The organism is Rhodanobacter koreensis, assembly GCF_054782855.1.
Genome location: NZ_BAAGRR010000002.1, coordinates 110918 through 167282 on the forward strand (window position 1 = coordinate 110918; position 56365 = coordinate 167282).

Here is a 56365-nt window from a genome sequence, read left to right on the forward strand (position 1 = left end):
GGTTTCCGCAGGCACGCGCGAGATGGATGAAATGCTGCCTCACGATGGGCCGGCTCACGGGCAGAACCGTTCGAGCAGGCCTTGCTGCGCACTGTATGGCGGGTTGTCGCCGGGCTGCGCGCGTGCGTAGCGGCCGTTGCTGTCAAGCAACCATGCCTGGGTGTTGTCGGCCAGTCCGTTGGCGAGGGTTTCCTCGAATACGCGTGCCGCCAGTTCGGGATCGAGGATGGGAAACGCCACTTCAATCCGCCGCATCAGGTTGCGCTCCATCCAGTCGGCGCTGGCGCAGTAGATCTCGGCATCGCCGTCGTTGGCGAACCAGTACACGCGGCTGTGTTCGAGGAAGCGCCCGATGATCGAGCGCACGCGGATGCGCTCGGAGATGCCGGGCAGGCCGGGCCGCAGGGTACAGGCGCCACGCACGATCAGGTCGATCTCCACACCGGCCTGCGAGGCGCGATACAGCGCTTCGATCACATGCGCCTCGTTCAGTGCGTTGAGCTTGGCGACGATGCGCGCGGGCCGGCCCGAACGTGCATGGGCAGTCTCGCGCTCGATCTTGGCGAGCACGCTGGTGTACAGCGTGAATGGTGAATGGAGCAGTCGCTTGAGCTTGATCATCGGCCCCAGTCCCGACAGTTGCTGGAATATCTTGTGCAGATCTTCACCAATCTCCTCATTGGCGGTCATCAGTCCGATGTCGGTATAGCTGCGGCTGTTGATCTGGTGGTAGTTGCCGGTGGACAGATGCACGTAACGTCGCAGCGTCTCGCCTTCGCGCCGCACGATCAGCATCATCTTGGCGTGGGTCTTGTAGCCGACCACGCCGTAGACCACCTGCACGCCGGCTTCCTGCAGCCGGGTCGCCAGGCGGATGTTGGCTTCCTCGTCAAAACGCGCGCGCAGTTCGATCACCACGGTGACATCCTTGCCATGGCGCGCGGCCTCCACCAGCAGGTCGACCAGCGGGGTGTCCTCGCCGGCGCGGTACAGGGTCTGCTTGATCGCCAGCACCTGCGGGTCGGCGGTAGCCTGGCGCAGCAGGTCGATCACCGCGGCGAAGCTCTGGTACGGGTGGTGCAGCAGCACGTCGCGCTGGCTGATCAGGTCGAACTTGTTCCTGCCGCTTTCCAGTGCCGTTGGCAGCTGCGGATTGAAGCGCGGGAACTTCAGTTCCGGTCGGTCGAGCCAGTCGTAGATCAGTCCGGCGCGGATGATGTTGACCGGCCCATCGCAGCGGTACACGTCGCCTTCTTCCAGCTGGAAGTTCTGGATCAGCATCGTCGTGATCGCCTGCGGGCAATCGTTGGCGATCTCCAGCCGCACCGGCCGTGCATAGCCGCGGCCGACCAGCTCCTCGCTGAGCGCGAGCGCCAGGTTCTCGACCTCGGCTTCCTCGACGATCAGCTCGCTGTTGCGGGTGACCCGGAACTGATACGAGCCGACCACCTTGAAGCCCGGAAACATCAGGTCGACGAAGGCCTGCAGCAGTTCGGCCAGGAACACGAAATGCTCGCCCGGCCCGCTGACCTCGGCCGGTACGCGGATGATCCGCGGCAGCGAACGGGGCGCCCGCACCAGTGCCATGTGCCCCTCGTGGCCGAATGCGTCGCGCCCCTTCAGCACCACGGCGATGTTCAGCGTCTTGTTGAGGATGCGCGGAAACGGGTGGGCCGGGTCCAGTCCCAGCGGCGACAGCACCGGCAGCACCTCATGCTCGAAATAGCCCAGCAGCCAGCGCCGCTGACGCGGATTCCAGCGCTTGCGGTTGAGCACATGGATGCGCTCGGCGTCGAGCTGCGGGCCGAGCTCGTGCCAGCAGGCATATTGCTCGGTGACCAGGTCCAGCGCACGGGTACGGATCCGCGTCAGCAGTTCGCCGGAAGGCAAGCCGTCCGGCCCTGGTGCGGCCGAGCCATAGGCATGGTGGTGCTTGAGCATCGCCACCCGCACCTCGAAGAATTCATCGAGGTTGTTCGCCACGATGCTCAGGTAACGCAGCCGCTCCAGCAGCGGTATGGCAGGATCGCGCGCCATCGCCAGCACGCGGAAATTGAATTCCAGCGCGGCCAGTTCGCGGCTGAAGTAAAGGCCGGGGGAGGTCAGGTCAGGTTCGCTGGGCGAGGCAGGGGATGGATGATGCATGCTTCATTCTGGCTTAAGAGCCTGTTCAATGTCTCCACGTGGCCCGCGCCGGGAGCTGTTTGCGCGCAGGCCAAGGAAGAAGGAAGGAGTGGACGTCCGTCCACGACCGAGTGATGACGCTGGCATGTGGGCAAACAGACCCGGCCCTTCGGGTTGTCCTCGCCTGGGCGCCATGCGCCCGCGCGCGGCTTGAGCTACCGGGCCAGGTAGCTGCTGCGCCACGCACGACCACCTAGCGCCCAGGCGAGGACAACGCGGGCCACGTGGAGACATTGAACAGGCTCTGAAGCGCAGGCCAAGGAAACGCCGCAGCGCTCAACCCTCGTCGCCACCACCGGGTGGCAGCAATCGTGCATGACCGAAATGACAGGTAAACGTCGAGCCAGCGCCGGGCGTGCTCTCGATCCGTAGCTGCGCCTGATGCAGATTCAGCACATGCTTGACGATCGACAAGCCGAGCCCGGTGCCGCCGCTGTCACGCGAACGGCTGGAGGAGATCCGGTAGAAGCGTTCGGTGAGCCGGGCCAGATGCGACGCCGGAATGCCGAAACCGGTATCGATGACCGAGTACGACGCGCCGTCGGGCGTGCGCTGCCAGCGGATGGTGATGCTGCCGCCAGTCGGGGTATAGCGCACCGCGTTGCTGACCAGGTTCGACAGCGCGCTGTGCAGATCCTTCGGTGAGCCGAGCAGATCCGCCTCGGCGGTAGACTCGAGGGTGATCTGGTGGCGGCCCTGGCTGAGTGCCTCGGCTTCCTTGCGTACGGTGGCCAGCAGCGGCGCCATCGGTACCCGCTCGTCGACGATCTGGTGCTGGGTTTCCAGCCGGGACAGGGCAAGCAGATCCTCGACGATCTGGCCCATCCGTTTCGACTGCGCGCGCATCTCGCCCAGCACCGGCGCCAGTTCGGGCACATCTTCCGGATCGATCAGTTCGAGGTAGCCGTGGATCACCGTCAGCGGCGTACGCAGCTCATGCGAAACATTGGCGACGAAGTCGCGCCTAACCTGCTCCAGCCGGTTCAGATGGCTGATGTCGCGCGCCAGCAGCAACTGCTGGCGGCGCCCGAAGGGAAGCATGCTGACATTGAGCTGGCTGTTTGCATGGCCTGGGGCAGCCACGTCGTTGAGCGGTTCCTGGGCTCCATCACGCAGCCAGTCGGACAGATCCGAGGTGGCCAGCCGCTGCTGCAGGGCGACGCCACGATCCTTCGGTCGGCGCAGCCCGAGCAGATCCTCGGCGGCGTGATTGAACCAGCGCACGTGCTGATCCTGGTCGAGCAGCACCACGGCATCCGGCAACTGGCTGGCGGCGTTGCGCAGGTCGCGCAGACTGGAGGCAATACGACGGGAGCGCGTCATGAAACGGTCATGCTGGAGAGGGCTGGCGGAAGCCGGTGCTGCCATCATGGGCTGCGTTTGATGACGGATTCGGGTCAGCAGCAAGACGACTTCCGCCATGGCGACCAGGGCCACCCCGCTGGCGACGTGCCCATGAACGAGCCAGCCCAGCAACCCGCCCGCAAGCAGGGCTGCCGCGAGCGCAGCAGGCCATTTCCAGGGGAATGTTGCAGCTTGGGCCATGCGGACGGAGTGCCGGTGGGCTCAGGGTGGCGGGGACCCAGCATCGGCAAAAGCCGGACGTACCGCAAGCCCGTAGCGCAGCTCAGGCGCTCAGCGAGAAGCGGTAACCGGTGCCGCGCACGGTCTGCACCATGTCCTCGAGTTTCCACGGCTCCAGTGTCTTGCGCAGGCGGCGGATATGCACATCGACGGTGCGTTCCTCCACATAGACGCTGCCGCCCCATACGTGGTCGAGCAGTTGCGTGCGCGAATAGACGCGTTCGGGATGGGTCATGAAGAAATACAGCAGGCGATATTCGGTCGGGCCGATCGGCACCGCCTCGTCGCCGGCAAAGACCCGATGCGCCGGGCCGTCGATACGCAGCCTGCCCAGCTCGACCATGCCGGAACCGTCGTCGCCCTGGCTGCGCCGCAGCACGGCCTTGATCCGCGCGATCAGCTCGCGGGTGGAGAACGGTTTCACCACGTAATCGTCGACACCGGCTTCCAGGCCGTTGACGCGGTCCATCTCCTCACCGCGCGCGGTGAGCATGATGATCGGGATCTCGCGGCTGAGCTCTTCCTTGCGCAGGCGGCGGGCCAGTTCCAGCCCGCTGGTGCCGGGCAGCATCCAGTCCAGCAGGATCAGGTCGGGCACCTGCTCGGCAATCGCCAGCTGGGCGGCGCGTGCGTCGGCGGCCTGCATTGCGTCCATACCGGCCTTGCGCAGGGCAAAAGCGATCATTTCGCGGATCGATGCTTCGTCTTCAACGATCAGGATGCGTTTGTGCACGCCGTGGTCCGCCGGTGGCTTGTGACGAAGATATTGCAGCGCACTAATGTTACGCGTCGATGACACCCATGCAAGCGCGGTGTCACGGATGCGCCAGGTCGGCGGCACCCGGTCCGGCGTCGAGGCCGAAGCAGACTCTTCCGCTGCAGGCGCCCGGCTGCTGCCACTGCTGGCCATCCGGACGGTCGTCGGTCCTGATCCGGCGCTTGTGCAGTTCCAGCACCAGCGGGGTCAGTTCGGCGATGCGCGCTTGGATGCGCACCCGGGCGTAATAGTCCAGGTCGTCGCGTTTGAGCAGGCGTTTGAGTTGCTCCATCGCGTCGAACGGGCGGCCGGAGTAATAGCTGGCGTCGGCAAAGGCCTCGCCGGCGCGAATCTTGTCGCCGGCCTTGTCGCTGGCGCGGGCGTAGGCGCTGTAGATCTCGGGCTCGCTGGCGTTGTCCAGCAGAGGCCGCAGCAGGTCTGCCGCCTGGCTGGCCTGGGCCGTGTCACCACCGTTGGTGAGTGCTTCGGCATAAGCCAGGGCTACGGCGCGATTGCGCGGCGACTGCGCATTGAGGCCGCTGTAGATGGCCATGGCCGCGGCACGCTGGCCGGCCTGCAGACGCGCATCGGCCAGTGCCAGCCGCAGGATCAGGTTGTCCGGGCGTGACTTCAGAAGGGGCTGCAATTGTTCCACCGCCTGCACACCGCGGCCGCTGCGGGTGAGCGCCAGGGCATAACCGTAACGGTTCGCGACGGTGTCGAAACCCGGCTGGGTCTGCAGGCTGGACGCGTAGTAGATGGCCAGTTTGGGGGCGTCGCCCGCCAGCACGCGAACGCGTTCGCGCATGAATGCCCAGGTGTCCTTGCGATCAGCCGAGGCCAGCGACCGACCCAGTGCGGAAGGGTCCTTGAGGAAGGGGATCGGTGCCGTGATCTTTCCCCATTGGCTGCTATCCATGGTGTTGCCGGCCGGACGCAGCTTCTGTGCGGCGATCAGGGCGCCGGCGCGTGACTTCGCATCGCTGATGCGTGCGGTGGTCACCGGATGGGTCTGCAGCAGTGCCGGTACGTCTTCGCCACCGGCACCGGCGCTCATGGCGTCTTCCATCCGTTCGAAGAAACCGGCCATCGCGTTGGGATCAAAACCCGCATTGGCCAGTGTCTGGATGCCGACGCGATCGGCCTCGATCTCGTCGTGCCGGGTGAAGTTGATCGATTTCTGCGCGATCAGGCCCTGGCCGCCAGCCAGCACCGCCATCGGCGCGTCGCCGCGACTGCCGGCACCGGCAACGATCGCGCCAAGCAGCACCAGCGCCATCAGCGGCGCATCCTTCTTCGAATCCTCGAACGCGCGCTGCAGATGGTTTTGCGTGATGTGGCCGATCTCGTGGGCGATCACGCCGGCCAGCTCGCTTTCGTTCTGGGTGATCGTGATGAGCCCCGAGTTCACCGCGATATAGCCACCCGGCGCGGCGAACGCGTTGATCTCCGGGTCCTTCACGATGAAGAACGCGAAATGGTCCTTCGGCTTGTCGCAGTTGGCGACCAGCCGGTAGCCGAGGTCGTTGATGTAGTCGTCCAGCAAGGGATCGTCCACCACCATGTCCAGCGCACGCATCTGCCGCAGCATGGCGTCGCCGTAATCCTGTGCCTCCTGCGGCGAAATCAGCGCGTTCGCGGAACTGCCCAGGTCCGGCAGGCGCACGTCCTGCTGCGCGCTGGCGGCACAGGTCAGCGTGGCGGTGATCAAGGCCGCCAACAGGCGCGGGACGGGTCGTCGTGGTGTCATGGTCATGGGTAGGTGACAATAGCACTGTGACCACCGCCGGCGGCCCGGGTTCAGTGCTTGAGTTGCCGGCCGGCGCGCCCCATCTTGGGCAGGTCTCTACCTGCTGTTGCGGAGTTGTCGTGATGTCGAAGATCGAGGTCTATTCCACCGCCGTATGCCCGTACTGCGTGGCCGCCAAGAACCTGCTCAAGTCCAGGGGGCTGGAGTGGAGCGAGGTGCGCGTCGATACGGACCCGGCCCAGCGCGACGCCATGCTGGCGCGCAGCGGTGGGCACCGCACGGTGCCGCAGATCTTCATCAACGACCAGTTCGTGGGTGGCTATGACGAGCTGGTGGCGGCCGATCGCAGCGGCAAGCTGGCGCAACTGCTGGAGCAGACCGCATGAGCGACCGTCTCGCCGAATTCACCGCGTTCCGCCAGCGCATGAACGAGCGCATCCTGGCCGAGGACAACCAGGTCGTGCGGCGCTTCTTTGCACTGGACACGCAGACCTACAAGGCCGGCGCGCTGGACGTGAAGACCAAGGAGATGCTGGGCCTGGTCGCCTCGCTGGTACTGCGCTGCGACGACTGCATCAGCTACCACGTGGCCCAGTGCAAGGAAGCCGGCGTCGAGCGCGACGCGTTCTTCGAGGTGTTCAGCGTGGGCCTGGTGGTGGGCGGTTCGATCGTGATCCCGCATCTGCGCCGTGCGGTGGATCTGCTCGACCAGCTGGAATCCGGCACCGCCGCGGATGCCGCGGGCTGCACCGACCACGCCTGACGAAAGTTTGTGCGGCAGCCAGCCGTGTGCTGCACGGCACGCAACCACCGTGCGCTTTTTTGCCATGCTGCGTGCGAGTATTTTCAACGCCTTGCGGGATGCCTGCACTGTTCGCGTGACAGCGCATCGGCGATAATTGACCGGTTTTCAGCGTGTGCCTGCTTCCCCGCCGCATGCGCTGCTCGTTAGTTTCCGTTCAAGGAGTTCCCCCATGAGCAAGACGATTGCCGTGATCCCGGGCGATGGCATCGGCCCGGAGATCATGACTGCCACGCTGCGCGTGCTCGACGCGCTGGACTGTGGCCTGACCTATGACTTCGTCGACGCCGGCATGGTCGCGCTGGAGAAGCACGGCGAGCTGTTGCCGCAGTCCACGCTGGATGTGATCGGCAAGCACAAGGTGGCGTTGAAAGGTCCGCTGACCACGCCGATCGGCGACGGCTTCACTTCGATCAACGTGACCCTGCGCCGGCATTTCGACCTGTACGCGAACGTGCGTCCGGCGATCAGTTTCCCGGGTACCAAGTCGCGCTACGAGAACATCGACATCATCACGGTGCGCGAGAATACCGAGGGCGCGTACCGCTCCGAGGGACAGACGCTGTCCGCCGACGGCGAGATCGCCGAATCGGTCGCCCGCAACACCCGCAAGGGCAGCAGCCGCATCGTGCGCTACGCGTTCGAGCTGGCGGTGAAGAAGGGCCGCAAGAAGGTCACCGCGGTGCACAAGGCGAACATCCTGAAGACCAGTTCGGGCCTGTTCCTCAACGTGGCACGCGAGATCGCCAAGGAATATCCGCAGATCGAGTTCAACGAGATGATCGTGGACAACACCTGCATGCAGCTGGTGATGAAGCCCGAGCAGTTCGACGTGATCGTCACCACCAACCTGTTCGGCGACATCCTGTCCGATCTCTGCGCCGGCCTGGTCGGCGGGCTGGGTCTGGCGCCGGGCGACAACATCGGCACGACCGCGGCGATCTTCGAGGCGGTGCACGGTTCGGCGCCGGACATCGCCGGCAAGGGCATAGCCAATCCGTGCGCGCTGCTGCTGGCCGCTGCGGACATGCTCGACTACCTGGACATGGTGGCCAAGGGCGACCGTTTGCGCCAGGCGATCCGTGCCACCATGACCGACGATCGCGCCAGCGTGACGCCGGATATCGGCGGCAAGGGAAGCACGGACAGCTTCGCCGACGCCATCGTGCGCCGTCTGACAGCCTGAACCCGTTGGCTGTCGTCACCAAAAGCCGCGGTTTTGCCGCGGCTTTTTCATTGGATCAACAAGGGCCGAGCCGTTAGGATTTTCAATCACGTTGCCGCTTGATGAGTTTGCTCGCATCGATACGCGGCATTGCCATGGGACACCGGGATTTCCTTGATGCCAGAAGTCGCCAGCAATCACGCCTACGTCGTCTGGGTCTTTGTCTACATCGCCGCTGCGCTGCAGGCCGCGCTGCTGGCACTGGCATTGTGGCGACGGCCGGTCAATTCCGAGGCGAACCGGGTGCTGGCGGTGTGGGTCGCGCTGACCGGTGTGGATCTGGCGGTGAAGGCGATCTACTGGGATACCTTGCTGCCGGAGTGGTTCAGGGCGTACCGGTTCGTCGCGCTGTTTCCGTTTCTGTACGGCAGTCTGTTCTTCGTCTACGTGCGCGCGCTGATCGACGCCCGTGGTTTCCGTTTGCGCGACGGCGTGCATCTGCTTGGCTTTGGCGTGATGCTGGTGCTGAATGCGCATGTTCTGCTGATGAGCGATGCACAGATGCAGGCGCTGTCTTCCCGCTGGGTGGGCGGCGAGAAGACCATCGGTTCGTGGTTCGACATTTCCTTGTTCGTGTACAGCCTGTCGTACGTGGCGGCCGCGCTGGTACGCGTGCACCGCTACCGCCGTCATCTGCGCGAGCGCCGATCGGATGCCGATCGCATGTCGTTGCGCTGGATCGATGTCATGGCCGGCTGCCAGGTCGTCATCTGGATCATCGCGACAATGCAGTGGCTGGCGACGGTGCCGGGTATCGACTACCGCCTGCTGTTCGGTGCCATCGCTGCATGGGTGTGCGTGGTGGGCTGGTTCAGCCTGAATCAGGCGCCGGTGGTGAACGAGCCGGCGGTGTCCGACACGACCGGAGCGAGCCGGCAGTCGGCCGATGTCGACGATGCGCGCTTCCCCGCGGTGGAGGCGCGTCTGTCGCAATTGATGCAAGGTGACGACGCGCTCTACCGCGAGCCCGCGCTCACCATTGGTCAGGTGGCGAAGCGCAGCGGTTATCCCGAGTACCTGGTGTCGACCGTGATCAACCGGCGCTTCGGTGGCAGTTTCTGGGACTACATCAACCGCCTGCGCGTCGAGGCGGTGCGCCATTGTCTGGCCGATCGCGACGACGCGCGCACCATCCTCGACATTGCCTACGACTGCGGCTTCACCTCCAAGTCCACTTTCAATGCCGCCTTCAAGCGGCAGGTCGGCGAAACCCCGAGCAGCTACCGCAAGTCGGCAACGATCACCTCGTAGCTGTCGCGGCGGCAGCGCGATCCTGCGGCTGGTGGTGCAGGGCGGCGATGATCGCGGCGATCATGTCCTCGATGCCTGTGCCGTAGTTGATCGAGATGCCCATGCGCACCACCACCAGGCGTTCGGAAGGCACGATCACCACGTATTGCCCGAACGCGCCACGTGCGTAGTACATGTCCTTCGGCAACTGCGGCATGCCCCACGGCGCATCCCAGACCGGCACGCTGCCCTTGTCCACCAGGTTGGTCCAGAAGCCGGCGCCATAGCCGGTCTTGAGTGTCTGCGAATGGCTGTAGGCGACCCAGCCTTCCGGCAGGATGCGGTGGCCGTCGACCACACCGTCGTCGAGATAGAGCTGGCCGAAACGGGCGAAGTCACGTGCCGAGGCATAGACGTTGCTCGCACCGACCGGCGTGCCGGTGGCGTCGGTCTCGATGACGGCGCTGCGCATGCCCAGCGGTCCGAACAGCTCGCGCCGCACGAAGCGCTCGGCATCGACGGCATGGCCGCCGGCTGCATCGCGGATCATCCGCCCGAGCAGGAGATAGCTGAGGTTGCTGTAACCCCAGACCGTGCCGGGCGGATGGGCGAGCGGCATCTTCGCGGCATAGCCGGCCATGTCGGGTTCCAGGAACAGCATGCGCGTCATCGGGCTGAGCGCATCCTCGGTCTCGTCGAACGGCAGGCCGCTGTCCATGCGCAGCAACTGGTCGACGGTGACGGCACGATGCGGATCCGCCGGTGCGCGCCAGGCGGCGATCGGTGCGGGCTGGTCCAGCCGTAGCCTGCCCTGGCGCACCAGGATGCCGATCAAGGCGTTGACCACCGATTTCGTCAGCGAGTGGGCGTAGATCGGTGTATCCGGCCCATAGCCGGGAGCGTAACGCTCGGCGATCAGCTGGCCGTCGTGCAATACCACCACCGCCTTGGTCAGCCGCGGGTGGGCCGGGTCGGGTTCGGCAAAGGCGTGGTCGAGTGCGTGGCGGATCGCCGGGTCACCTGGTTCGACCACGGTCGCCGGGTAGGCACCGGCGATCGGGGCAGGCTTGAAGCCGGCCGCCTCGGGTACGGCACCGTCGCCATGCATGAGCAGGCAGCCGAGTCCGTCACGGTAGACCGCCCGCGCGGTGAAGTCGCCCAGCATCGTGCTGCGCACTTCGCGCCGGGCGCGATCCACCTCGTAGTGGATCGCCCAGCCAATGCCGCGCATCAGCGGCAGCTGTTCCTCCCGGAATGTCTGTTGCGGATCGACTTGCGACACGAACGCCGCCGCGCACAGCGAGCGGCTGACCGAGCCGGTGGCGGTACGGAAAAGGTTCTTGCCGATGGTGCCGACCCAGAGGGCTGCGGCAAGCAGGAGGACGAGCAGGGTGACGAGGATGGTTTTGAGCAAGCGCATGGCCATGGTGATCCGCCGGGTCGTGTTGTCGGGGCGCTCAGCATGGGCAGTACGCGGGTGGGTGATCGTCCGGTTCGGCGGAATCGTACGGCGCCGGCGCATGGCAGGGGTGCCATCCGGCCGGCTCGGACTTCAGTCCACCGCACAACCGTTGTCGTCGCAGCCGCGCAACTCGCGTTCGATGCGCCGGCGCAGCAGGGGAATCCGCAGCAACGGCAGCAGAGGCCAGTAGGCCGGGATCTGCCGGCACAGCAGGGCGAACCCGGCGGCCCCGCGCAAGGTCGTGCCGCTGCGCAGATCCTGCACCACGACTTCGCCCAGGCGCAGCGGACCCACGGGCGAGACGCCCGTGGCATCCTCGAAGCGGCCAAGCCAATCGAGCCGGTGGTGCAGCCGTGCATAGCGTGCGCACTTCGCGCAGTCCGGGTGGCGGTACAACCTGATCGAGGCCATGGCCGGATCGTCAGTGCTTCGCCGGCTGGTAGCTGCCCACGTCCGCCACCGACGGTATGGCGATGCGGTTCCAGCTGTTGATCAGGACGACCGCCATGTTGAGGTCGATCAACTGTTCTTCGCTGAATTCGGCGCGGGTCTGTTCGTAGACCTCGTCCGGCACGCCGTGGATCGGGTCGAGCCGGGTCACCGCCTCGCACCAGGCCAGCGCGGCACGCTCGCGCGCGCTGTAGAACGGCGCTTCGCGCCAGGCCTGCAGCAAATACAGGCGCTGCTCGGTCTCGCCGGCGGCGCGGGCGTCCTTGCTGTGCATGTCTAGGCAATAGGCGCAGCCGTTGAGCTGCGAGACGCGCATCAGCACCAGTTCGATCAGGTTTTGTTCGAGACCGCAGTTCTTGACGTATTCGCTTAGGGCGAACAGCGGCTTCACGGCGTTAAGGCGTTTGTTGATGTTGAAACGGGGCATGGGATTTTCCTTGCAGTGTGCGGCCGGGGTTGGCCGTTCAATGCAAGGACGTGGACATCGCCGATTTCGTGACAGCCGCCAGCCGGGCGAGTTTTCCGGGGTGACGCAATGCATGCATCGCGGTGATGCGCTCGCCGTCGTCGTCGATCCAGCTGGCTGCGATCAGCGTGTCGCCGTACCAGCTGAACAGGGCCGGCGTGCCGTTGAGCTGGTGGATCTCGTGGCGCACGCCGAGATGGTTCTGCTGCAACGCGATCTGCATGTAAAGCCGTGCCAGCCGCTCGGCACCGTGCAGCGGATGCAGGGTGGCCCGTGCCAGGCCGCCGCCGTCGGACACTTGCAGCGCATCTTCGGCAAACAGGGCGCGCAGGGTTTCCGTGTCCGGCTGCTGCAAGGCCTGCACGAAGCGTTCCAGCAGGCGGCGCTGGGTGCCGACATCCACCTTCATCGGTTGGCGCGGACGATCCTCGCGTAACCGCTGCTTTGCTCGGTGCACGCGCTGGCGGCAGGCATCTTCGCTGATGTCGAGCATCGCGGCCGTTTCGGCATGGCTGTAGTCGAACACCTCGCGCAGCAGGAAGGCGGCGCGTTCCTCGGCACTCAGCCGCTCCAGCAGCAACAGGAAGGTGAGAGTCAGACTTTCGGCGCGTTCGAGCTGGGCCTCGGGCTGTTCGGAATCGACGATCAGCGGTTCCGGCAGCCATGGGCCAGGATAGTGCGCACGCTCGGTCTTGGCGCGGCGCAGGCGGTCGAGTGCAATGCGTGTGGTCACGGTGACCAGCCATGCTTCGGCGTCATCCAGCGCGTCAATATCCTGTGCATGCCAGCGCAACCAGGTGTCATGCAGCACATCCTCGGCATCGGTGGGCGTACCGAGCATGCGGTAGGCCAGCCCGAACAGGCGTGGTCGGTGTTGCTGGAACAGGGCGGTAGGCGAATCCATGGCGTTCTCCGGCGAGGTACGCATCAAGGACGCACGGGGATCATCCGATGTGACAGCTCAGCGGAAGAATGGCCACGGCGCCAGGAAGATCAGCCAGATCATCAACAGGATGCCGAGGTATTTGCAGGCCTTGTAAAGCTTCTTGTAGCGGGTCTTGAACACCGCCTTGAACGCATGGCCAGCACCCCGCTTTCGCTGGCTGAGCGCAAACAGGCGGTTCACGAAGCCGGTTTTCTCCGCTTCGCCCTCGGTATTCGGCGAAGCGGTGATCTTGCCCATGAACGCGCCGACCCGATGGTTGATCGTATTCATCCAGCGCGTGCGCAAGGGTCGCTCGACATCGGCGAAAAGGATCACCCGGGTCTGTTCGGTCTTGTTCTCGGCCCAGTGCACATACGTCTCGTCGAACACCACGTCCTTGCCATCACCCCAGGCGTGTTCTTCGCCATCGACGAAGATGCGGCAGTCCTGCGAATTAGGTGTGATCAGACCCAGGTGATAGCGCAGCGAGCCGGCGAACGGATCGCGGTGCGGGTTGAGCTTGCTGCCCGGCGGCAGCAGCGCGAACATCGCCGCCTTCACGCTGGGAATCGACTTCAGCAGGGCTACGGTCTGCGGGCACAGCGCTTCGGCCGAGGCCAGAGGTTCGCCGTACCATTTCAGGTAGAAACGCTTCCAGCCCTGCTTGAAGAAACTGTTGAAGCTGGCGTCGTTGCTCTTTGCGGCGGCGCGGATATAACCCTCGTCGAACAGGTGGGTGGCCTCGTCGCGGATGGCCTGCCAGTTCGCCTGCAGCAGATCGAGCTGCGGGAAGCCGCGGCGATCGAGGATAGGCCTGGCCGGCACCGCCGAGAACGCATACATCAGCAGGTTGTACGGCGCGAACACCGCAGAGTGATCGACCAGCTGGCGATCGAAACGCAGTCGCACTCTTCCGCGCAGGTGCACCAGCAGCACGCATAGCGCGAAGAAGGCGAACAGCGCCAGCAGGACGAGGCGGGGAGCAAGGATCATGTCGACGGGTACGGCCATGGCGGAGCGGTCAGAGGCGCCATTCTACTCGCTTGCCCCCTGCCTTCCTCATCAAGAGCCGTGCTGGCGTTCAGTGTCGCAACACGTGGGCGCCACCACCACCGGGGCGATAGCCACGTTGCAGCGCGCGGTGCACATAGGCAACCGCACGGCGTACGGCGGATCGCGGCGAACGGCCGCAGGCAAGTTCGGCGGTGACCGCCGAGGCCAGGGTGCAGCCGGTGCCATGGCCTTCCAGCGGCAGGCGTCGATGACGCAGTTCCAGCACGCCGCGGGCATCGTAGTAGCGATCCACCGCCTCGCTGCCTCTGCCGTGGCCACCCTTGAGCAGGACGGCGCCGGCACCAAGCGCCAGCAGTGCTTCACCGGCAGCATCGCATTGTGCGGCGGTCCTGATCGGGCGCCCGAGCAGTGCCTCGGCTTCCGGAAGATTGGGGGTGAGGATATCGGCCAGCGGGATCAACTCTTCGGTCAACACCTCGACCGCCTCTTCATCCAGCAGGCGCGCACCGCTGGTGGCGATCATCACCGGATCGACCACCAGCCAGGCCGGTTTGCGCGCCGACATTTCGCGCGCCACCAGCCGGGTGATCGCCGCACTGCCGAGCATGCCGGTTTTCACCGCGGCAATCGGAAAGTCGTCGAACAATGCGGCCAGCTGGCTGCGGATATGCGTCAACGGCACCGCATGCACGGCGCCGATGTCGCGGGTGTTCTGCGAAGTGATGGCCGTGATCGCGGAAAGTCCGTGTACGCCATGTGCGTGAAAGGTCTTCAGATCGGCCTGGATGCCCGCGCCACCGCCGGAATCGGAGCCGGCGATGGTGAGGGCGATGGGTGGTTGCGCACGTTGCATGCTGTCGAGCTTAAAGCGACTCCGCCGCGAAATCCGCCAGCCGCGAGCGTTCGCCACGGCGCAGGGTGATATGCGCCGAATGCTCCCACTGCTTGAAGCGGTCCACCGCGTAGGTGAGGCCGGAGGTGGTTTCGGTGAGGTAGGGCGTGTCGATCTGTTCGACGTTGCCGAGGCAGACGATCTTGGTGCCGGGACCGGCGCGGGTGATCAGGGTCTTCATCTGCTTCGGGGTGAGGTTCTGCGCCTCGTCGATGATCAGGTAGCGGCTCAGGAAGGTGCGCCCGCGCATGAAGTTGAGCGAGCGGATCTTGATGCGCGAGGCGAGCAGGTCGTTGGTGGCCTGGCGGCCCCAGCTGCCGCCATCCTCGGGGTTGGCGAGAACCTCGAGGTTGTCGGTCAACGCACCCATCCACGGCGTCATCTTCTCTTCCTCGGTGCCGGGCAGGAAACCGATGTCCTCGCCCACCGAGACGGTGGCACGGGTCATGATGATCTCGCGGTAGCGCTGCTGGTCCATCACTTGCGCGAGGCCGGCGGCCAGTGCCAGCAGGGTCTTGCCGGTGCCGGCGTTGCCGAGCAGGGTGACGAAGTCGACGTCCGGGTCCATCAGCGCGTTGAGCGCGAAGTTCTGCTCGCGGTTGCGTGCGCCGATGCCCCAGACGTGGTGGTTGGCATGCGAATGATCATCCAGCAGCACCAGCGTGGCGCTGGTATCGTCGAGATGCAGCACGCGCAGCTCGACGCTGTTCTCGCCGGGCAGGAACAGGCATTCGTTGGGATGCCAGTTTTCTTCCTCGTGACGATCCACCTTGTAGAACGTGCGCCCGCGCTCGGTCCACGACTGCACTTCCGGATGCCGGTCCCAGAAGTCCTCGCTCAGCTCGGTGGAACCGGTATAGAGCAAAGAAAAATCATCAAGCGCGCGATCGTTTTCGTAGTCCTCGGCGACGATGCCGTTGATGCTCGCCTTGATCCGCAGGTTGATGTCCTTGGTGACCAGGATCACCGCGCGATCGGGGTTCTGGTCGCGCAGCTCGATCACTGCGGACAGGATCTGGTTGTCGGCCTTGGTGTGACCGTTGCTGGTGGTGCGGTGCTGGAAGTACAGCCGGCCGACCGAACCGCCGCGCTTGAGCTTGATGCCCTGCGGATTGCTCAGTTCCAGCCCTTCGCCCAGGTCATGCTGCTTGCCCAGTTCGATCAGTTCGTTGAGGAAGCGGCTGACCTGGCGGCCATTGCGTGAAACTTCCGAGGCGCCCTTCTTTTTTTCGTCCAGTTCCTCCAGCACAGTCATCGGGATGAAGACGTCGTGCTCCTCGAAGCGGAACAGCGAAGTCGGGTCGTGCAGCAGGACGTTGGTGTCGAGAGCGTAGATGCGCTTGCTTCCGGTCATGCGGAAGTGTCCTCGCTGGTGGGAAGGTGAAGGAGCCGTGGCGCATGGCTGGCCACGGAGGTGCAGTCACGATGTGTCCTGCCGGTCGGCTGCCGGCGCACCGTGCGGATGAAGGCCTTGAACAGCGGGTTGGTCACTGGGCAGGGATGGCGTCGAGCACGGTCCGGGCATGGCCAGGTACTTTCACCCCGCGCCATTCGTGGGCCAGCTTGCCCGCGGGATCGATCAGGAAGGTGCTGCGCACGACACCGAGGTAACGTTTTCCGTAAAGCACTTTCTCGTGAATCACATCGAATGCCTGGCACCAGGTTTCGTCGGCATCCGAAACCAGCGGAAACGGCAGCTCCTGCTTCGCTGCGAAGTTTGCGTGCGATTTTACCGAGTCGCGTGACACGCCGATGACCTCTGCATGGCGCTTGCGGAACTGCGCGTACAGGTCGCGAAAATCCTTCGCCTCGCTGGTGCAGCCGGGCGTGCTGTCCTTGGGGTAGAAGTACACCACGATCCACTGACCCTTCAGGCTGGCGAGTTTCAATGTGCTGCCGTCGCCGGTGATGCCGCTGAGCGAAGGGGCCTTCTTGCCGATTTCGGGCATGACTACTCCTGCATAGCGATGAAGAGCCGCTGTGCATGGTTGTGGAATGGAGGATTCGGGGGGCGGCTGACAGAGAACGCTGCGGGCGGTGCGCAGAAGGCGATCGGATTGGATCGACACGGTGACTGCAATGCAACGTTCCTCGGTAGTCCCGGAACAAAGACTAGCGCGTGCGCGGCAGCGGATGACAGTCCTTGTCAGGAAGGCGCGATCGCGCGATGCTCAGAATTTGACCGGATCCATGATCGCATCGAGATTCAGGCCATCGCACAGCTCGAGAAAATCATCGCGCAGCGCGGCAATGTGGATCTCCGCCGGGATACCGATGGTGAACTGGGCCTGGAACATCTCCGCACCGGTCTGCATCGCCTGATAGCGGGTCGAATTGAGCTGTTCCACGCTGATTCCATGCTGGGTGAAGAACTCCACGATGCGCGACACGATGCCGGGCCGGTCGGCCGCCACCACTTCCACCAGGTAGGGCAGCAGGTGCGAGCTGTTTTCGCGCGGTCCGGTGCGGTAGTGCACCAGCCGCAGGCTTTCGTCGCGAGCCAGCTTGGTAAGGGCGGTCTCGAGCTTTGCCAGGGCATCCCATGCGCCACTGGCCAGCAGCATCAGCGAGATTTCCGTGCCGATCGTCGACACGCGCGACTCGGACAGGTTGCAGCCGGCATCGGCAATCCGCTTGGCCAGAGCCAGCAGCGGCGACTTGTTCGCCGGCGTGAGCGCCTGGATCAGCAGCTGGTTGTCGTTGCCTGCCCGGGCAGCCGGGGCAGTAGGGACGGAAGTCGGTTTCAAGGGTTCTACCTGTGGCAGCAGGCCACGCGATGCGGAAGCACTGAGATTACTCCGATCGAGCTTACTTGCCCGTCTCGCGAGGCGGCAAGTAACATGTACAGCTTGATCTGGAGCGGAATCGAGCCTTGAACATACGCGGAAGCATCTGCGCTCTGGTGACCCCGTTCGCGGCCGATGGTGCACTCGACCTGGCGGCGTTTGCCCGGTTGCTCGACCATCAGCTTGCCGGCGGCACACAGGCACTCGTGGTGGCGGGTTCCACCGGCGAGGCGCACATGCTGGAGCACGACGAGTTCGATCGCCTGCTGGCGTTCGCGGTGGAACATGTGGCGGGGCGGGTGCCGGTAATCGCCGGCACCGGCGAAGCGGGTACCGCCAAGACCGTCGCCTTGACCCGTCGCGCCAGGACGCTGGGGGCCGATGCGGCACTGGTAGTGACGCCGTATTACGTGCGCCCGACCCAGGAGGGCCTGCGCCGCCATTTCCTCGAAGTGGCCGAGCAGGGGGGGCTGCCGGTTGTGCTGTACAACGTGCCTGGCCGCACCGGCTGCGACCTGTTGCCGGAGACCGTTGCCGGCCTGCGCGAGCATCCGGCGATCCTCGGAATCAAGGAGGCGCGCAATGATCGCGAGCGGATTTCGGCGCTGGCGGAACTTGTGCGCCCGGATTTCGTCTATCTGTCCGGCGATGACGGCAGCGCCGGTGAGGCCATGCTGGCAGGTGCGGCCGGTACCATCTCGGTGGTGGCCAACCTGGTACCACAGGCGTTCCGGGCATTGTGCGATGTGGCGACTGGCGGTGATCATGCCGCCACGGCGCGGTGTCATGCGACACTTGAACCGCTGGTGCAGGCGCTCAACTGCGCGCCGAATCCCATAGCGGTCAAGGCGGGGCTGCCCTGGCTGGGGCTGGGGCTGGCGTTACCTAGATTGCCCCTGGTTGAACTGAACGACGGTCCGGATCGCGCCCGATTGCACCAAGCGCTGTCCAGTCTGGCATCCTTGGCGACTGCGGCCGGTTGAAACGGTTGCCTGACTTACTCACGGAATCCCATTACATGAAGAAAACCTCGCTCCTCGTGGCCGTGTCGGCTGTGGCCTTCGGTGGCCTGCTGCTTTCCGGCTGCGGCATGTTCCGCTCGCACAAGGCGTGGGAGGCCGCACAGCAGCAATCGCCGCTGGAGATTCCGCCGACACTGGATCGTCCCACGACCAGCGATGCGCTGGTGATACCGCCGCCTGGCGCGAACCAGCCGACCTCCAACGGTGCGACGGCCAGCGTGGGCGGTGCCCCCGGCCAGATGGGCCAGGTTTCCGATGGCTTTGTGCATGTCGGCAATGTGGACAGTATCTACAGCCGGGTCGGCCAAGTGCTGGCAGGCGGGACTCTGGGGCAGCTTGTCAGCCACGACGATGCCGCACACAGCTACGTGGTCACGGTGACCGCCGCGGCGATCCAGCAAAAGAAGAAGGGCTTCTTCTCGCGCATGTTCGGAAGGGACAAGAGTGATTCCGCCAGCACGGTGGGAACTCCGCACCAGGTCCAGATAACCGTCAGCAGCAGTGGCGAGGCTGCCAGCGAAATTCGCGCACAAAGCGATTCCATTGCGGCTGTGGGCAAGGCAATCGACACGTTGAAGTCGAGTCTGGGCAAGAAGTAAGCGTATCGGCCGATTGACCGACACAGAAAAACGCCGCCTCGAAGGCGGCGTTTTTTTATGGGTGGCTGGAAGTCAGCGCTGCAGCAGCTTGAGCTTGTCCGGTTTGCCTTCCCAGTCCTTGGCATCGGCCGGGCTGTCCTTGCGTTCGGTGATCACCGGCCAGTCCTTCGCCAATTCGGCATTCAGCGCGACAAACGCTTCCTGGCCCGCGGGCACGTCGTCTTCGGGATAGATCGCGTTGATCGGGCACTCGGGTTCGCACAGGGTGCAATCGATGCACTCGTCCGGATCGATCACGAGGAAGTTGGGGCCTTCATGGAAGGCATCGACCGGGCAGACCTCGACGCAATCGGTGTATTTGCACTTGATGCAGTTGTCGATGACGACGAAAGTCATGGAAGCAATTCAGCTGTAAGTGTGGCGGTCGAAAGGCTCTTGTGAAGAGTGCGGCCATCGATGGCCGCTGCTGGTCTGGCCAATGGCCAAGAGCCGCAATTTACAGAGACCCTTCCAGACAACGGCAATCATGGATGATTGCACAGTGTAGTGGTGCTCCCTACGAGACTCGAACTCGTGTTCCCGCCTTGAGAGGGCAGTGTCCTAGGCCACTAGACGAAGGGAGCGTTATCCTGCGAGGCGCGCTAGTATAACGGAATTGTTTCGTCCGGCAATGCTTGGCGCGCACCGGTACTACCGTTCGCAACAGTGTTGTCCGTGCGTGTTCCTGCGATAGCTGGCAGCACGACCCGTTGAACACCAGGGCGGCTTTGCCGCACAAGGATTCTGACCGCTTGAACCTCGAATCAGGGATCGACACCACACCGGCGCTGCGGATCATTCCGCGCGATCAGCACACCATTTCCCGCAAGAACATCAGCAAGGCGGCGCTGCGCGTGCTGTACCGCCTGAACGAGGCCGGTTACGCGGCGTATCTGGTGGGCGGGGCCGTGCGCGATCTGCTGCTGGGCCTGCAGCCGAAAGACTTCGATGTCGCCACCGACGCCACACCGGACGAGGTGAAGAAGCTGTTCCGCAACTGCCGCCTGATCGGCCGCCGTTTCCGGCTGGCCCATGTGGTGTTCGGCCCGGAAATCATCGAAGTGGCGACGTTTCGCGGGCTGGGTGAGGAGGGGGGCGAGGGCGACCGTCACATCGTCGATGGCCGCATCGTGCGCGACAACATCTGGGGCACGATCGAGGAGGATGCGATCCGTCGCGACTTCCGCGTCAATGCGCTGTATTACGACATCAGCGATTTCTCGGTGCGCGACTACGTCGGCGGCATGCAGGATCTCGAGGATCGCGTGCTGCGGTTGATCGGCGATCCGGTGACTCGTTATCGCGAGGATCCGGTGCGCATGCTGCGCGCCGCACGGCTGGCGGCGAAGCTCGACATGAGTATCGATGCAGCCGCGATGGCGCCGTTCGAAAGCATCGGACCCTTGCTGGCCGAGGCTGCGCCGGCACGGCTGTTCGATGAATCGCTGAAGATGTTCCTCAGCGGAAATGGTTTGAAGAGTTTCCGCATGCTTGAACAGTGCGGCCTGCTGAAATTCCTGTTTCCGGCGACGGCGCGTGCACTCAGGCGTGGCGACGAGGCCCTGCGTTCGCTGGTCGAACAGGGGCTGGCCAATACCGATGCCCGGGTCGCCGAAGGCAAGTCGGTCACCCCGGCATTCCTGTTCGCCGTGCTGTTGTGGGGCGAAGTACGCGACGTGGCGCATCACTGGATCGCACGCGGTCAGGATGGCAATGAGGCATGGGCACGCGCAGCTGCCCAGGTGGTCGGCGAGCAATGCCAGCGGGTGGCGATCCCGCGCCGGTTCACCTTCACCATGGAGGAGATCTGGTCGCTGCAACCGCGCTTCGAGCAGGTTCAACGCAAGCGCGTGTTTCGCCTGATGACCCATCCGCGCTTTCGCGCCGCATTCGATTTCCTGCTGCTGCGCGCGGATGAATCGCCGGCGATGCGTGAGCTGGGTCAATGGTGGGCACATGCGCAGCAGTTGCCACCGGATGTGCTTTCGGCGGCACTGCCGGCGGGTGGTGGCAGCGCGAGTGACCATGTTCCCGCCGCTCCGGTGGCAGGCAAGGCGCCGCGGCTACGTCGACGCCGGCGCCGGCCGGGTGGCGATAAATCGGGTTCCGTGTGACGCTGGCCTATATCGCGCTGGGCAGCAATCTCGGTGATCCGCGGCAACACGTGCTCGATGCCATGGACGCGCTGGCGAACTTGCCGGACACCCGCCTGCTGCAGCGTTCGTCGCTGTATCGCACGCCACCGTGGGGCGTGCTGGAACAGCCGCCGTTCGTCAATGCCGTGGTGCAGGTGGATACCACGTTGTCGCCGCACGCGCTGCTCGACGGTTTGCTGGATATCGAGCGGAGTGCCGGTCGCGTGCGGGCCGAGCGCAACGGGCCGCGCACGCTGGATCTGGATCTGCTGCATGTCGATGGCGTGCAACTCGACGACACGCAGCTGACTCTGCCACACCCACGCATGGCCGAACGCGCCTTCGTGCTGCTGCCCCTGAACGATCTTGCGCCGACATTGCAATTGCCTGGACAGGTGACGGTGGCGGAGTCGCTGGCACGGCTCGATGTTGCCGGTTGCGAAAGATTGCCTTGAGCCTTGCTCGCAGCGCGCCGGATAATCGGCGTCTGCCACCACCCAGGAACCGCCGTGTACGTGCAAAACGCCAGTACCCCCGAACGCAAGCCGGTGACCGTGCCGGGTCTGCACGCGATGAAGGCGCAGGGGCGGCGCATCGTCATGCTCACTGCCTATGACGCCAGTTTCGCCTGGCAGCTGGAGGCGGCCGGGGTCGATGTTGCGCTGGTCGGCGATTCGCTCGGCATGGTGGTGCAAGGCCATGCCAGCACGCTGCCGGTGACGCTTGATCACATGGTCTACCACACCGCGGTGGTTGCCCGCGGACTGTCGTCCACCTTGCTGGTCGCGGACATGCCGTTCATGGCCGACCGCGATGTCGCGCACACGCTGGAAGCCGCTGCCCGGCTGGTCGGCGAAGCGGGTGCGGCGATGGTGAAGATCGAAGGCGCGGCGCCGCATATCCTTGAGGCGATTACTGCCCTGACGGCGCGTGCGATCCCGGTCTGCGCGCATCTCGGACTGACGCCGCAATCCGTGCACAAGTTCGGCGGTTTCCGTATCCAGGGACGTGAACAGGCTGCCGCCGATCACGTGCTGGCCGAGGCGTTGGCGGTGCAGGCGGCGGGTGCAGACCTGCTGGTGCTCGAAGGCGTGCCGACCACGCTGGGCGAGCGGGTCACTGCCGCGATGAATATTCCGGTCATCGGCATCGGCGCCGGTCCGCATTGCGACGGACAGGTACTGGTGATCCATGACATGCTCGGCATCACGCCGGGCAAGCGGCCGAAATTCAGCAAGGATTTCCTGGCCGGACGCGACTCGGTGGCGGCGGCCATCGCTGCCTATGCCGAGGATGTACGCAGTGGTGCCTTCCCGGCGCCGGAACACTGTTTCAACTGATCAGCGAGTCAACGCACCATGCAGACCGTCCAGGATGCCCCCGCCCTGCGCGCCGCGATTCGCGGCTGGCGCTCCAAGGGCCAGACGGTGGGTTTCGTGCCGACCATGGGGAACCTGCATGCGGGTCACCAGTCACTGATCAGGCTGGCGCGTGCACGCACCGACCGGGTGGTGGCCAGTGTCTTCGTCAATCCCACCCAGTTCGGGCCGAACGAGGATTTCGAGCGCTATCCGCGCACGCTGGCGCAGGACCAGACCGCGCTGGCCGAACAGGATTGCGACCTGCTGTTTGCACCGGAAGTGGCCACGATTTATCCGTTCGGCGCCGAACACAGCGTCAGCCTGCGCGTGCCGCAGATCACCGAAGTGCTGGAAGGCGCGCATCGGCCTGGTCATTTCGATGGCGTCGCGACCGTGGTGTGCAAGCTGTTCAACCTGGTGCAGCCGGATCTGGCGGTGTTCGGCCAGAAGGATTTCCAGCAGTTGAAGGTGATCGAACGGATGGTGCGCGATCTGTCGTTGCCGGTGATGGTGATGTCGGCGCCCACCCTGCGTGCCGACGACGGCCTGGCGCTGAGTTCGCGCAACCAGTACCTGTCTGCCGAGGAGCGCGCGCGCGCGCCGCTGATCCACGATACCTTGCTGAAGATGCGCGAATTGCTCGGCAACGGCCATGCCTGGCGTGCGCTGGAGCAGGTCGCCACGGCACGCCTGATGCGGGCCGGATTCGTGCCCGATTATGTGGTGATCCGCTGCGCCGAGGACCTGGCCGAGCCGGCCGAGGGCCAGCGGGACGGCCTGATCGCCCTGATTGCGGCGCGCCTGGGCACGACCCGCCTGATCGACAACTTGCTGTTCGACTGACGCAGACCCATATTGGAGTCGATATCGTTGATGTTGCAGCGCAACGTCAACGGTTCGATAATTGCCGACTTTGCAGGCTGTCCCTGCGGGAAAGAACGTCATGCAACTGAACATGTTCAAGTCGAAGATCCATCGTGCCACGGTCACCCATGCCGAACTGCACTACGAAGGCTCGATCGCGATCGACGGCAACCTGCTGGACGCCGCGGGCATCCGCGAGTACGAGCAGATACACGCCTGGGACATCGACAACGGCCAGCGTTTCGTCACCTACGCGCTGCGTGCCGAGGAAGGCTCGGGCATCATCTCGGTGAACGGCAGCGCCGCACGCAGCGTGCAGGTGGGCGACCTGATCATCATCGCCGCGTTCGCCCAGCTGAGCGAGGCCGAGCTGGAGCACTTCCAGCCTACCTGCGTCTACGTCGACGAGAACAATCGCATCAGCCACACCAACCGCTCGATCCCCAAGCAGATGGCGGCCGCCTGATTCAGCCCGAAGCGACGGCGTCAGTCTGACGCCCCAATGCCCATGCCACATGTTCGCGCACGATCGCCGAAGGGTGCCCGGCGCGGGCCTTGAGTGCATTGCGCACGGTGGCCGAGGGCGGCGCATTGCCCAGTGCCACCGCGATATTGCGCAACCACCCTTCGTAACCGGTGCGGCGGATCGCCATGCCTTCGGTACGCTGCAGAAATTCCTCTTCGCTCCATGCGAACAGTTCGACCAGCCTGGCGCCGTCGAGGCTGTGGCGCGGGGCAAAGTCGGGTTCGGTAGTGTCCTGCGCGAACTTGTTCCACGGACAGATCAGCTGGCAGTCGTCGCAGCCGAAGATGCGGTTGCCTATCGGCGCGCGCAGATCTTCCGGAATGCTGCCCTTGAGCTCGATCGTGAGATAGGAGATGCAGCGCTTCGCATCCAGCCGGTACGGTCCGAGGATCGCCTGGGTTGGGCAGACCTCGATGCAGCGGGCACAGCTGCCACAGTGTGCGCTGGCCGGGATGTCGACCGGCAGCGGCAGATCGGTGTATAGCTCGCCGAGGAAAAAATACGAGCCGGCGCGGCGGTTGATCAACACCGTGTGCTTGCCGATCCAGCCGAGCCCGGCATTGCGCGCCAAGGCCTTTTCCAGCACCGGCGCGGAATCCACGTAGGCGCGATAGCCGAAGTCGCCGACCACGCCATGGATGCGCTCGGCCAGTTTCTGCAGTCGGTTGCGCATCAGCTTGTGGTAATCGCGACCCAGCGCATAGCGCGACACGTAGCCGGCCTCGCCATCTTCCAGCACGTTCCAGGCATTCGCCGTGCCGGGCGGGATGTAATCCATGCGCACCGAGATGACACGCTGCGTGCCGGGTTCCAGTTCGGCCGGGCGACTGCGGCGGGTGCCGTGGCGGGCCATGTACTCCATTTCGCCGTGATGGCCGTCGTCGAGCCAGCGCTGCAAGTGTTGCTCGTCCTCACCCAGATCGGTGCCGCTGATGCCGGCCTCGGCAAAGCCGAGCTCGACGGCCCAGCGCTTGATATCGCGTGCGAGCGCAGCGTAATCGGGAGCGGTGCGGGCATCGGCCATGGACATCGCTCTATTGTAGACGTGGGCCATGCCTATAATTCGCGCATGCCAAGTCACATGAACAGCCGCGCGCTCTATACCGTCGAACAAGTGCGCGAGATCGAGCGCGCGGCACTGGTCGCCATGCGGATCTCCGGCCACGACCTGATGCGTCGTGCCGCCAGCGCGGCACTGGGCAGCCTGCGCCGGCACTGGCCACAGGCCCGCCATGTCTGCATTTGCTGCGGACCAGGCAACAACGGTGGTGACGGTTTCCTTCTCGGCGTGCTGGCGCGCGAGGCCGGCTTGCAGGTCGAGATGGTGGCACTGGCTGCGACATCGCATGGCGACGCGGCCATGGCGCGAAACGAGTGGGAGACCGGCGGCGGTCGGGTACGCCTGTGGGACGCGGAATCCCGGTTGCCGGTGACGGACGTGCTCGTTGACGCGCTGTATGGCATCGGCCTCAGTCGCGCACCCGAACCCTCGGCCGCACGGTTGGTCGATGCCATGCATGCCAGCGGCAAGCCGCTGCTGGCACTGGATGTGCCTTCCGGTCTGGATGCGGATAGCGGCCATTGCCCGGGTGTGGCGGTCCGTGCGGACGTCACCGTGACGTTCATCGTCGGCAAGCGTGGACTGCACACCGGACACGCGGCCGACCAGGTCGGCGAGCTGGAACTGGCCAGTCTGGGTGTGTCCGAGAGTGCCTGCGCGCATATCCATCCCGATGCGCAACTGCTGCTTGCCGATGCGATGCCTCCGCGTGCCCGCTATGCCAACAAGGGCTCCAACGGCCACGTGCTGGTGATTGGCGGTGAGCATGGCATGGCGGGTGCCGCGCGTCTGGCCGGTGAATCGGCCTTGCGTGCCGGTGCCGGGCTGGTCAGCGTTGCAACTCGTGCCGAGCACGTGCTGGCATTGAATGCCACGCGCCCGGAACTGATGGTGCACGCGGTCGATGGAGCGCCGGCGCTGGTTTCGTTGATCGAGCGCGCGACTGTGCTGGCGCTGGGGCCGGGGCTGGGGCAGGGTGATTGGGCGCATGTGCTGTGGCAGGCTGCGCTGGACGCGGACAAGCCGCTGGTACTCGATGCCGATGGCCTGAACCTGCTGGCGCGCAAGCCGTGCACGTTCACCGTACCAGCCGTGCTGACCCCGCATCCCGGCGAGGCGGCCCGTCTGCTGGGTGTGTCGATCGCGGATGTCGAACGGGATCGTTTTTCTGCTGTCCGCGAACTGGCGCGTTGCTATGCGGCGACGGTGGTCCTGAAAGGTTCAGGCAGCCTGATTGCCGATCCGGATGGACGTCTGGACGTCTGTCCCTGGGGCAATCCCGGCATGGCTTCTGGCGGCATGGGCGATCTGCTTACCGGGATCATCGCGGCACTGATGGCACAAGGTTGCACGGCATGGCAGGGTGCGTGTCTCGGCGTGGGGCTGCATGCCCGCGCTGGCGATCTGGCCGCGCAGCACGGCGAGCGAGGATTGCTGGCGAGTGATTTGCTGGCACCCTTGCGCGCGTTGGGCAACGGGATGCGGAGCTAGTGCGTGAACATCACTGATCGTTTCGACATCGAACGACAATGGCCGTTGCCCGACGAGGCGGCCACCGCGGCGCTGGCCGTACGCATCGCGAAGATGCTGGATGATGGACTGGTGTTTTATCTGCACGGCCCACTCGGCGCGGGCAAGACCAGCTTTGCGCGTGCCCTGCTGTCCGCGCTGGGCGTCGGCGAGCGCATCAAGAGCCCTACCTACAGCCTGCTCGAGGGTTACACCGCAGGGGAACGGCCCGCCTGGCATCTGGACCTGTACCGGATTGCCGATCCTGGTGAACTGGAATGGCTGGGGCTAGATGCGCTGGCGGATCCCGCTGCCGTGGTGCTGGTGGAGTGGCCCGAACGCGGTGCGGGCGCGCTGCCGGCGGCGGACCTGGCTGTGCATCTGGATTACGCCGGGCACGGTCGCCATGCCGTGCTGTGCGCTTTCAGCGAGCGTGGCGGCCAGCTGCTTTCGCGGCTGCCCTGACCGGACCTAAGTGCCGATTCCTCCTTGAGAAATTGCCGATCGGCCAGTCGGGCTGTGATCTGTTCGGAATGCGTGACTTGCGGCCAATAACTTGATATAGCCTGATGAATAGTCCGCAGGTTATGGATATTGAAGGAAAAGTGGCCTTGCATTCACCAGATGACTGCGCTTCAATGCGGCGCATGAGGGGTTACCTGAACAGTCTGGGTGGGTTTGTCGTCGTCGCGTCGCTGGCGGCGATACCGCTGTGTGCGGCGCAGGCCGCCGACATGCAGCGTGCACGCGTATGGGCCGGCCCGGAGTACACCCGCCTGGTGCTCGATGCCTCAGGTCCGTTGCAGTACACGATCAGCCAGAATGACGGCCAGATCGTGGTGGATCTGCCTGGCAGTCAGGCGACTCCCGGTTTTTCCGACCCGACCGCCCAGGGGCTGCTGCGAGGCCTGAGCCATGTCCGTATCGGTGACCGGCTGCAGCTGACCGCGAAGATTGTTCCGGGCAGCCACATGAAGAGCTTTGTGCTGAAGCCGGCTGGCGGCGTGGGCACGGATTACCGGCTGGTGCTCGATCTCTATCCGGGCGATGGCGATACCGGCAAATCCGTGGCGATCACCAAGCCGGATGCGCCTGCGCAACCAGCAACACCGGTCGCTGCGCAGCCCGTTGCGGCCAACCTCACCACGGTGAATCAGCCTCCGCGACGCGGCAGTTCCTCGCACAGCAGCCGCGCAGCCACCGAACAGGCGGCGGCCCTGCTCAATGGCCAGCGCCAGGTGGTCGTGGCGATCGATGCCGGTCACGGTGGCAAGGACCAGGGCGCGCATGGTCCCGGCGGTACCCTGGAAAAGAATGTGACGTTGGCGGTGGCCCGTGATCTGGCAGCGGAGATCAACCGCCAGCCCGGCATGAAGGCTGTGCTGACACGCGACGGCGATTATTTCATCGAGCTCAAGCGGCGTTACGAAATTGCCCGCGAGAACAATGCCGACCTGTTCGTGGCGATCCACGCGGATTCCTTCACCAGCGATGACGCCAGGGGTTCGTCGGTGTGGGTATTGTCGCCGCGCGGCAAGACCAACGAGGCGGCGCGCTGGCTGGCCGATCGTGAAAACCGCGCGGACCTGATCGGCGGCACCACGCTGGATGACAAGGACGACGGTCTGGCCAAGGTATTGCTGGATCTGCAGCAGGGCTGGGCGATGCAGGCCAGCGACGTGGTCGCCGGCAATGTACTCAAGGCGCTGGCTCAGCTCGGCCCGACCCATCGCGGCTATGTCGAGCGTGCCAATTTCGTGGTACTGCGTTCACCGGACGTGCCATCGATCCTCGTCGAGACTGCATTCATCAGCAACCCGGACGAGGAGCGCAAGCTGCGCGATCCGGCGCATCAGAAACAGCTCGCCGAGGCAGTGATGAGCGGCGTGAAGAATTACTTCGAATCCACGCCGCCGCCGGGTACCTGGTTCGCGGCGCAGGCCGCACGCCGCAACAGCGTCCAGCTGGCGTCGGACAAATCGGGCAGCGACGCAGCAGCGAAGCCGGCCGATGTCACGCTGGCCGGCAATACATCGTCTGCGGATGCCGGCGTGCGCGACCTGCATCGGGTCGGTCGCGGCGAAAGTCTGCGCAGCATTGCGCGGCAATACGGCATCAGTGTGGGTGCGCTGAAGAATGCCAATCAGCTGAATACCGATACCGTACATGCCGGCACGGTGCTGACCATTCCCACCAGTTGATTGCCTCGCCTGTGATCCTCCGGCAGCAGCGCCATCGGCGTTCGCTGCTAAAGTTGGCGGATGACCGTGATCCGCGTACTGCCTCCCGAACTCATCAACCAGATTGCCGCCGGCGAAGTCATCGAGCGTCCCTCCTCGGTGGTCAAGGAACTGGTCGAGAACAGCCTCGACGCCGGTGCCAGCCGCATCGAAGTGGATATCGAAGCCGGCGGTGCGCGGTTGATCCGCGTGCGCGACGATGGCGGCGGCATTCATGTCGACGAATTGCCGCTGGCGGTGGCCTCGCATGCGACCAGCAAGATCGGCAGCTTCGACGACCTCGAGCATGTCGCCAGCATGGGTTTCCGTGGCGAAGCGCTGGCCTCGGTATCGTCGGTATCGCGTTTTGCGCTGACCTCCCGCGTGCGCGGGCAGGAAAGTGCCTTCCGCATCGAGGTTGACAGCGGCAGGCTGCAGGCGGCGCGTCCGGCACAGCATCCGCAGGGCACCAGCGTGGAAGTGCGCGACCTGTTCTACAACGTGCCCGCGCGCCGGAAATTCTTGCGTGCCGAACGCACCGAGTTTGCGCATATCGATGACTTGCTGAAATCGCTGGCGCTGGCGCGCGGATCGGTGGAGTTCCGGCTCAGCCACAACGGCAAGCCGGTGCGGGTGTGGAAGGCGGCACGAGACGAACAGGCGGCGCTGCAGCGGGTGGCCGAAGTGCTCGGCGAGGAATTCCCGGCGCAGAGCCTGCGTATCGATCACGCCATGGCCGGCCTGCATCTGTCCGGCTGGGTAGGCTTGCCCACGGCATCGCGCGCGCAGGCCGATTCGCAGTATTTCTACGTCAACGGCCGGCTGGTGCGTGACCGCATCGTCGCCCATGCCGTGCGTCAGGCCTATGCGGACGTGCTGTTCCATGGCCGTCATGCCGCGTTCGTGCTGTATCTGGAGCTCGATCCGGCCGGCGTCGATGTCAACGTGCATCCCGCCAAGCATGAGGTGCGTTTCCGCGAGCAGCGGCTGGTGCACGACTTCCTGTTCCGCACCCTGCACGAGGCGCTGGCGCAGACGCGCGCGGGCTTGAATACCTTGCCGACGACCGAACCGATGCCCGCTTCGCACGAGCCGTACGCGGTGCCGTCATCCGCGCCCTCCGGGGCGCCGGCATGGCCGGGCCAGTTCAGCCAGAGCCGGCTTAGTCTGGGCGTGCGCGATGTGCCGCTGGCAGGCTATGCGGCGTTGCTCGGTGAATCCCCGGAGTCATCGGCTGCACACGTGCAGATGCCGGCGACGGAAGAGGGCGAAACACCACCACTTGGTTTCGCGATCGCCCAGCTGAAGAACATCTTCGTGCTGGCCGAGAATGCGCACGGCCTGGTGCTGGTGGACATGCACGCGGCGCACGAGCGCATCACCTACGAGAAGCTGAAGTCAGGCCGTGCCTGCAGCAACCTGCGTTCGCAGATGCTGCTGGTGCCGTTGAGCATCGCGGTCAGCGCGAAGGAGGCAGCCGCGGCCGAAGAGCATGCCGACGCGCTGGCCGAATGGGGGCTGGAGTTGTCGCGCAGTGGCCCTGCGACGATCGTGGTGCGGCGTATTCCTGCCTTGCTGGAAGGCGCGGATGTCGGTCAACTCAGTCGCGACGTGCTGTCCGAACTGGCCCAGCATGGCAGTTCGCGCCGCCTGCAGGAACTGGAAAACGAGCTGCTCTCGACCATGGCCTGCCACGGTTCGGTGCGCGCCGGACGGCGCCTGACGATCCCCGAAATGAATGCGCTGTTGCGAGAGATGGAAGCGACCGAGCGCTCAGGACAATGCAACCATGGCCGGCCCACCTGGGTTCAGTTGAGCGTGGCCGAGCTGGACAAGCTGTTCATGCGCGGCCGCTGACGACACGGCTTGCCCTGTACGCAAATGGACGGCCATACTCGGGGCTCCTGCCTCGTGCGGATTTCACTTCATGTTGCGTGATGCCATTGTTGCTCTTGCCCTGCTTTCCGGAGTTGTTGCCGTGCACGCCGAAACACCTGCGCCAGTCCCCGCTGCAACCTACGAACAGCAGATCCAGCAATGGCGCAATGGCCGGCTGCAGCGGCTCACCGCACCGGATGGTTGGTTGAGCCTGATCGGCCTGGAGTGGCTGAAGGAAGGCGACAATCGTGTCGGCAGCGCCGCCGACAACGACATCGTGCTGAAGGCGGGGCCGGCGCATCTCGGCACGGTAACGCTGGCAAAGGATGGTTCTCTGTGCATCGTGCTGGCCAGGGGCAGTGCGGCCACGGTGGATGGCAAGGCCGTGACCGAAGCGGCGCTGGTCGACGATGTGCACGTCACCGGTGACGCGTCGCCGACCTTGGTGAGTTTCGGTGCGGCGAACTTCTACGTGATCGACCGCGATGGTCGCAAGGCGCTGCGCGTCAAGGATGGCGACGCGGTCACGCGTAGAGATTTCCTCGGCATAGATTACTTTCCGATCGATCCGTCCTGGCACATCGTGGCGACCTGGGTGCCGTTCGACCCGCCGCACAAGCTGGAAATAGGCTCGGTGATCGGTACGATCGACAAGGTCGACGTGCCGGGCAAGGCGGTGTTCCAGCGCGACGGCCATACCTATGAACTGCTGCCGTATCAGGAGGAACCGGGTGGCGAGCTGTTCTTCGTGATCGCTGATCGCACCTCGGGCAAGGAAACCTACGGTGCCGCGCGTTTCCTGTACGCCGCGCTTCCCGAAAATGGATTGGGACGGGACGGCAAGGTGATCCTCGATTTCAACGAGGCCTACAACCCGCCTTGCGCGTTCACCCCATTCGCCACCTGCCCGCTGGCGCCACCGGAGAACCGGCTCGATCTGCGGGTGACCGCCGGCGAAAAGAAGTATCGCGGCAGCCATCATTGATGAGCGGCTCACCTCGACGACACATGTTGCATCACGTCTCTCTGGGTGTGGCTGATCTTCAGCGCTCGGCTGCATTTTACGATGCGGTGCTGGATGCGCTCGGCTATGTGCGTGCATGGGCCGATGAAACTGCGATCGGGTACGGCGAGCCGGGTGGTGGCGACAAGTTTGCCATCAAGCTCCGCGGTAACGAGGCAGCTATCCCGGGTCCGGGTTTCCATCTTGCTTTTGCTGCGCCGGATCGCGACTCGGTCGGGTGCTTTCACCGGGCCGCGCTGCACCATGGTGGCCAGGACGACGGAGCGCCAGGCCCGCGGCTAGGCTACGGGCCGAATTACTATGCAGCTTTTGTGGTTGACCCCGATGGCTATCGGATCGAGGCCGTTTTCAATCTGTCCGCACAGATAGTCAGCGTCCCTTGAACGCCGCCTTGCGCTTTTCCAGAAACGCGCTGGTGCCTTCGCGCATGTCCTCGGTGGAAAACGCCAGTGCGAAACCCTGCGTCTCGAATTCCAGACCCTGATCGATACCGGTCTCGCCACCCTGCAGCACGGCGTCGAGGATGCCCGCGGCCGCCAGCGGGGCAGCGGCCGCGAGCTGGTCGGCTAGCGCGTTCACTGTTTCATCCAGCGCCTCGGGCGCGACCACGCGGGTAACGATGCCTAGCTCGTAGGCGCGCTGTGCGTTGATCACGGCGCCGGTCAGGCACAGCTCCAGCGCGGCACCGCGTCCGGCCAGACGCAGCAGGCGCTGGGTGCCGCCGAAGCCGGGGATCAGGCCGAGGTTGATCTCGGGCTGGCCGAACTTCGCCTTCTCGCTGGCCACGCGCAGGTGGCAGGCCATTGCCAGCTCCATGCCGCCACCGAGGGCGAAACCCTGGATGCGCGCGATCACCGGCTTGCCGAGGCGCTCGATCGAGCTCATCAGGCGCTGGCCGGTGCGCGAGAAGGCCTGCGCCTGCACCGGCGTGTAGCCGTTCATTTCGGCAATGTCGGCACCGGCGACGAACGCCTTCTCGCCGGCACCGGCCAGTACCACGACACGCACGGCATCGTCCTGCGCGGCCTGAGTGAAGGCGAGGGTCAGCTCGTTGAGCGTGTCGCGGTTCAGCGCATTGAGCTTGTCGGGGCGGTTGACGGTGATCGTGCGCACTGCGCCGCGGTTGCTGGTTTCCAGGTTGCGATAGGCCATGAACGGCTCCCGATGGATGCGAAGGCGCGATGGTAGCAGCGGGAACCTTTGTCGCCAGCGGGTTTCTCAAGCCACGTGCGGCCACCGCTGCAGGAATCCGGCGAACCGCTTAGGATGGACCGTCTGGATCGACAGTCGCGATAGAGTAGGACTCGATGGAGATAGGCATGACACATCTGCGTTGCGTACTGTTCGGCATGTTGCTGCTGGGCGGTGTGGTGCATGCGCAGAATCGCGCGCCGGCGACCGATGCGCCGGTGAAGTTGGACAAGACCAAGCTGTCATACGCGATCGGCTACCAGATCGGCAGCCAGTTTGCCGATAGCGGGCCGGATGTGGATGTTGCTGTCCTGATGCGCGCGATTCAGGATGCCTACGCCAAGCGAAATCCCATGGTGTCGATGCAGGAAATGCATCAGCAACTGCGCAGCCTCGAGCACCAGATGCATGCCAATGCGTTGGCCGAATTCAAACGGATCGCCGAAGCCAATGCACGCAAGAGCGCCGATTTCATGGCGCACAACCGGGAGCAGCCGGGCGTGGTGCAGCTGCCTTCGGGTATCCAGTATGCGGTGCTGAGCAAGGGCTCCGGTACGGTCAGCCCGACCGTGACCAGCAGGGTGGTGGTGAACTATCGCGGCATGCTGATCGACGGCACCGAGTTTGACAGCACCTGGGCGCATGGCGCGCCGGTGAGTTTCGAGGTGGACGGAGTCATTCCTGGTTGGCGCGACGTGATCCCGCGTATGCATGTGGGCGATCGCTGGAAGGTGGTGATTCCGCCGCAACTGGCCTATGGCGAAGACGGCCAGCTTCCGCGAATCGGCCCGAACGAGGCACTGGTGTTCGAGATCCAGTTACTCGAGATCCAGTCGAATCCGGTCAGGCCCTGATGCATGCCGGTGGTAACATGACTGGGCATGCCGAACGAGCCAAGCCCTGCTGAAATCCCTCCGCTAACTCCTTGCATAGGCATCTGCCGGCTGGATGAGCGCGGCTATTGTGTCGGTTGCTTGCGTACCGGCGAGGAAATCGGTCGCTGGCGCGTGATGAACGATGCGGAACGACGGTACGTCATGCAGATCATCCTGCCGGCTCGCGAACGGCCATGATGGAGGCGCTGGTCAAGGCGCTGCTGCCGCTGTCGTCGCCGCCAACGGCACCGGGCTGGAACCACGCGGACATGACCGAGTTGCTCGGTAGCACGCAGCGTGAGCCGGCCGCCGTGCTGGTCGGTTTTCGTGAGGGCGTGCAGCCGCGGCTGGTGCTGACCGTGCGCACCGATCAGCTGCAGTCGCATGCCGGCCAGGTGGCATTTCCGGGTGGCCGCAGTGATCCGGCCGATGGCGGCGACGCGTTGGCGACAGCCTTGCGCGAGAGCGAGGAAGAGATCGGCCTGGATCGCACCCTGGTGACACCGCTGGGTTATCTGGACTGCTTCGAGACGATCAGCGGCTATTGCATCACGCCGGTGGTGGCGTGGATTGCTGCCGAGGCGCAGTTGTATCCGGCACCGGATGAGGTGGCCGAAGTGTTCGAGGTGCCGCTGGCGTTCCTGCTGGAGCCGGCGAACCTGCGCCGTTACACGATGGAGTTCCGTGGCCATCGCCGGCCCATGGTGGAGTTCGTCCACGGCGGTCACCGGATCTGGGGCGCGACTGCCGCGATGCTGTACAACCTGCTGCAGAGGATGGGACGCGCATGACACTGAAAACCACCCTGATCGATGTTGCCACGCTGGCTGCATTGCCGGCGGGCGATGTGCTGATCGTCGACTGCCGTGTCGATCTGGCCGACCGCACGCAAGGCGAGCGCAGTTACCTGGCGGCACACATCCCGGGAGCCGTATTCGCCGACCTGGAGCGCGACCTCTCCGACTTGTCGCGCATCTCCGAGGGACTCGGCCGTCATCCGTTGCCGCTGGCGGCAGCCTTCAGTGCCGTGCTTGGCCGCTGGGGCTGGCGGCCGGGCCTGCAGCTGGTGAGCTATGACGCCGGGCCGGGTGCGCTGGCCGCGGCGCGCTTGTGGTGGCTGCTGCGGTTGGCCGGCGTATCGGAAGTGGCGGTGCTCGACGGTGGCTTTGCCGCATGGCAGGCGGCCGGACAGCCGGTCGAAACGGTTACCCGCCCACGTTCGTCGACCGAAGTGGCGCTGGCCTATGATTCACGGCAGGTGATCGTCGATCATGCGGCCCTGCATGCCGCACCGCCGCCGTTGCTGATCGACGCCCGCGCCGCTGCGCGTTACCGCGGCGAGGTCGAGCCGCTGGATCGCGCCGCCGGCCATGTACCCGGAGCGTGCAGCCGACCCTACAACGATAACCTGCTTGCTGATGGGCACTTCAAGTCGCCGGCACGGTTGCGCGAGGAGTTTTCTGCGGTGCTGGGTGACGCGACACCTGACCAGGTGGTGCACATGTGCGGTTCCGGCGTCACCGCCTGCTACAACCTGCTGGCGATGGAGTATGCGGGGCTGCACGGTTCCCGGCTGTATGCGCCGTCGTGGAGCGGCTGGATCAGTGATCCGTCGCGGCCGGTGGCGAAAGGCTGATCCGAAGGAGCGCACCTTGGGCGCTCCTTCGGGAAAGGCGACCTTAGTGCTTGTTCTTCAAACGTGCCACCAGCTGCTGCAATACGGTTTGCGTCTGCGGATGGAAGAACGCCTCGACGAAATCGTCCAGTGGCAGTGCATCGGGATCGGCATAGGCGGCAGCGAGGTCGGCGCGCGCGAGGGTGCGGGTGGCCAGCATCGCGTGGGATGGCAGCGCCAGCAGTTCACCCAGCCAGTGCAGTGCGCGCGTGGTGACCTGGTCGACGCCGGTGAGTTCGTCGACAAAACCGCAGGCCAGAGCCTGGGAGGATTCGATCATCGCACCGGCGACCAGCAGCCGTTCGGCACGATAGGTGCCGACCACCCGGCGCAGCGCGAGCTGGATCGCCTCGGGCACGATCAGGCCTACCTGTACCTCGTTGAGGCCGATCCGGTACGGGCCTTCCGCCATCACGCGGTAATCGCAGAACAGCGCCAGCACGGCACCGCCGGCCGGGCTGTGACCGGTGATCGCCGCTACCAGCGGAATCGGCGAACGTGCCAGGGTGGCGCACAGTGCGAAGAACTCGCGCCAGTATTCGCGTACGCCAGCATGGTCGCGGCCGAGCAGGGCCGGCACGTCCACGCCGGCGGAGAACAGGCCTTGCGCACCGGACAGCACGATGCCGCGCACGCCGTCGCGCACGCTGTCGTCGATGGCAGAGCGCAGTGCGTGCAGCAGCTCCAGATTCAGCGCGTTGACCGGCGGCCGGGCCAGCTGGATTTCACGGATGCTGTCGTGGTTGGTGATATTGAGCATGGTGAAGCTCCGGCTCGATGATTACGGTTGGGGATTGTCGTTGGCGGTCCAGCTGTAACGCACTGCATAGTCCAGCGTGGCTTTGCCGTTGGCCGGCACCTCGACGCGGAACTCAATCGTGTCGGGTGTCTGCTGGCTGGGCTTGCTGCTGGACGACATCAGCACCCACTGTCGCCAGCGGCTGGGATGTTCGCGCACGGTCACCGTACGGGCGCTGTCGCTGGCGTTGCTGAGGCTGATGCGGAACGCCTCGTCCAGGGTGCGACCAGCCTGGTCCGTGCTGAAAGCGGTGCGCGTGCGCTCTGCGCGCAGGTCGAACGCGGTGCCCAGCGTGATGGTGGCGTCGCTGCCTTTCGGGGTGTCGTCGATGCGACCTTCGCCGATGAATTGCGGTGTGCCGTGCTGGTCAGTGGTGAGCACGCGCAGGTAGCCGGCGGGAAGGCTGTCGAACGCCTGCAGCTTGAGCGTGCTGACGATCGCAGTGCCGCCGCCGATGTTGTAGTCGCGGCCCAGCATCGGTTGTGGTGGCATCCACGTGCCGCCGTTTTCGTACAGCGCGGTGCGCGTGCAGTCCAGGCTGCGGGTGGCATACAGCGGCACCTGGCTGACGCTGCCGTCGGGCAGGTCGATCGCGTCGGGCAAGCTGTAGCTGCGGTAGTCGGCCAGCGTCGATTGCTGTGGCAGCGGTGCGGCGGCGGTAGCTGCCATCGCCTTCGTCATCATCGGGCGTGGCGCCGACTCCCTGGCCATGTTCGGTTCGCCGGCAATCAGGGTGAGCCGGGTATCGCGCCAGTCACGACCACTGCGATTGGCGATGCTGGCGCGTGATTCGAACTGCATGCGGCAGGCCGTACCTGGCTGCAGTGTCGCCACATAGGCGGCGCGCCAGCCGAGACCGGAGGTGGGGTAGCTGAGTACGGCAGAGGCTGGACCGGTGTGCGTCGCATCCACCCGCAGGCTCAGGCTGGAGCCGGTGGGGAAGTCGCCACCGGCGGTGCGCACGGCGGCAAACTGGCGTACCAGTGAAGTGTTGCCGTCGTGGTCGCGCACCAGCAGGCCGTCGCCGGCACGCAGCAGGGTACCGCTGGCCAGTGGCTGGCCACTGTCACCGAGCACGTCCACCGTATGGCCAACCAGGCCGGTCAACGTGGCGTTCTGCCCCTGGGCCAGCAGCAGGCGCTGCGAGATGACCGTGGCATTCCCGCCGGGGAAGCCCAGTGCGAGTGATTCGGGATCGAGAAAGATCGGAAGATCGCCGATCAGTACGTCATGGATACCCGCCGTCAGCGTCAGCGCACGCTGTTCGCGCACCACCGCATAACCCTCATCGACGTTGCCGTTGCCATTACTGGCATACAGTGCGGCGCTGTCGCTGCGATACAGAGTCAGTGCGGTGCCGTCGGTCGCATGTGCCGGCGACATGCCGGCGAAGGCAGCTGCACAGGCGAGGGCAAGAGCGGTGCGATGTGATGTCGTCATCGGGCGCGTTCCATCGTGGGGACCAGCGGCCATCATAGCGACGACGCACGAACGCGGTGTGTCGATGACCGTCGATGCCGATCGCGCGATCGCGTTCAGTTGCCCTCGCGCCCGGCGGCGGCCACGCGGATTGCTGCCGGTAGCGTTACCGGTTTGCCGGTCATCGGATTCATCCACACCAGCACCACGTATCCGTCGCAGTACAGGCGGCTGGCGTCATCCGCATCGACGATGCGATGGGCAAGTGTCATCGAGCTGTTGCCCAGCCGCTCGCAGCGAAGTTCGATGTGCAGCGAAGCCGGCCATGCGATCGGCTGACGGTAGTTGAGCGTGCTGGCAGCCAGCACCGGCATCGAAGTTTCGCTGAACCAGTCGCGCACGTGCTGCAGCCATTGCAGCCGCGCTTCTTCCAGGTAGGTGAGGTAGTCGGCATTGTTGACGTGATTGAACGCGTCCAGGTCGCGCCAGCGCACGCCGAGCGTGGCAACGAACAGAGGCGCATCCTGGGTGGCCGTGGGGGCGGTCGGCGCGGCAGCGATGACTTCGTGTGATACCGCTTCATCAGCGGGCGTGGTTTGCATGCTGGATTTGCGCGGACTCATCAACGTTTTTTCCCACGCATCGGTTTGTATTTGTCGGCCGAGGCGATGTGCTTGGTGGCTGCCTTGACCCGCTTGGCGGCACTGGGAGCACGGGCGGCCTTGCCTGCCTTGGTGGATTTCAGGTGCGGTGCGAGGAAGTGGCCGGTATGCGACTCGGCATGCGCAGCCACGATTTCAGGCGTACCGGCAACCAGGATGCGGCCACCACCGGCGCCACCCTCGGGGCCGAGGTCGACGACCCAGTCGGCGGTCTTGATCACGTCGAGATTGTGCTCGATCACCACCACGGTGTTGCCCTGGTCGACCAGCTGGTGCAGCACGTCGAGCAGCTGCTCGATGTCGTGGAAGTGCAGGCCGGTGGTCGGCTCGTCGAGGATGTATAGCGTGCGCCCTGTGTCGCGCTTGGACAGCTCCTTGGACAGCTTCACGCGCTGCGCCTCGCCACCGGACAGCGTGGTCGCGCTCTGGCCGAGCTTGATGTAGTCCAGGCCCACGGCGCGCAGTGTATCGAGCTTGCGCGCGATGGTCGGCACGTTCTCGAACAGCTTCAACGCATCCTCCACCGTCATGTCGAGTACGTCGGCAATCGTATGGCCCTTGTAATGGACCTCCAGCGTCTCGCGGTTGTAGCGCTTGCCGTGGCAGACATCGCAGGGCACGTAGACGTCCGGCAGAAAATGCATCTCCACCTTGATCATGCCGTCGCCTTCGCAGGCCTCGCAGCGGCCGCCGCGCACGTTGAAGCTGAAGCGCCCCGGCGTGTAGCCGCGCGATCGCGCCTCCGGCACCTGCGCATACATTTCGCGCAACGGGGTGAACAGGCCGGTATAGGTCGCCGGGTTGGAACGCGGCGTGCGGCCGATCGGCGACTGGTCGATGTCGACCACCTTGTCGAACAGGTCCATGCCGGCAACCGACTTGTATGCGGCGGGCTGCGCGCTGGCGCCGTTGAGCTCGGTCGCCGCCAGACGGAACAGGGTGTCGTTGACCAGGGTCGACTTGCCCGAACCGGAGACGCCGGTGATGCAGGTGAACAGCCCGGCGGGAATCGTCAGGTCGACGTTCTTCAGGTTGTTGCCGCTGGCGCCTTTCAGATGCAGCCACGACGCGTCGTCGATCGGCTGGCGCCGTTCCGTGGGCACCTCGATCGCGCGCTTGCCGGACAGGAACTGGCCGGTGACCGAGCGTGGCGAGGTGAGCATGTCCTTCACGGTGCCCTGTGCCACGATCTCGCCGCCATGCACGCCGGCACCGGGGCCGATGTCGAGCACATGGTCGGCCATGCGGATCGCATCCTCGTCATGTTCGACCACGATCACCGTATTGCCGAGGTCGCGCAGCCGGGTCAGTGTGCCGAGCAGGCGTTCGTTGTCGCGCTGGTGCAGGCCGATCGATGGTTCGTCGAGCACGTACATCACGCCGACCAGGCCGGCGCCGATCTGCGAGGCGAGGCGGATGCGCTGGGCCTCGCCGCCGGACAGCGAATCGGCCTGGCGATCCAGCGTGAGGTAGTTCAGACCGACATCGTTGAGGAAGGTCAGCCGCTCGCGGATCTCCTTGACGATCTTCACCGCGATCTCGCCGCGCCAGCCGGTCAGCTTGAGCTGGTCGAAGAATGCCAGTGCGTCGTCGATCGAACGATGGGTCAGCGAGGGCAGTGCATGGTCGGCGACGAACACATTGCGCGCCGAACGGTTCAGGCGCTGGCCTTCACAGGCGGGGCAGGGCTGGTCGCTGATGTACTTGGCCAGTTCCTCGCGCACCGCCGGCGATTCGGTTTCCTTGTAGCGCCGTTCGAGGTTCGGCAGGATGCCTTCGAACGCATGCTCGCGGGTCACCTTGCCGCCGCGCTCGGTGATGTAGCGGAACGCGATCTTGTCCTTGCCGCTGCCATGCAGCACGGCCTTCTGGACGTCCGCTGGAAGTTTCTGCCACGGGGTGTCGACGTCGAAACCGTAGTGCGCCGCCAGCGACAGGATCAGCTGGAAGTAGTGCGCATTGCGACGGTCCCAGCCGCGTACCGCGCCGCCCGACAGCGGCAGCTCCGGATGGCCGACCACGCGCGAGGCATCGAATACCTGGGTGACCCCCAGGCCATCGCACGAAGGGCAGGCACCGACCGGTGAGTTGAACGAGAACAGCCGCGGTTCCAGCTCCGGCAGCGAATAGTCGCAGACCGGACAGGAGTAGCGCGAGGACAGCAGCTGCTCCGGCGCGGACTGGTCATCCATGTTCACCACGATTACCAGCCCGTCACCCAGCCGCAATGCGGTCTCGAATGACTCGGCCAGGCGCTGTTTGATGTCGTCGCGCGGACGGAAGCGGTCGATCACCACTTCGATGGTGTGCTTCTGGCGCAGAGTCAGCGGCGGCACGGCGTCGAGGTCATACACCGCACCATCGACGCGGGCACGCACGAAGCCCTGCGCGCGCAACTGGTCGAACACCTGCACGTGCTCGCCCTTGCGCTCGCGGATCACCGGGGCGAGCAGCATGAAACGCTTTTCCGGATCCAGCGCCAGCGTGGCGTCGACCATCTGACTGATGGTCTGCGCTTCCAGCGGAATGCCGTGGTCTGGGCAGCGCGGCGTGCCGACGCGGGCATACAGCAGGCGCAGGTAGTCGTACACCTCGGTGATCGTGCCCACGGTGGAACGCGGGTTGTGCGAGGTGGATTTCTGCTCGATCGAAATCGCAGGCGACAGCCCCTCGATATGGTCGACGTCGGGCTTCTCCATCATCGACAGGAATTGCCGCGCGTACGCCGACAGCGATTCGACGTAGCGGCGCTGTCCTTCGGCATAGATCGTGTCGAACGCCAGCGAGGATTTGCCGGAGCCGGACAGTCCCGTGATCACGATCAACTTGTCGCGGGGGAGGTCGAGGTCGATATTCTTGAGGTTGTGCGTGCGTGCGCCGCGGATGCGAATGGTGTCCATGGACGCCGGATATGGGGGGGATCCTTTACTATACCAAGGAGTTTCGATAGTTCAGCCTGCGGATCGGTGAAATGGACGGATGCCCGGTTTTCCTGCCGTGCCGGTCTCTCCGGCAGCCTTCGGGCGCGTTGGCAGGGTCATTCGGGCGGCGCAGCGGGTTTCATGTGGTCAGTATTTGACCAGCGCGCAGTCGGGTCGTTATAATCCGTGGTTCGCCGGGCCTGAATGGGCCATGGCGATACCCAAGAGAATAACGACAGAAGGGCATTCCCATGAGTTACGCAGTCATCAAGACCGGTGGCAAGCAGTACCGTGTGCAGCAGGGCGACGTGCTGCGCGTGGAGCTGTTGACCGCCGAAGAAGGCGCTTCCGTGAGCTTCGACCAGGTGTTGCTGGTCGGTTCCGGCGAGTCGGTCACCGTCGGTGCGCCGGTCGTCGAAGGCGCCACCGTCAGCGCCACCGTCCGCAAGCACGGCCGTGCCGACAAGATCCGCATCATCAAATTCCGCCGCCGCAAGCATTACAAGCGTCAGCAGGGTCACCGTCAGCATTTCACCGAAATCGAGATCACGGGCATCAACGCCTGAGCACTGGAGCATTGAGTCATGGCACATAAAAAAGGCGTAGGTTCCAGCCGCAACGGTCGCGATTCGAACCCGAAATACCTGGGCGTGAAGATCTACGGTGGCCAGGCCATCGAAGCCGGCAATATCATCGTGCGCCAGCGCGGCACCCAGTTCCACCCGGGCGTCGGCGTCGGCCTGGGCCGCGACCACACGTTGTTCGCGCTGGTCGACGGCACCGTCCAGTTCAAGGTTCGCGGCGACAAGAATCGCCGTTTCGTCGACGTCGTAGAGGCGTAAGTCTCCGCGATGTGGCAGCGAAGGCCCCGCTTCGGCGGGGCTTTTCGTTTCGGCACATCCATGTGCCTCATCCTTCGGGCGGCTGTGCCGCGCAAACCGGCAGTCCTGCCGGTTTGTCGTTTCTGCAACAAACGTCGGGAACGGGAATGAGGAACAGGGAACGGTAAAAACCGACGCTCTGGTTGCCTATATGATTTCCCCGCTGCCCGTTCCCTCCACTCCCGGTCCAAACCCATGAAATTCGTCGACGAAGCCAATATCAAAGTCCTTGCCGGTGACGGCGGCAATGGCTGCATCAGCTTCCGCCGCGAGAAATTCATTCCGTTCGGCGGCCCCGACGGCGGTGACGGCGGTACCGGCGGTTCGGTCTGGCTGGTGGCTGACGAAGGCCTCAATACTTTGGTCGATTTTCGCCACCAGCGCAGCTTCAAGGCCCAGCGCGGTGAAAATGGCATGGGCAGCCAGATGTACGGCAAGGGCGGTGAGGACACGACGATCCGCGTGCCGGTCGGCACCATGATCACCAATGTCGATACCGACGAGGTGATCGGCGATCTCACCGGCCATGGCCAGCGCATGCTGGTGGCGCAGGGCGGCAAGGGCGGGCTGGGCAATATCCACTTCAAGAGTTCGGTGAACCGTGCACCGCGCAAGGCAACGCCGGGCACGCCGGGCGAGGTGCGCGAACTGAAGCTGGAGCTGCGCCTGCTCGCCGACGTCGGCCTGCTCGGTTTCCCGAATGCCGGCAAGTCCACCTTCATTCGCGCGGTTTCCGCGGCGACGCCGCGGGTGGCGGATTACCCGTTCACCACCTTGCACCCGAATCTCGGCGTGGTCAGCCTGGGCACCGATCAGAGCTTCGTGATCGCCGACATCCCTGGCCTTATCGAGGGAGCGGCCGACGGGGCTGGCCTCGGCATCCAGTTCCTGCGCCATGTGGCGCGCACCAGCCTGCTGCTGCACCTGGTCGATATCGCGCCGATCGACGGCACGGACCCGGCTGCGCAGGTGCGTGCGATCGAGCAGGAGCTGGCCAAGTTCAATCCGGAGCTGCTGGATCGTCCGCGTTGGCTGGTGCTGAACAAGGCCGACATGCTGGCCGAGGATGAACGTGCCGCGACCGCGGAAAAGATCATCGCCGAGCTCGGCTGGACCCAGCCATGGTTCCTGGTCTCGGCGATTGCCCGCGAGAACACCATGGCAGTCTGCCAGCAGGTGCAACGCTTCTTCGAATCGCAGCGCGAAGCCAGTGTGGAGCGGGTCGACATGCTGCCCAATGACGTACGACTGCGTAACGAAGAGCCGCGCGATTGAGCAGTACCCGATTGGCCGGTCAGGGTAGTGGCTGATCCGCCTTGGGTTGTGCACTCGATTCCGGTTTTTTGGACGTCTGAATACCATCCGATTTGACTGGCACCAGTGTCCCAACCGTCACAGTAGGGGTGTTGTAGGGGTCTTCGCTCGCCATAAGCTCCTGGTAGAGGAGCGAGCTATCCGTCGTATGGGTTCCGTTCGGATTTCCGACGTACCCCGGCCCTATCGGATGACCTGTCAGCGAGCCTGTTTGGCCCTTCTGTACCTCGACCCAGCGATTTTTGGCTCGACGCATTGCCGATTCGTCGCCATATCGGGACTCGAGTTCTTTGTAGATCGCCTCCGCCTTGCCAGCTCCGCCTGGCTTGAGGTTCGCCTCGATCAGTGTCTGTGCCTTCAGGTATACGGGATTTTTTCGCTCGGCGGCGAGCCTCATCCATGCTATCGCACGGGGAAGATCGACCGCCGTACCCTGACCCCGTGCGTACATGACGGCGAGATTATATTCGGCGGGTTTGTACGCCCAGGACGCAGCAAGCTCATACATCCGGACGGCATGCACGTAGTCGTGATGCATAAAGGCATAAGCGCCGATATTGAAAAAATACTGGCCGGGTCTTGCGTCGGCCAAGTGTGTGCCTTCCGTGAATGCAGGAGGCTTGCCGTTGGGGCCGGCCACCGTATCGTATTTTTGGCCAAAGACAGGCGTAGCCAAAGCAGCCGTCAAAAAAAACAGGCCGAATACAACGCGCGGGAATACGTTCATGACGTCCCAATCCCTTGGCTACAGGAATCGCATGAGGAACAGTACGCCTGGCATTTTTTGGTGGCAATAACCCAGGAGTTTTTTTGAACCGTGTTACATGCGGAATACGCCGAAGCGCTGCGGTTCGATCGGAGCATTGAGCGAGGCGGAGATCGCCAGGCCCAGTACGCGGCGGGTATCGGCCGGATCGATGATGCCATCGTCCCACAGCCGAGCGCTGGCGTAGTATGGATGGCCCTGGCGCTCGTATTGGTCGCGGATCGGTGCCTTGAACGTCTCCTCCTCCTCCGCGCTCCACGACTTGCCGGCGGCTTCGATGCCGTCGCGCTTCACCGTGGCGAGTACCGACGCGGCCTGTTCGCCGCCCATCACGGAAATGCGTGCATTCGGCCACATCCACAGGAAACGCGCGCCGTAGGCCCGGCCGCACATCGCGTAGTTGCCGGCGCCGAAGCTGCCACCGATCACCACGGTGAATTTCGGCACGTGCGAGCAGGCCACCGCAGTGACCATTTTCGCGCCGTCCTTCGCGATGCCGGCCTGCTCGTACTTCTTGCCGACCATGAAGCCGGTGATGTTCTGCAGGAATACCAGGGGCACGTTGCGCTGGTTGCACAGCTCGATGAAGTGCGCGCCCTTGAGCGCGCTCTCGGCGAACAGGATGCCGTTGTTGGCAATGATGCCAACGGGATAACCGTGGATATGCGCGAAGCCGGTAACCAGCGTTTTGCCGTAGCGCGCCTTGAATTCGTGGAACTCGGAGCCGTCGACGATGCGCGCGATCACCTCGCGGATGTCGAACGGGCGGCGGGTGTCCTGGGGAATCACGCCGTACAGCTCCTCGGCCGGGTATTTCGGTTCGACCGGCGCGCGCAGCGCCAGAGGCACGTCCTTCTTCCGGTTCAGGCTGGCGACAATGTCGCGCGCGATCGACAGTGCGTGCGTGTCGTTCTCGGCGTAGTGGTCGGCCACGCCGGACATGGAGGTGTGCACGTCTGCACCGCCCAGCGTTTCGGCATCGACCACCTCGCCGGTGGCGGCCTTCACCAGCGGTGGGCCGCCGAGGAAGATCGTGCCCTGCTCGCGCACGATGATCGTCTCGTCGCTCATTGCCGGCACGTAGGCACCGCCGGCGGTGCATGAGCCCATCACCACCGCGATCTGCGGAATGTTCAACGAGGACATGCGCGCCTGATTGTAGAAGATGCGACCGAAATGCTCCTTGTCCGGAAACACCTCGTCCTGCAGTGGCAGAAAGGCGCCGCCGGAATCGACCAGGTAGACGCAGGGCAGGCGATTCTCCAGCGCCACTTCCTGCGCGCGCAGGTGCTTCTTCACCGTCATCGGGAAATACGTGCCGCCCTTGACGGTGGCATCGTTCGCCACGACCACCACCTCGATGCCGTTGACCCGGCCGATGCCGGTGATCAGGCCCGCCGCCGGGGCCGCATCGTCGTACATGCCGTGCGCGGCCAGCGCGGATAGCTCGAGAAACGGCGAGCCCGGGTCGAGCAGGGCACGGATGCGTTCGCGCGGCAGCAGCTTGCCGCGGGCAACGTGCTTCTCCCGAGCCTTGGCACCACCGCCTTCGGCGCTGCGTGCCAGTTCATGCTGCAGGTCGTCGACCACGGCACGCAGCTGTGCGCTGCTGGCCTGGAACTCGGACGAACGGGGATCGATCTGCGAGGCGATGACGCTCATGGTTTTGGCTCTGTCGACATGAACAAACCACCGATGATAGCGGTGGACATCAGGGATCCGAAATGCCGGCTATTGCCGGGGCAGGGGCGAAAAAAAACCGGCCGCACATGGCGGCCGGTTTTGGTGGAAGCCGGACGGGCTCAGTGACCCGTGGCGGCGTCCTTCGCCTTGGCGGCTGCATCCTTTGCAGCGCCAGCGGCGTCCTTGGCAGCATCGGCAGCCTTGCCAGCAGCGTCGGCGGCATTGCCGGCGGCGCTCTTCATTGCGTCAGCAGCGCTCGGAGCGGTGCCGGCAGCGGCCGGGGCGGCAGCGGTGGAGGCCGGAGCGGCAGCGGTGGAAGCCGGAGCAGGAGCCGGAGCAGGAGCGGTTGCGGCCGCAGCAGCCTGCTGTGCCGTGTCAGCAGCCTGCTGAGCGGTGTCAGCCGACTTCTGGGCGTCCTGCGCGGAATCCTGCGCGCCGTTGCTGCAAGCCGCCAGCAACGCGACGAGCGCGGAGGCGAGAAGGGTACGCGTAAACTTCATGGTGTATCTCCTATGCCGTGGAATGCCATTTGGCCGTGTATTAATAACGCTTTCGTGGAAATTGCGCCACATTTTTTATAGTAGTGCTTCAGTGCGCATTAAATGCCGATTTAACCGGCCGTCATATGCGGGTAACGAAATGTTGCGGCACCCCGAATTCAGTCGATGCATTCCACCGCGATGGCGGTGGCTTCACCACCACCGATGCACAGGCTGGCCACGCCGCGCTTGAGGCCGCGCGTTTTCAGGGCATTGAGCAGGGTCACCACCAGGCGGGCACCGCTGGCGCCGATCGGATGACCCAGTGCGCAGGCGCCGCCATTGACGTTGAGCTTGTCGTGCGCAATGCCGAGTTCCTTCATCGGCGTCATGGCGACCACGGCAAATGCCTCGTTGATCTCGAACAGGTCGACGTCGGCCACCTTCCAGCCGGCCTTGTCCAGCACCTTCTGGATGGCGCCGACCGGGGCAGTGGTGAACCACTCCGGCTCCTGTGAATGGGTGGCATGAGCGACGATCCGTGCCAGCGGCTTCAGACCACGCTTGTTCGCATCATCGGCCGACAGCAGCACCAGTGCAGCGGCGCCGTCGGAGATACTGGAGGAACTGGCGGCGGTGATGGTGCCGTTCTCCTTGCGGAAGGCCGGCTTCAACGAGGGAATCTTGGCGATGTCGGAACGACCGGGCTGCTCGTCGGTATCGACCTGCACGTCGCCCTTGCGGCCACTCACGGTGACCGGCACGATCTCGCCGGCGAACGCGCCGTTCTGCTGCGCGGCCTGCGCGCGCTTGACCGACTCGATCGCGAAAGCATCCTGATCCTCGCGGGTGAAATGGTACTTGTCGGCGCACAACTCGCCGAACACGCCCATTGCCTTGCCGTCGTACGGGTTGGTGAGGCCATCCCAGGCCATGTGGTCGACCAGCTGGCCGTCGCCGTAGCGGATGCCGGTGCGCGCCTGCACCATGTGCGGCGCGTTGGTCATCGACTCCATGCCGCCGGCGACCACGACGGTCACCGAACCGGCCTTGATCAGGTCATGGCCCAGCATGATCGCCTTCATGCCCGAGCCGCACACCTTGTTGATCGTGGTGCAACCGACGCTGGCCGGCAGGTCGGCACCCAGCGAGGCCTGGCGTGCGGGTGCCTGACCCAGGTTGGCCGGCAATACGCAGCCCATGATCACCTCGCTGACATCGGCGGGTGCGACCCCGGATTGCTCCAGCGCGGCACGGATTGCCGTGGCGCCAAGTTTCGGCGTGGGGACGCCGGTGAACTGGCCGAGGAAGGAGCCGATGGCCGTGCGCTTGGCACCGGCGATGACGACGCTGACATCCGACATGAGTAACTCCACTTGTAATGCTGATGAGGCATGAATGCCTGGTAGATAACCCCCCGATTATCGCAGTCCGCTGCAAACCACGGCAAATCGGGCGGCATGGCGTGTTGAACGGTCTCGCGCCGTATTTCATTGCGTTTTCGTTGTGCCAAGATGCATCCGGGGAGGTGTCTCGGGTGTGCCTGGCACGCACGCGATACCGGGCTTGGGATGCGGTGGCGGGGTGCATCATGAAAACGTTCGATTCCGGGTTGCGGCGTCGTGAAGTGACGTTGCTGGTGGCCATGGTGCTTGGCCTGAACGCCTGCGGTGGAGGCGGGGGCAATGTCAAACCTACCCCCACCACGCCGACAGCGCCGCCGGTGACCCCACCGCCTGCGACGTCGACCGCCCAGCCACCGACTGACGCCCAACTCGCGATCACCAATACCTATGCGGCACACAATCAGGGCTATACCGGCGCAGGCGTAATCATTGGCGTGGTCGATACCGGCATCATGGCCAGTAATCCGGCGCTGTCCGGACGGGTGCTGAAGGAATTGACCTATGTCGACCCAACCACCAACAACCTCAGCATCGATGATGTCGTGGGGCATGGGACCTGGGTGTCGGAGATCGCGGCGGGTGCCCCGTTCGCACAGTTCCCCGGTGGTATTGCGCCAGGTGCCGATCTGGTCTCGGCGCGCATCATCGATGACAACGCAGGCGACGACAACGGATCGTCCCCGCCGGCCCAGGTCACTTCCGCCGATCCGCTGCCACAGGTCAGTGCGGACCTGATCGCGAACGGTGCCAAGATCATGAACAATTCGTGGGGCGGCATAACATGGAGCTCCACCGATACGGCCACCACGCAACTTTTCGACGCTGCCTACAGCACTTACGTCAATTCCTGGGGCGGCCTGGTGGTGTTCGCCGCAGGCAATGATTCGGAAGCCAACCCCAGCACGATCGCCGCACTGCCCAGTCTGGCGCCTGATCTGGCCAAGGGCTGGCTGACCGTGGTCGCCGTCAACAGCAACAATCCGACCCAACTGGAAAGCTATTCGGATAAATGTGGCATCGCGATGAACTACTGCCTGGCCGCGCCTGGTGACGTGATCGTGCTGGACAAGGGCACCCTCGCCAGCACCACCAACCCGAGCTATTACATTGTGGAGGGCACGTCGCTAGCGGCCCCGCAGGTGTCCGGTGCGGCAGCGCTGGTATGGCAGGCCTACCCGTATTTCACCAACGACCTGGTGCGCCAGACCCTGCTGGGCACGGCCGACCCGCTCGGAGGCTCGCAACCGAATCCAACCTTCGGTTACGGCGAGCTGGATGTCGGCAAGGCGGTGAACGGGCCGGAGCAATTCAACTGGGGTGATGTCACCGTCAGCTTCAGCGGCAGTTCGAGCTGGAACAATCCGATCTCCGGTGCCGGTGGGTTGATCAAGCAGGGCACCGGCACGCTCAACCTGACCCGGCCGTCGAGCTATACCGGCATGACCCAGGTACAGGGCGGCACACTTACCGCCCTGTCGCTGGCATCCAGCGTAAGCATCAGCGCCGGCGCCACGATGAGCGGCACCCAGACCATCGGCGGCAGCGTGACCAATGCCGGCGTGCTCGGTGTCAGCGGCAGCAATGTCACTGTCGGCGGCAACTATGTTCAGCAAGGCAATGGCCGACTGGCGGTATCGCTGGGTTCGGCATTGAACGTCGCCGGTACAGCCAGCTTGAGCGGCGGCGATCTGTTCGTGACCGGCACGAATGCGGGCTATGTGGTCAGCTCGCATACCAATGTGCTGACCGCTGTCGGTGGTCTCACCGGCACGTTCTCGGCTTTGAACACAGCGTCCAATGTGATGTTGACATCCACACTCAACTACGACGCCAACGATGCCTGGCTCGATGTGCAGCAGGTGAATGTCACCGCGATACAGGGCGCGAGCTACACGGCAGCCTCGTACGGTGCTGCGCAGCGTGTGCAAGGTGCGTTCGGTCAGCTCAACAGCCAGCTCAAGCAAGGGACGCTGACGCCGACTTCCACAGCAGTCGCCAGCGGTTTTTTCGCTGGCGCAGCGAGTCTGCAGCAATCAGCCACGCTTGCTGCCGCACAGAATTCGCTCAGCAGCCTTTCGGGCCAGTTACACGCGGCCAGCGCGGCGATGACGTTCGAGGCGATCGATGCAGGTACCGAGGCGCTGTCCAGTCGCTTCGACCAGTTGCTCGACGTTCCCGCGCCGGGTGGCTGGACCCAGCATCTGGGCTCCCAGGGCAGCATGTCGCGCAGTGGCTATAGCGATGTCGGTTACGACCTGAGCGGCATCATGGTCGGCGCGGACAGTCGCTTCGGCCCGAATGGCGTGATGGGTTACGCCGTGAGCCAGAGCCAGGGACTGGGCAGGCTTGCCGAAAGTGGCGACCAGGGCAACAGTCACGCACTGGAAGGCATGCTCTACGGCGGCGTGATCGACGGAAACTGGTACACGATGGGACGTTTCGGCATCGGCAGCTATCGCGAGAACATGCAGCGCGAGCTCGAGCTCGGCAATGATTTTTCCAGGGTATTCAGCGACAGCAATGGCCGCTACGGTCTGGCCTATGGCGAGAGCGGTTACCGCTTTACGCTCGGCGGCATGCAACTGACCCCCTACGTCAACCTGCAATACGCACAGATCCAGAGTGACGGCTTCAACGAAGGTGGTGCGGACGGTTTTGGCCTGGTGTCCGATGCACAGAACATCGAACGCTGGCAGGCCGGCGTGGGCATGCGTGCCATGCATCGCTGGTCGCTCGACGGCGGTACTACGCTGACGTGGCAGACCCGGCTGTTGTGGCAGCGGGCCCTAGCCATGCACGGTGAGATACCGGATGCCAGCTTCACCGGGCTGACGCAGTGGGCGCCGGTGGGCGGTATCGGCCTGTCACGCTACGGTGGTGTGGCCGCAACGTCACTCAACTGGGGTTTCTCGCCGAACTCCAGCCTGCAACTGGATTTCGAGAAGGACTATGACCAGTACCAGGATGGAAACATGGCCATGGTCAGTTACAAGCTGACGTTCTGATCGCGGCGACCTGTCGGCGGCTGCACGGAAATGCGAGGTCGCCAGTCAGGCGCTTACGCCACCCGACCGCACGAGTGTCAGACCAGCACGACCTGCACCCCGGCGGCGCGCAGGGTTTCGACGGTCTCGGCGGGAGCGCTGTTGTCGCTGATCACCATGTGCAGGTTCTGCACCGGTGTGATCACCGACAGGCTGCGCTGCCCCAGTTTGCTGGCGTCGAGTACGGCGACGGTCTGGCGCGAGACGCGGATCATCAGCGCATTCAACGCCGCCTCAAGCGGGTCCGGGGTAGTTACGCCCACTTCGGGATCGAGTCCGTCGACACCGAGGAACAGCCGGTCGGCGGAAAGTTTCGCCAGCGCCTGCTCGGCATCCGGGCCCACCAGTGAATACGAGGTCTGGCGCAGCAAGCCGCCCAGCATCATCACGCGGATCTGCGGCAGGCCGGACAGTTCCATTGCGATATTCAGCGCGTTGGTGATCACGGTCAGCGATTCGAACTTCATCTGACGGATCTGCCGGGCGATCTCCACCGTGGTCGAGCCGGAGTCGAGGATGATCGTTTCGCCATCCTGGATCATCTTCGCCGCGGCCTGACCGATGCGCAGTTTCTGCGCATGCCAGCGGGTTTCCTTGATATTGAGCGGCGTGTCATTCGTGGCTGCCGAGGCCGGCAGCGCACCGCCATGCGAACGGGCGATCGCCGAACTGCGCGCGAGCGCCTCCAGATCGCCGCGGATCGTCACGGTGGAAGTGTTGAAGCGTGTCGCCAGCTCTTCCACCGTGGCGCGGCCCTGTTGTTCCACCAGTTCGACGATCAGGCGGCGGCGTTCCTCAACCAGCAGTCGACGCGAAGCGATGGGAGTTTCACTCATGGGTCAATGTTCAAAAGTCGGGCGGCGTTGTCATGGTATATCTTGCGGAGAATCGTGTCCGACAGCCCCAGCCCATAGATCGACCAGCGGCCCTGCGGCGGCGCCGGTGCCGGCGCGTAGTCGAAGTATTCGTCTTCGGTTTCCAGAAAGCGATAGTAGATCTCGTACAGCTCGTCGCCGAACAGCTGCTGCGGTACGTCGTCGCCATACGGTGATGGCACGGCATCGGTCCCGAACAGGATCCGATCCTGATAGCGGTCGAAGAAGCGCTGCGCGATGCGCGGCTGGCGGCCCAGTTCGCCGACGCGTGCGCTGATGTCGATCACGGTGTTCGGGTAGCGGTCCAGGCAGGCGGCGACGGCGGCCAGGTTCTCCGCGTTGTTGCCCACGTGCAGCAGGGCGAAAGTGGTCTTCGGGTGGCGCGCGATCATGCGGTCGCGCGCGGCGAGCAGTTCCGCGTTGCTGGGAAACTCCGGGCCGTAAAACGACCAGTCCGGGTGGTTGGCCAGTTCCTCGTAGCGCTCGTTGGTTTCATCGGTGGGCAGGAAGAACGCTTCCGGATCGGACACGTGCAGGAACACCGGCATGTTGTTTGCGGCGCAGGCCTCCCACATCGGATCGAAGCGGCGGTCGTCCACCGCCACCAGCGGGCCTTCGTCGATCCGTTCGCGCAGATACAGGCCCAGCGTCTTCAGCAGTTTGAGGCCGCGTGCGCCGACACGTTTGGCATGGGCGATCGCGTCACCCTGCAACTGCGCATAGTTCGGCTCGGGGAAGTGTTCGTAGGAGGGTTCGGTCAGGGTAAGGAAGCGTCCTGGTGCAGCCTGGTCGAAGTTGCGAATGCTCTTCTCCAGGCCGGCACCGACGCCGCCGGTGAGGTTCACCAGGGTGCGCACGCCCTTGCGATCCATCACCGGCAGCAGGTCCTCGGGCTGGGCGAACAGGGTGACCTCTTCGCCCACCGAGATGCCGTTGCGCACGTTGCTGGACCAGGTCAGGTGCGCGTGCACGTCGATCACCGGAAAGCGCGGACGCTCGATGTGCGTCTGCGGCACCTGCAGCATGCTGCGTGGCCGGAAGTCTCTCAACCGCAGATCGTTCTTGCTGGCGTCCGGCTGCGTCTGCAGCGGATTCTTGCTGCTCTCGACGCGAACCGTGCCGGCGCCGGTGGGCGGCGCACAGCAGAGGCAGGATTTTTGGTGGGTCATGTGCGGCACCTGCTTCTGGGCCTCTTGCGTTCTGCCATGGGTTTCAGGGGCGTCATCCCGGCGTAAGCCGGGATCCGGTGTCTTTGGTTCGACCCGCGTTGAAGCCACTGGATTTCGGCTTGCGCCGGAATGACGAGCAAAAACGTGGCTTTTCGAAATACGGCTTCAGCGCGGATATTTCGCCATGATGTCATGCACCTGTCGCGTCAACGCCACCGCCTGATCGAACGGACGCAGCCACATGTTGCGCCCGAACATCACGCCGTTGGCGCCGGACTGCATGTAGAACTCGACCTTGCGCAGCACCGCCGCATCATCGTCATTCTTCTCGCCGCCGGAGAACAGCACCATCGTACGGCCGGCCGAACGCACCACGCGGGCACAACGCGCACCGGCGTCTTCCTGCAGCTTGTCATAGGGCGCCGGCACATTGGCCACGCTGTCGTTCGGCTCGTGCAGCTTGACGATATCGGCACCCAGTTCCAGCGCCACGCGGGCCGCGTAATCCTGCGCGTACAAGGTATTCGTGCCGCCCTTGGCGTTGACGGCACTGCCACGCGGATACGCCCACATGACCAGCGGCATGCCGAAGCGCTCGCAATCCTGGCGCACCTTCTCGAACTGGCGGAACTCGTCGTGCTGGCGCGGCGAACCCACGTACATGGTGTAGCCGACCGCGTCGGCACCGAGGCGCACCGCATCCTCGACCGAGGCGAACAGCGGCGAGGTGGCCTCGGCATCGCTGGCGATATTGGTCTTGCCATTGAGCTTGAGGATCAATGGCACCCGACCGCAGTACTCGGTCATGTACTTCTCGGCCAGGCCAATGCCCAGCGCGATGGCAGAAAACCCCCCGGCCGCGGCGAGCTCGAACTGATAGCCCGGATCGACGGCCGGTGGGTGGGGAAAGAAATCGGTGGGACCATGCTCCAGTCCCTGATCAAGCGGCAGCACCAGCAGGCTGCCGTTGCGTGGGCCGTGGCCGTACAGCAGCCGCCACAGGCGGGTGCGCTTGCCGTGGGACAGGGCGAGCCGGGAAAGTTGGCTGCCAGTGTTCGAAACCTCTTGCAAGCTTTGTTTCATTTCGAATACTCTCGGTTCAGAAGCTATATACTTTCATATTCAATCGAATTTGGCAAAATGTCAAAATTAAGCAAGAAAACGAAACATTCGATCGGACTGCGAGAGCTGCTGTCGCTTCCTATGGCAGAACAGCAGGAGCGCGGCTACGCCGACACTCTGCGCGAAATTCTGCAGCAGCCGGCGACGTGGATGGCAACGGCTGACTTGCTGCGCAGTCCGCAACTGCAGGAGCAGTTGCAGGCTGCGTTGACGCCACCGCCGAGCCATATCGTGCTGACCGGTTCGGGCAGCTCGATGTATATCGGCGAATGCCTTGCACCGACCCTGCAGCTTGGCCTGGGCATGCCAGCGCAGGCCATCGCGGCCGGCACCTTGCTCACGCACTGGCGCAGTGTGCTACCACCCGGTGGCGGTTTGCTGATTTCGCTGGCGCGCTCGGGCGACAGCCCGGAAAGCTGTGGCGTGGTGGATCGCCTGCTGGCGGATGCGCCTGACTATCGCCACCTGATCATCACCTGCAATGCCCATGGCAGGCTCGCCACCAGTTATCGCCACGATCCGCGGGTCACCGTACTGGTGCTCGACGAGCGCACCAATGACCGCAGCCTGGTGATGACCAGCAGCTTTACCAACCTGTTGCTGGCCGGCTTCGGTCTGGTTCAGTGCGAAGGCAGCGATGCCATTGCGGCAGTGGACCGGCTGGCGCGCAGCGTCCAGCACGTCTTCGACGAACAGGCCGATGCGCTGGCGGCAATCGCCCGCAGCGAGTTCAGCAACGTCGTCTATCTCGGCAGTGGCGGTGCGCTCGGTGCAGCACACGAGTCCGCGTTGAAGATGCTGGAAATGAGCGGCGGCGCCGTGGTCACAATGGCGGAGACCTATCTCGGCCTGCGCCACGGGCCGATGTCCAGCCTCGACGAGCAGAGCCTGGTGGTCGGCTTCCTGTCACCGGATCCGGCGGTACGCGCGTACGAGCTCGACCTGCTGTGCGAACTGTCGCGCAAGCAGCTGGGCATGACCCGGGTATTGGTGGGCGAGCGCATCCCGACCGATGTGCTGGGCCCGTACGACGTGGCGGTGGAGCTGGTGGGCCTCGATGCGATGAATGAGGCACTGCCGTTGCTGGCGGATGTGGCGGTGGGACAGCTGCTCGCGTTCTTCCGTTGCCTGGAGCTGGGCGGCAAGCCGGATACGCCGTCGCAGGGCGTGCTCACGCGCGTGGTCGAGCACTTTCCGATGCACAGCGAGCGCAGCTCGAAAAATGGGCATGGAGAGGGCGCATGAAGCGCATCCTGGTCGTCGGCGAAATCAACGTCGATCTGGTCTTCAAGCATTGCCATGCGTTGCCCGCGCCGGGCCGCGAGGTACTGGCCGACGACTTCTGCATGACGCCGGGCAGCTCCACGATGATCTGTGCGATGGGGCTGGCGCGGCTGGGCAATCCCGTGGCATTCCGCGGCAAGCTCGGTGCCGACAGCTGGGGCGCCTATTGTCTCGATGCGTTGCGTGCCGCCGGCATCGACGTCGCCGCCGTGCAGCCGGACGCGACCTTGCGCACCGGCGTCACCGTCTCGCTGTCGACGCCGCAGGATCGCGCCCTGGTGACGTTCCCCGGCGCGATCGCCACGCTGCGTGCGGACGAAGTGGACGACGCGTTGCTGGCCGGCGCCGATCACCTGCATGTTTCCTCGTACTACCTGCAGCGTGCGCTGCGACCCGATTGCCGCCAGCTGTTCGCGCGTGCGCATGCCGCTGGTCTGAGCACTTCGCTCGATCCCGGCTTCGATCCGCAGCAGACGTGGGCATCCGATTTGCTCGATGCGCTGACCGAAGTCGACCTGTTCCTGCCGAACGAGCTGGAGCTGGCGGCCATCACCGGGCGTGACGGCGTGCTTGCCGGTCTGCGCGCGCTCGACAACGGACGCACGCGAACCGTGGTGAAGCGCGGACAACTCGGCTGCGCCAGCCTGGATCAGGGACAGCTGCTCGAAGTGCCGGCGTTTGCCGTCGACCCGGTCGACAGTACCGGCGCCGGCGATTCGTTCGACGCGGGTTTTCTGCATGCGTGGCTGCGCGGCCAGACGCTGCATGACTGCATGCGCTGGGGCAGTGCCTGCGGCAGCCTCTCCACGCGACGCACCGGTGGTACGGCCGGCCAGGCCAGCGTGCCGGAAGTGGATACCCTGCTGGCGAACGTGCCGTGATCACCGTCATCGGCTTCAACACGGCGATCGACCGGTTCATCCGGTTGGACACGCTGCGCCCCGGCGAAGTCAGTCGTGCACTCGACGAACAGGCGTACCCCGGCGGCAAGGGCCTGCACGTGGCGCAGACGATTGCTGCGCTGGGCGAGCGCGTGC

General features: G+C 64.6%; 53 protein-coding genes, 1 tRNA gene and 1 pseudogene (1 of these 55 only partly in view). 27 read left to right on the forward strand and 28 right to left on the reverse strand.

Annotation, left to right across the window (positions count from 1 at the left end):
- Positions 1-54 precede the first annotated feature (54 nt).
- The 4 genes from ppk1 to ACYVKM_RS06245 all read right to left on the reverse strand — a co-directional run bounded on the left by ppk1 (position 55) and on the right by ACYVKM_RS06245 (position 6281).
- Entirely contained in the window at positions 55-2145 is a 2091-nt protein-coding gene (ppk1, locus tag ACYVKM_RS06230; protein ID WP_460876721.1) for a polyphosphate kinase 1, read from the reverse strand.
- Positions 2146-2460: 315 nt separating this feature from the next.
- Positions 2461-3729, reverse strand: coding sequence for a phosphate regulon sensor histidine kinase PhoR (phoR, locus tag ACYVKM_RS06235; protein ID WP_460876723.1), 1269 nt, complete (start codon positions 3727-3729; stop codon positions 2461-2463).
- Positions 3730-3811: 82 nt separating this feature from the next.
- Positions 3812-4501, reverse strand: coding sequence for a phosphate regulon transcriptional regulator PhoB (gene phoB, locus ACYVKM_RS06240; RefSeq protein ID WP_077442663.1), 690 nt, complete (start codon positions 4499-4501; stop codon positions 3812-3814).
- An 82-nt stretch (positions 4502-4583) separates the two neighbouring features.
- Positions 4584-6281: a M48 family metalloprotease gene (locus ACYVKM_RS06245; RefSeq protein ID WP_460876725.1), complete on the reverse strand. Its 1698-nt coding sequence runs from the start codon at positions 6279-6281 to the stop codon at positions 4584-4586.
- Between the two features lie 116 nt (positions 6282-6397).
- Here ACYVKM_RS06245 and grxC point away from each other — a divergent pair, with 116 nt between their 5' ends.
- From grxC to ACYVKM_RS06265, 4 genes are all read left to right on the forward strand, one after another.
- Entirely contained in the window at positions 6398-6661 is a 264-nt protein-coding gene (gene grxC / locus ACYVKM_RS06250) for a glutaredoxin 3 (RefSeq protein ID WP_460876726.1), read from the forward strand.
- Complete coding sequence (locus ACYVKM_RS06255) at positions 6658-7038, forward strand: carboxymuconolactone decarboxylase family protein (RefSeq protein ID WP_460876728.1); 381 nt, start codon at positions 6658-6660, stop codon at positions 7036-7038. The genes grxC and ACYVKM_RS06255 overlap by 4 nt, the downstream gene beginning before the upstream one ends.
- A 211-nt stretch (positions 7039-7249) precedes the next feature.
- The gene (locus tag ACYVKM_RS06260; RefSeq protein WP_460876729.1) at positions 7250-8263 is read left to right on the forward strand and encodes an isocitrate dehydrogenase; all 1014 of its coding nucleotides are present in this window, start codon (positions 7250-7252) and stop codon (positions 8261-8263) included.
- A gap of 156 nt (positions 8264-8419) precedes the next feature.
- Positions 8420-9553, forward strand: coding sequence for a helix-turn-helix domain-containing protein (locus tag ACYVKM_RS06265; RefSeq protein WP_460876730.1), 1134 nt, complete (start codon positions 8420-8422; stop codon positions 9551-9553).
- Here ACYVKM_RS06265 and ACYVKM_RS06270 read toward each other — a convergent pair.
- From ACYVKM_RS06270 to ACYVKM_RS06310, 9 genes are all read right to left on the reverse strand, one after another.
- Positions 9543-10952, reverse strand: coding sequence for a serine hydrolase domain-containing protein (locus tag ACYVKM_RS06270; RefSeq protein ID WP_460876732.1), 1410 nt, complete (start codon positions 10950-10952; stop codon positions 9543-9545). The two genes, ACYVKM_RS06265 and ACYVKM_RS06270, sit on opposite strands and share 11 nt — an antisense overlap.
- A gap of 132 nt (positions 10953-11084) precedes the next feature.
- Positions 11085-11405 (reverse strand): hypothetical protein, encoded by a 321-nt coding sequence (locus ACYVKM_RS06275; protein ID WP_460876733.1) that lies wholly within the window; start codon positions 11403-11405, stop codon positions 11085-11087.
- Between the two features lie 10 nt (positions 11406-11415).
- Positions 11416-11871 (reverse strand): carboxymuconolactone decarboxylase family protein, encoded by a 456-nt coding sequence (locus ACYVKM_RS06280; protein ID WP_460876735.1) that lies wholly within the window; start codon positions 11869-11871, stop codon positions 11416-11418.
- 37 nt (positions 11872-11908) lie between these two features.
- Positions 11909-12814 carry an RNA polymerase sigma factor SigJ gene (gene sigJ / locus ACYVKM_RS06285; protein ID WP_460876737.1) on the reverse strand — a complete coding sequence of 302 codons (906 nt, stop codon included), beginning with the start codon at positions 12812-12814 and terminating at the stop codon, positions 11909-11911.
- 57 nt (positions 12815-12871) lie between these two features.
- Entirely contained in the window at positions 12872-13828 is a 957-nt protein-coding gene (locus tag ACYVKM_RS06290) for an aspartyl/asparaginyl beta-hydroxylase domain-containing protein (RefSeq protein ID WP_460877791.1), read from the reverse strand.
- 88 nt (positions 13829-13916) lie between these two features.
- A complete protein-coding gene (gene thiD / locus ACYVKM_RS06295; RefSeq protein WP_460876739.1) occupies positions 13917-14702 on the reverse strand; it encodes a bifunctional hydroxymethylpyrimidine kinase/phosphomethylpyrimidine kinase in 786 nt (261 codons plus the stop codon).
- A gap of 10 nt (positions 14703-14712) precedes the next feature.
- Positions 14713-16095 carry a PhoH family protein gene (locus ACYVKM_RS06300; protein ID WP_460876741.1) on the reverse strand — a complete coding sequence of 461 codons (1383 nt, stop codon included), beginning with the start codon at positions 16093-16095 and terminating at the stop codon, positions 14713-14715.
- A gap of 133 nt (positions 16096-16228) precedes the next feature.
- Complete coding sequence (locus ACYVKM_RS06305; RefSeq protein WP_460876743.1) at positions 16229-16690, reverse strand: peroxiredoxin; 462 nt, start codon at positions 16688-16690, stop codon at positions 16229-16231.
- 222 nt (positions 16691-16912) lie between these two features.
- Positions 16913-17488, reverse strand: a complete 576-nt coding sequence (locus ACYVKM_RS06310) for a glycine cleavage system transcriptional repressor (RefSeq protein ID WP_460876745.1) — start codon at positions 17486-17488, stop codon at positions 16913-16915.
- 125 nt (positions 17489-17613) lie between these two features.
- Here ACYVKM_RS06310 and dapA point away from each other — a divergent pair, with 125 nt between their 5' ends.
- Together dapA and ACYVKM_RS06320 are read left to right on the forward strand one after the other, a co-directional pair.
- Entirely contained in the window at positions 17614-18510 is an 897-nt protein-coding gene (dapA, locus tag ACYVKM_RS06315) for a 4-hydroxy-tetrahydrodipicolinate synthase (RefSeq protein ID WP_460876747.1), read from the forward strand.
- A gap of 35 nt (positions 18511-18545) precedes the next feature.
- On the forward strand, positions 18546-19148 hold the full coding sequence (locus ACYVKM_RS06320) for a hypothetical protein (protein ID WP_460876749.1): 603 nt from the start codon (positions 18546-18548) through the stop codon (positions 19146-19148).
- A gap of 72 nt (positions 19149-19220) precedes the next feature.
- Here ACYVKM_RS06320 and fdxA read toward each other — a convergent pair whose 3' ends face one another.
- Both fdxA and ACYVKM_RS06330 read right to left on the reverse strand, forming a co-directional pair.
- Positions 19221-19544 (reverse strand): ferredoxin FdxA, encoded by a 324-nt coding sequence (fdxA, locus tag ACYVKM_RS06325; protein WP_077442435.1) that lies wholly within the window; start codon positions 19542-19544, stop codon positions 19221-19223.
- 151 nt (positions 19545-19695) lie between these two features.
- A tRNA-Glu gene (locus ACYVKM_RS06330) sits at positions 19696-19771 on the reverse strand.
- Positions 19772-19939: 168 nt separating this feature from the next.
- On the opposite strand from ACYVKM_RS06330, the gene pcnB reads away from it, so the two are divergent.
- From pcnB to panD, 5 genes are all read left to right on the forward strand, one after another.
- Entirely contained in the window at positions 19940-21301 is a 1362-nt protein-coding gene (gene pcnB / locus ACYVKM_RS06335) for a polynucleotide adenylyltransferase PcnB (protein ID WP_460876751.1), read from the forward strand.
- Positions 21298-21777 (forward strand): 2-amino-4-hydroxy-6-hydroxymethyldihydropteridine diphosphokinase, encoded by a 480-nt coding sequence (gene folK, locus ACYVKM_RS06340; protein WP_460876753.1) that lies wholly within the window; start codon positions 21298-21300, stop codon positions 21775-21777. The genes pcnB and folK overlap by 4 nt, the downstream gene beginning before the upstream one ends.
- Positions 21778-21831: 54 nt before the next feature.
- Complete coding sequence (gene panB, locus ACYVKM_RS06345) at positions 21832-22662, forward strand: 3-methyl-2-oxobutanoate hydroxymethyltransferase (RefSeq protein ID WP_460876754.1); 831 nt, start codon at positions 21832-21834, stop codon at positions 22660-22662.
- Between the two features lie 18 nt (positions 22663-22680).
- Complete coding sequence (panC, locus tag ACYVKM_RS06350; protein ID WP_460876756.1) at positions 22681-23526, forward strand: pantoate--beta-alanine ligase; 846 nt, start codon at positions 22681-22683, stop codon at positions 23524-23526.
- A 100-nt stretch (positions 23527-23626) separates the two neighbouring features.
- Positions 23627-24013, forward strand: a complete 387-nt coding sequence (gene panD / locus ACYVKM_RS06355) for an aspartate 1-decarboxylase (protein WP_460876758.1) — start codon at positions 23627-23629, stop codon at positions 24011-24013.
- 1 nt (position 24014) lies between these two features.
- Here the strand turns inward: panD and queG are convergent, their stop codons facing one another.
- Entirely contained in the window at positions 24015-25127 is a 1113-nt protein-coding gene (gene queG / locus ACYVKM_RS06360) for a tRNA epoxyqueuosine(34) reductase QueG (RefSeq protein WP_460876759.1), read from the reverse strand.
- 15 nt (positions 25128-25142) lie between these two features.
- On the opposite strand from queG, the gene ACYVKM_RS06365 reads away from it, so the two are divergent.
- The 6 genes from ACYVKM_RS06365 to ACYVKM_RS06390 all read left to right on the forward strand — a co-directional run bounded on the left by ACYVKM_RS06365 (position 25143) and on the right by ACYVKM_RS06390 (position 32146).
- Entirely contained in the window at positions 25143-26624 is a 1482-nt protein-coding gene (locus ACYVKM_RS06365; RefSeq protein ID WP_460876761.1) for an NAD(P)H-hydrate dehydratase, read from the forward strand.
- Positions 26625-26633: 9 nt separating this feature from the next.
- Positions 26634-27107 carry a tRNA (adenosine(37)-N6)-threonylcarbamoyltransferase complex ATPase subunit type 1 TsaE gene (tsaE, locus tag ACYVKM_RS06370; protein WP_460877792.1) on the forward strand — a complete coding sequence of 158 codons (474 nt, stop codon included), beginning with the start codon at positions 26634-26636 and terminating at the stop codon, positions 27105-27107.
- A gap of 182 nt (positions 27108-27289) precedes the next feature.
- Positions 27290-28843: an N-acetylmuramoyl-L-alanine amidase gene (locus ACYVKM_RS06375; RefSeq protein ID WP_460876763.1), complete on the forward strand. Its 1554-nt coding sequence runs from the start codon at positions 27290-27292 to the stop codon at positions 28841-28843.
- A 60-nt stretch (positions 28844-28903) separates the two neighbouring features.
- On the forward strand, positions 28904-30718 hold the full coding sequence (gene mutL / locus ACYVKM_RS06380) for a DNA mismatch repair endonuclease MutL (RefSeq protein ID WP_460876764.1): 1815 nt from the start codon (positions 28904-28906) through the stop codon (positions 30716-30718).
- 70 nt (positions 30719-30788) lie between these two features.
- Positions 30789-31724, forward strand: a complete 936-nt coding sequence (locus ACYVKM_RS06385) for a DUF1684 domain-containing protein (RefSeq protein ID WP_460876766.1) — start codon at positions 30789-30791, stop codon at positions 31722-31724.
- Between the two features lie 23 nt (positions 31725-31747).
- Entirely contained in the window at positions 31748-32146 is a 399-nt protein-coding gene (locus ACYVKM_RS06390) for a VOC family protein (RefSeq protein ID WP_460876767.1), read from the forward strand.
- Here ACYVKM_RS06390 and ACYVKM_RS06395 read toward each other — a convergent pair.
- The gene (locus tag ACYVKM_RS06395; protein ID WP_460876768.1) at positions 32133-32915 is read right to left on the reverse strand and encodes an enoyl-CoA hydratase-related protein; all 783 of its coding nucleotides are present in this window, start codon (positions 32913-32915) and stop codon (positions 32133-32135) included. The genes ACYVKM_RS06390 and ACYVKM_RS06395 overlap by 14 nt on opposite strands.
- Before the next feature lie 167 nt (positions 32916-33082).
- Here ACYVKM_RS06395 and ACYVKM_RS06400 point away from each other — a divergent pair, with 167 nt between their 5' ends.
- The 3 genes and pseudogenes from ACYVKM_RS06400 to ACYVKM_RS06410 all read left to right on the forward strand — a co-directional run bounded on the left by ACYVKM_RS06400 (position 33083) and on the right by ACYVKM_RS06410 (position 35465).
- A complete protein-coding gene (locus ACYVKM_RS06400; protein ID WP_460876769.1) occupies positions 33083-33808 on the forward strand; it encodes an FKBP-type peptidyl-prolyl cis-trans isomerase in 726 nt (241 codons plus the stop codon).
- A gap of 27 nt (positions 33809-33835) precedes the next feature.
- Positions 33836-34620: pseudogene (locus ACYVKM_RS06405) on the forward strand (NUDIX hydrolase).
- Positions 34617-35465 carry a sulfurtransferase gene (locus tag ACYVKM_RS06410; protein ID WP_460876770.1) on the forward strand — a complete coding sequence of 283 codons (849 nt, stop codon included), beginning with the start codon at positions 34617-34619 and terminating at the stop codon, positions 35463-35465. The pseudogene ACYVKM_RS06405 and the gene ACYVKM_RS06410 overlap by 4 nt, the downstream one beginning before the upstream one ends.
- Before the next feature lie 43 nt (positions 35466-35508).
- Here the strand turns inward: ACYVKM_RS06410 and ACYVKM_RS06415 are convergent, their stop codons facing one another.
- The 4 genes from ACYVKM_RS06415 to uvrA all read right to left on the reverse strand — a co-directional run bounded on the left by ACYVKM_RS06415 (position 35509) and on the right by uvrA (position 41284).
- Entirely contained in the window at positions 35509-36264 is a 756-nt protein-coding gene (locus ACYVKM_RS06415) for an enoyl-CoA hydratase/isomerase family protein (protein WP_460876771.1), read from the reverse strand.
- Between the two features lie 21 nt (positions 36265-36285).
- Positions 36286-37743 carry a DUF4139 domain-containing protein gene (locus tag ACYVKM_RS06420; protein ID WP_460876772.1) on the reverse strand — a complete coding sequence of 486 codons (1458 nt, stop codon included), beginning with the start codon at positions 37741-37743 and terminating at the stop codon, positions 36286-36288.
- Between the two features lie 95 nt (positions 37744-37838).
- Positions 37839-38345: an acyl-CoA thioesterase gene (locus ACYVKM_RS06425; RefSeq protein WP_460876773.1), complete on the reverse strand. Its 507-nt coding sequence runs from the start codon at positions 38343-38345 to the stop codon at positions 37839-37841.
- Positions 38345-41284 carry an excinuclease ABC subunit UvrA gene (gene uvrA, locus ACYVKM_RS06430; RefSeq protein WP_460876774.1) on the reverse strand — a complete coding sequence of 980 codons (2940 nt, stop codon included), beginning with the start codon at positions 41282-41284 and terminating at the stop codon, positions 38345-38347. The genes ACYVKM_RS06425 and uvrA overlap by 1 nt, the downstream gene beginning before the upstream one ends.
- 272 nt (positions 41285-41556) lie before the next feature.
- Between uvrA and rplU the strand changes: the two genes are divergently transcribed.
- The 3 genes from rplU to cgtA all read left to right on the forward strand — a co-directional run bounded on the left by rplU (position 41557) and on the right by cgtA (position 43461).
- Positions 41557-41871, forward strand: a complete 315-nt coding sequence (rplU, locus tag ACYVKM_RS06435) for a 50S ribosomal protein L21 (RefSeq protein WP_460876775.1) — start codon at positions 41557-41559, stop codon at positions 41869-41871.
- An 18-nt stretch (positions 41872-41889) separates the two neighbouring features.
- Positions 41890-42147 (forward strand): 50S ribosomal protein L27, encoded by a 258-nt coding sequence (gene rpmA, locus ACYVKM_RS06440; RefSeq protein ID WP_460876776.1) that lies wholly within the window; start codon positions 41890-41892, stop codon positions 42145-42147.
- Between the two features lie 234 nt (positions 42148-42381).
- A complete protein-coding gene (cgtA, locus tag ACYVKM_RS06445) occupies positions 42382-43461 on the forward strand; it encodes an Obg family GTPase CgtA (RefSeq protein WP_460876777.1) in 1080 nt (359 codons plus the stop codon).
- A 19-nt stretch (positions 43462-43480) separates the two neighbouring features.
- On the opposite strand, the gene ACYVKM_RS06450 is transcribed toward cgtA, so the two are convergent.
- The 4 genes from ACYVKM_RS06450 to ACYVKM_RS06465 all read right to left on the reverse strand — a co-directional run bounded on the left by ACYVKM_RS06450 (position 43481) and on the right by ACYVKM_RS06465 (position 47792).
- Positions 43481-44227: a tetratricopeptide repeat protein gene (locus ACYVKM_RS06450; RefSeq protein ID WP_460876778.1), complete on the reverse strand. Its 747-nt coding sequence runs from the start codon at positions 44225-44227 to the stop codon at positions 43481-43483.
- A 93-nt stretch (positions 44228-44320) separates the two neighbouring features.
- Positions 44321-45928: a carboxyl transferase domain-containing protein gene (locus ACYVKM_RS06455; RefSeq protein ID WP_460876779.1), complete on the reverse strand. Its 1608-nt coding sequence runs from the start codon at positions 45926-45928 to the stop codon at positions 44321-44323.
- Positions 45929-46068: 140 nt separating this feature from the next.
- Positions 46069-46449, reverse strand: a complete 381-nt coding sequence (locus ACYVKM_RS06460; RefSeq protein ID WP_460876780.1) for a hypothetical protein — start codon at positions 46447-46449, stop codon at positions 46069-46071.
- A gap of 158 nt (positions 46450-46607) precedes the next feature.
- A complete protein-coding gene (locus tag ACYVKM_RS06465) occupies positions 46608-47792 on the reverse strand; it encodes an acetyl-CoA C-acyltransferase (RefSeq protein ID WP_460876781.1) in 1185 nt (394 codons plus the stop codon).
- 227 nt (positions 47793-48019) lie between these two features.
- Between ACYVKM_RS06465 and ACYVKM_RS06470 the strand changes: the two genes are divergently transcribed.
- Positions 48020-50839, forward strand: a complete 2820-nt coding sequence (locus ACYVKM_RS06470; RefSeq protein WP_460876782.1) for a S8 family serine peptidase — start codon at positions 48020-48022, stop codon at positions 50837-50839.
- Between the two features lie 77 nt (positions 50840-50916).
- Here ACYVKM_RS06470 and agaR read toward each other — a convergent pair whose 3' ends face one another.
- The 3 genes from agaR to ACYVKM_RS06485 all read right to left on the reverse strand — a co-directional run bounded on the left by agaR (position 50917) and on the right by ACYVKM_RS06485 (position 53993).
- A complete protein-coding gene (agaR, locus tag ACYVKM_RS06475; protein ID WP_460876783.1) occupies positions 50917-51714 on the reverse strand; it encodes a transcriptional repressor AgaR in 798 nt (265 codons plus the stop codon).
- Positions 51711-52922 carry an amidohydrolase family protein gene (locus ACYVKM_RS06480; protein WP_460876784.1) on the reverse strand — a complete coding sequence of 404 codons (1212 nt, stop codon included), beginning with the start codon at positions 52920-52922 and terminating at the stop codon, positions 51711-51713. Before ACYVKM_RS06480 ends, agaR begins: the two co-directional genes overlap by 4 nt.
- A 165-nt stretch (positions 52923-53087) precedes the next feature.
- The gene (locus ACYVKM_RS06485; RefSeq protein ID WP_460876785.1) at positions 53088-53993 is read right to left on the reverse strand and encodes a class I fructose-bisphosphate aldolase; all 906 of its coding nucleotides are present in this window, start codon (positions 53991-53993) and stop codon (positions 53088-53090) included.
- Positions 53994-54125: 132 nt separating this feature from the next.
- On the opposite strand from ACYVKM_RS06485, the gene ACYVKM_RS06490 reads away from it, so the two are divergent.
- The 3 genes in view from ACYVKM_RS06490 to ACYVKM_RS06500 are tightly spaced (each overlapping or abutting the next) and all read left to right on the forward strand, a layout consistent with a single transcriptional unit that may run on beyond the window.
- Entirely contained in the window at positions 54126-55289 is a 1164-nt protein-coding gene (locus ACYVKM_RS06490) for an SIS domain-containing protein (RefSeq protein ID WP_460876786.1), read from the forward strand.
- A complete protein-coding gene (locus ACYVKM_RS06495; RefSeq protein ID WP_460876787.1) occupies positions 55286-56209 on the forward strand; it encodes a carbohydrate kinase family protein in 924 nt (307 codons plus the stop codon). The genes ACYVKM_RS06490 and ACYVKM_RS06495 overlap by 4 nt, the downstream gene beginning before the upstream one ends.
- Positions 56206-56365 carry the start of a 1-phosphofructokinase family hexose kinase gene (locus ACYVKM_RS06500; protein WP_460876788.1) on the forward strand. Its footprint extends 770 nt past the window's final position, so 160 of the gene's 930 nt are visible here — the first part of the coding sequence; the start codon lies at positions 56206-56208; the stop codon falls past the right edge of the window. Before ACYVKM_RS06495 ends, ACYVKM_RS06500 begins: the two co-directional genes overlap by 4 nt.

Coding starts and splice junctions, on each gene's coding strand:
- ACYVKM_RS06400 (WP_460876769.1), top strand. CDS start 33,083: ATGACACATCTGCGTTGCGTACTGTTCGGCATGTTGCTGCTGGGCGGT.
- ACYVKM_RS06260 (WP_460876729.1), top strand. CDS start 7,250: ATGAGCAAGACGATTGCCGTGATCCCGGGCGATGGCATCGGCCCGGAG.
- ACYVKM_RS06375 (WP_460876763.1), top strand. CDS start 27,290: ATGAGGGGTTACCTGAACAGTCTGGGTGGGTTTGTCGTCGTCGCGTCG.
- ACYVKM_RS06290 (WP_460877791.1), bottom strand. CDS start 13,828: ATGATCCTTGCTCCCCGCCTCGTCCTGCTGGCGCTGTTCGCCTTCTTC.
- fdxA (WP_077442435.1), bottom strand. CDS start 19,544: ATGACTTTCGTCGTCATCGACAACTGCATCAAGTGCAAATACACCGAT.
- uvrA (WP_460876774.1), bottom strand. CDS start 41,284: ATGGACACCATTCGCATCCGCGGCGCACGCACGCACAACCTCAAGAAT.
- ACYVKM_RS06280 (WP_460876735.1), bottom strand. CDS start 11,871: ATGCCCCGTTTCAACATCAACAAACGCCTTAACGCCGTGAAGCCGCTG.
- ACYVKM_RS06320 (WP_460876749.1), top strand. CDS start 18,546: ATGAAGAAAACCTCGCTCCTCGTGGCCGTGTCGGCTGTGGCCTTCGGT.
- ACYVKM_RS06480 (WP_460876784.1), bottom strand. CDS start 52,922: ATGACCCACCAAAAATCCTGCCTCTGCTGTGCGCCGCCCACCGGCGCC.
- ACYVKM_RS06300 (WP_460876741.1), bottom strand. CDS start 16,095: ATGACCGGAAGCAAGCGCATCTACGCTCTCGACACCAACGTCCTGCTG.
- ACYVKM_RS06455 (WP_460876779.1), bottom strand. CDS start 45,928: ATGAGCGTCATCGCCTCGCAGATCGATCCCCGTTCGTCCGAGTTCCAG.
- ACYVKM_RS06450 (WP_460876778.1), bottom strand. CDS start 44,227: ATGAACGTATTCCCGCGCGTTGTATTCGGCCTGTTTTTTTTGACGGCT.
- ACYVKM_RS06265 (WP_460876730.1), top strand. CDS start 8,420: ATGCCAGAAGTCGCCAGCAATCACGCCTACGTCGTCTGGGTCTTTGTC.
- ppk1 (WP_460876721.1), bottom strand. CDS start 2,145: ATGCATCATCCATCCCCTGCCTCGCCCAGCGAACCTGACCTGACCTCC.
- ACYVKM_RS06465 (WP_460876781.1), bottom strand. CDS start 47,792: ATGTCGGATGTCAGCGTCGTCATCGCCGGTGCCAAGCGCACGGCCATC.
- ACYVKM_RS06395 (WP_460876768.1), bottom strand. CDS start 32,915: ATGGCCTATCGCAACCTGGAAACCAGCAACCGCGGCGCAGTGCGCACG.
- queG (WP_460876759.1), bottom strand. CDS start 25,127: ATGGCCCACGTCTACAATAGAGCGATGTCCATGGCCGATGCCCGCACC.
- panC (WP_460876756.1), top strand. CDS start 22,681: ATGCAGACCGTCCAGGATGCCCCCGCCCTGCGCGCCGCGATTCGCGGC.
- ACYVKM_RS06385 (WP_460876766.1), top strand. CDS start 30,789: ATGTTGCGTGATGCCATTGTTGCTCTTGCCCTGCTTTCCGGAGTTGTT.
- rplU (WP_460876775.1), top strand. CDS start 41,557: ATGAGTTACGCAGTCATCAAGACCGGTGGCAAGCAGTACCGTGTGCAG.
- grxC (WP_460876726.1), top strand. CDS start 6,398: ATGTCGAAGATCGAGGTCTATTCCACCGCCGTATGCCCGTACTGCGTG.
- ACYVKM_RS06365 (WP_460876761.1), top strand. CDS start 25,143: ATGCCAAGTCACATGAACAGCCGCGCGCTCTATACCGTCGAACAAGTG.
- sigJ (WP_460876737.1), bottom strand. CDS start 12,814: ATGGATTCGCCTACCGCCCTGTTCCAGCAACACCGACCACGCCTGTTC.
- ACYVKM_RS06410 (WP_460876770.1), top strand. CDS start 34,617: ATGACACTGAAAACCACCCTGATCGATGTTGCCACGCTGGCTGCATTG.
- ACYVKM_RS06470 (WP_460876782.1), top strand. CDS start 48,020: ATGAAAACGTTCGATTCCGGGTTGCGGCGTCGTGAAGTGACGTTGCTG.
- panD (WP_460876758.1), top strand. CDS start 23,627: ATGCAACTGAACATGTTCAAGTCGAAGATCCATCGTGCCACGGTCACC.
- agaR (WP_460876783.1), bottom strand. CDS start 51,714: ATGAGTGAAACTCCCATCGCTTCGCGTCGACTGCTGGTTGAGGAACGC.
- rpmA (WP_460876776.1), top strand. CDS start 41,890: ATGGCACATAAAAAAGGCGTAGGTTCCAGCCGCAACGGTCGCGATTCG.
- cgtA (WP_460876777.1), top strand. CDS start 42,382: ATGAAATTCGTCGACGAAGCCAATATCAAAGTCCTTGCCGGTGACGGC.
- ACYVKM_RS06255 (WP_460876728.1), top strand. CDS start 6,658: ATGAGCGACCGTCTCGCCGAATTCACCGCGTTCCGCCAGCGCATGAAC.
- ACYVKM_RS06490 (WP_460876786.1), top strand. CDS start 54,126: ATGGCAGAACAGCAGGAGCGCGGCTACGCCGACACTCTGCGCGAAATT.
- ACYVKM_RS06495 (WP_460876787.1), top strand. CDS start 55,286: ATGAAGCGCATCCTGGTCGTCGGCGAAATCAACGTCGATCTGGTCTTC.
- ACYVKM_RS06305 (WP_460876743.1), bottom strand. CDS start 16,690: ATGCCCGAAATCGGCAAGAAGGCCCCTTCGCTCAGCGGCATCACCGGC.
- ACYVKM_RS06425 (WP_460876773.1), bottom strand. CDS start 38,345: ATGAGTCCGCGCAAATCCAGCATGCAAACCACGCCCGCTGATGAAGCG.
- ACYVKM_RS06275 (WP_460876733.1), bottom strand. CDS start 11,405: ATGGCCTCGATCAGGTTGTACCGCCACCCGGACTGCGCGAAGTGCGCA.
- mutL (WP_460876764.1), top strand. CDS start 28,904: ATGACCGTGATCCGCGTACTGCCTCCCGAACTCATCAACCAGATTGCC.
- ACYVKM_RS06460 (WP_460876780.1), bottom strand. CDS start 46,449: ATGAAGTTTACGCGTACCCTTCTCGCCTCCGCGCTCGTCGCGTTGCTG.
- phoR (WP_460876723.1), bottom strand. CDS start 3,729: ATGGCCCAAGCTGCAACATTCCCCTGGAAATGGCCTGCTGCGCTCGCG.
- ACYVKM_RS06420 (WP_460876772.1), bottom strand. CDS start 37,743: ATGACGACATCACATCGCACCGCTCTTGCCCTCGCCTGTGCAGCTGCC.
- ACYVKM_RS06390 (WP_460876767.1), top strand. CDS start 31,748: ATGTTGCATCACGTCTCTCTGGGTGTGGCTGATCTTCAGCGCTCGGCT.
- ACYVKM_RS06245 (WP_460876725.1), bottom strand. CDS start 6,281: ATGACCATGACACCACGACGACCCGTCCCGCGCCTGTTGGCGGCCTTG.
- ACYVKM_RS06415 (WP_460876771.1), bottom strand. CDS start 36,264: ATGCTCAATATCACCAACCACGACAGCATCCGTGAAATCCAGCTGGCC.
- ACYVKM_RS06270 (WP_460876732.1), bottom strand. CDS start 10,952: ATGCGCTTGCTCAAAACCATCCTCGTCACCCTGCTCGTCCTCCTGCTT.
- thiD (WP_460876739.1), bottom strand. CDS start 14,702: ATGCAACGTGCGCAACCACCCATCGCCCTCACCATCGCCGGCTCCGAT.